This window comes from Streptomyces sp. 4N124, from assembly GCF_052245395.1.
Classification (GTDB): domain Bacteria; phylum Actinomycetota; class Actinomycetes; order Streptomycetales; family Streptomycetaceae; genus Streptomyces.
The window spans coordinates 1-57,671 of the sequence record NZ_JBQQBS010000062.1; the positions used below are offsets into that span (position 1 = coordinate 1).

General features: G+C 73.5%; 33 protein-coding genes (1 of these 33 running past the window's edge). 23 read left to right on the top strand and 10 right to left on the bottom strand.

Going from position 1 to position 57,671, the window contains the following annotated elements:
* The 4 genes from ACTWQO_RS40160 to ACTWQO_RS40175 all read left to right on the top strand — a co-directional run.
* Positions 1 to 13,041: SDR family NAD(P)-dependent oxidoreductase (locus ACTWQO_RS40160; protein ID WP_443242312.1), on the top strand; the 13,041-nt coding region annotated here is incomplete at its 5' end.
* Between the two features lie 44 nt (positions 13,042 to 13,085).
* Positions 13,086 to 19,115 carry an SDR family NAD(P)-dependent oxidoreductase gene (locus ACTWQO_RS40165; protein WP_443242343.1) on the top strand — a complete coding sequence of 2,010 codons (6,030 nt, stop codon included), beginning with the start codon at positions 13,086 to 13,088 and terminating at the stop codon, positions 19,113 to 19,115.
* A 12-nt stretch (positions 19,116 to 19,127) separates the two neighbouring features.
* Positions 19,128 to 20,024, top strand: coding sequence for a proline iminopeptidase-family hydrolase (locus ACTWQO_RS40170; protein WP_443242313.1), 897 nt, complete (start codon positions 19,128 to 19,130; stop codon positions 20,022 to 20,024).
* A gap of 86 nt (positions 20,025 to 20,110) precedes the next feature.
* On the top strand, positions 20,111 to 21,061 hold the full coding sequence (locus ACTWQO_RS40175) for an ACP S-malonyltransferase (RefSeq protein WP_443242314.1): 951 nt from the start codon (positions 20,111 to 20,113) through the stop codon (positions 21,059 to 21,061).
* Positions 21,062 to 21,107: 46 nt separating this feature from the next.
* Here ACTWQO_RS40175 and ACTWQO_RS40180 read toward each other — a convergent pair whose 3' ends face one another.
* On the bottom strand, positions 21,108 to 21,365 hold the full coding sequence (locus ACTWQO_RS40180) for a phosphopantetheine-binding protein (protein ID WP_443242315.1): 258 nt from the start codon (positions 21,363 to 21,365) through the stop codon (positions 21,108 to 21,110).
* Between the two features lie 158 nt (positions 21,366 to 21,523).
* Here ACTWQO_RS40180 and ACTWQO_RS40185 point away from each other — a divergent pair, with 158 nt between their 5' ends.
* Complete coding sequence (locus ACTWQO_RS40185) at positions 21,524 to 23,020, top strand: AMP-binding protein (protein WP_443242316.1); 1,497 nt, start codon at positions 21,524 to 21,526, stop codon at positions 23,018 to 23,020.
* Positions 23,021 to 23,090: 70 nt separating this feature from the next.
* Here the strand turns inward: ACTWQO_RS40185 and ACTWQO_RS40190 are convergent, their stop codons facing one another.
* Positions 23,091 to 25,688, bottom strand: a complete 2,598-nt coding sequence (locus ACTWQO_RS40190) for an AAA family ATPase (protein WP_443242344.1) — start codon at positions 25,686 to 25,688, stop codon at positions 23,091 to 23,093.
* A gap of 92 nt (positions 25,689 to 25,780) precedes the next feature.
* Complete coding sequence (locus tag ACTWQO_RS40195; protein WP_443242317.1) at positions 25,781 to 26,113, bottom strand: PqqD family protein; 333 nt, start codon at positions 26,111 to 26,113, stop codon at positions 25,781 to 25,783.
* Between the two features lie 364 nt (positions 26,114 to 26,477).
* On the opposite strand from ACTWQO_RS40195, the gene ACTWQO_RS40200 reads away from it, so the two are divergent.
* Positions 26,478 to 26,804: a hypothetical protein gene (locus ACTWQO_RS40200; protein WP_443242318.1), complete on the top strand. Its 327-nt coding sequence runs from the start codon at positions 26,478 to 26,480 to the stop codon at positions 26,802 to 26,804.
* The gene (locus tag ACTWQO_RS40205) at positions 26,801 to 27,721 is read left to right on the top strand and encodes an MBL fold metallo-hydrolase (protein WP_443242319.1); all 921 of its coding nucleotides are present in this window, start codon (positions 26,801 to 26,803) and stop codon (positions 27,719 to 27,721) included. The genes ACTWQO_RS40200 and ACTWQO_RS40205 overlap by 4 nt, the downstream gene beginning before the upstream one ends.
* 20 nt (positions 27,722 to 27,741) lie before the next feature.
* Here ACTWQO_RS40205 and ACTWQO_RS40210 read toward each other — a convergent pair whose 3' ends face one another.
* On the bottom strand, positions 27,742 to 28,182 hold the full coding sequence (locus tag ACTWQO_RS40210; protein ID WP_443242320.1) for a nuclear transport factor 2 family protein: 441 nt from the start codon (positions 28,180 to 28,182) through the stop codon (positions 27,742 to 27,744).
* Positions 28,183 to 28,367: 185 nt separating this feature from the next.
* On the opposite strand from ACTWQO_RS40210, the gene ACTWQO_RS40215 reads away from it, so the two are divergent.
* The 10 genes from ACTWQO_RS40215 (at position 28,368) to ACTWQO_RS40260 (ending at position 40,276) form a co-directional block, all read left to right on the top strand.
* Positions 28,368 to 29,960: a class I adenylate-forming enzyme family protein gene (locus ACTWQO_RS40215; protein ID WP_443242321.1), complete on the top strand. Its 1,593-nt coding sequence runs from the start codon at positions 28,368 to 28,370 to the stop codon at positions 29,958 to 29,960.
* A gap of 88 nt (positions 29,961 to 30,048) precedes the next feature.
* The gene (locus ACTWQO_RS40220) at positions 30,049 to 30,345 is read left to right on the top strand and encodes an antibiotic biosynthesis monooxygenase family protein (protein WP_443242322.1); all 297 of its coding nucleotides are present in this window, start codon (positions 30,049 to 30,051) and stop codon (positions 30,343 to 30,345) included.
* Complete coding sequence (locus ACTWQO_RS40225) at positions 30,335 to 32,044, top strand: FAD-dependent oxidoreductase (RefSeq protein ID WP_443242323.1); 1,710 nt, start codon at positions 30,335 to 30,337, stop codon at positions 32,042 to 32,044. Before ACTWQO_RS40220 ends, ACTWQO_RS40225 begins: the two co-directional genes overlap by 11 nt.
* Positions 32,041 to 32,832 (top strand): 3-oxoacyl-ACP reductase FabG, encoded by a 792-nt coding sequence (gene fabG, locus ACTWQO_RS40230; protein WP_443242324.1) that lies wholly within the window; start codon positions 32,041 to 32,043, stop codon positions 32,830 to 32,832. Before ACTWQO_RS40225 ends, fabG begins: the two co-directional genes overlap by 4 nt.
* A 25-nt stretch (positions 32,833 to 32,857) precedes the next feature.
* Positions 32,858 to 33,814 (top strand): aromatase/cyclase, encoded by a 957-nt coding sequence (locus ACTWQO_RS40235; protein ID WP_443242325.1) that lies wholly within the window; start codon positions 32,858 to 32,860, stop codon positions 33,812 to 33,814.
* Positions 33,815 to 33,826: 12 nt separating this feature from the next.
* Positions 33,827 to 34,465, top strand: a complete 639-nt coding sequence (locus ACTWQO_RS40240; protein ID WP_443242326.1) for an acyltransferase domain-containing protein — start codon at positions 33,827 to 33,829, stop codon at positions 34,463 to 34,465.
* A gap of 222 nt (positions 34,466 to 34,687) precedes the next feature.
* Positions 34,688 to 36,484: an acyl-CoA dehydrogenase gene (locus ACTWQO_RS40245; RefSeq protein WP_443242327.1), complete on the top strand. Its 1,797-nt coding sequence runs from the start codon at positions 34,688 to 34,690 to the stop codon at positions 36,482 to 36,484.
* Between the two features lie 47 nt (positions 36,485 to 36,531).
* Positions 36,532 to 37,374, top strand: coding sequence for a 4'-phosphopantetheinyl transferase family protein (locus tag ACTWQO_RS40250; protein ID WP_443242328.1), 843 nt, complete (start codon positions 36,532 to 36,534; stop codon positions 37,372 to 37,374).
* Positions 37,375 to 37,418: 44 nt separating this feature from the next.
* Positions 37,419 to 38,045 carry a response regulator transcription factor gene (locus tag ACTWQO_RS40255; protein ID WP_443242329.1) on the top strand — a complete coding sequence of 209 codons (627 nt, stop codon included), beginning with the start codon at positions 37,419 to 37,421 and terminating at the stop codon, positions 38,043 to 38,045.
* Between the two features lie 107 nt (positions 38,046 to 38,152).
* Positions 38,153 to 40,276 carry a condensation domain-containing protein gene (locus tag ACTWQO_RS40260; RefSeq protein ID WP_443242330.1) on the top strand — a complete coding sequence of 708 codons (2,124 nt, stop codon included), beginning with the start codon at positions 38,153 to 38,155 and terminating at the stop codon, positions 40,274 to 40,276.
* Between the two features lie 10 nt (positions 40,277 to 40,286).
* On the opposite strand, the gene ACTWQO_RS40265 is transcribed toward ACTWQO_RS40260, so the two are convergent.
* The gene (locus ACTWQO_RS40265; RefSeq protein ID WP_443242331.1) at positions 40,287 to 40,511 is read right to left on the bottom strand and encodes a hypothetical protein; all 225 of its coding nucleotides are present in this window, start codon (positions 40,509 to 40,511) and stop codon (positions 40,287 to 40,289) included.
* Positions 40,512 to 40,773: 262 nt separating this feature from the next.
* On the opposite strand from ACTWQO_RS40265, the gene ACTWQO_RS40270 reads away from it, so the two are divergent.
* Positions 40,774 to 41,022: a hypothetical protein gene (locus ACTWQO_RS40270; RefSeq protein WP_443242332.1), complete on the top strand. Its 249-nt coding sequence runs from the start codon at positions 40,774 to 40,776 to the stop codon at positions 41,020 to 41,022.
* Here ACTWQO_RS40270 and ACTWQO_RS40275 read toward each other — a convergent pair.
* Complete coding sequence (locus tag ACTWQO_RS40275; protein ID WP_443242333.1) at positions 41,000 to 46,303, bottom strand: amino acid adenylation domain-containing protein; 5,304 nt, start codon at positions 46,301 to 46,303, stop codon at positions 41,000 to 41,002. The two genes, ACTWQO_RS40270 and ACTWQO_RS40275, sit on opposite strands and share 23 nt — an antisense overlap.
* 199 nt (positions 46,304 to 46,502) lie before the next feature.
* On the opposite strand from ACTWQO_RS40275, the gene ACTWQO_RS40280 reads away from it, so the two are divergent.
* Together ACTWQO_RS40280 and ACTWQO_RS40285 are read left to right on the top strand one after the other, a co-directional pair.
* A complete protein-coding gene (locus ACTWQO_RS40280; RefSeq protein ID WP_443242334.1) occupies positions 46,503 to 47,855 on the top strand; it encodes an erythromycin esterase family protein in 1,353 nt (450 codons plus the stop codon).
* Positions 47,856 to 47,914: 59 nt separating this feature from the next.
* Positions 47,915 to 48,184 carry a hypothetical protein gene (locus ACTWQO_RS40285; RefSeq protein ID WP_443242335.1) on the top strand — a complete coding sequence of 90 codons (270 nt, stop codon included), beginning with the start codon at positions 47,915 to 47,917 and terminating at the stop codon, positions 48,182 to 48,184.
* Between the two features lie 16 nt (positions 48,185 to 48,200).
* Here the strand turns inward: ACTWQO_RS40285 and ACTWQO_RS40290 are convergent, their stop codons facing one another.
* A complete protein-coding gene (locus tag ACTWQO_RS40290; RefSeq protein ID WP_443242336.1) occupies positions 48,201 to 49,868 on the bottom strand; it encodes an IS200/IS605 family accessory protein TnpB-related protein in 1,668 nt (555 codons plus the stop codon).
* Between the two features lie 447 nt (positions 49,869 to 50,315).
* Here ACTWQO_RS40290 and ACTWQO_RS40295 point away from each other — a divergent pair, with 447 nt between their 5' ends.
* Positions 50,316 to 50,771, top strand: coding sequence for a phospholipase (locus ACTWQO_RS40295; protein ID WP_443242337.1), 456 nt, complete (start codon positions 50,316 to 50,318; stop codon positions 50,769 to 50,771).
* 308 nt (positions 50,772 to 51,079) lie between these two features.
* Here the strand turns inward: ACTWQO_RS40295 and ACTWQO_RS40300 are convergent, their stop codons facing one another.
* Genes ACTWQO_RS40300 through ACTWQO_RS40310 form a run of 3 tightly spaced genes read right to left on the bottom strand, consistent with a single transcriptional unit; the run spans position 51,080 to position 55,868 of the window.
* The gene (locus ACTWQO_RS40300; protein ID WP_443242338.1) at positions 51,080 to 52,282 is read right to left on the bottom strand and encodes a cytochrome P450; all 1,203 of its coding nucleotides are present in this window, start codon (positions 52,280 to 52,282) and stop codon (positions 51,080 to 51,082) included.
* Positions 52,279 to 53,184: a hypothetical protein gene (locus ACTWQO_RS40305; RefSeq protein ID WP_443242339.1), complete on the bottom strand. Its 906-nt coding sequence runs from the start codon at positions 53,182 to 53,184 to the stop codon at positions 52,279 to 52,281. Before ACTWQO_RS40305 ends, ACTWQO_RS40300 begins: the two co-directional genes overlap by 4 nt.
* Complete coding sequence (locus ACTWQO_RS40310) at positions 53,181 to 55,868, bottom strand: PEP/pyruvate-binding domain-containing protein (protein ID WP_443242340.1); 2,688 nt, start codon at positions 55,866 to 55,868, stop codon at positions 53,181 to 53,183. Before ACTWQO_RS40310 ends, ACTWQO_RS40305 begins: the two co-directional genes overlap by 4 nt.
* Positions 55,869 to 56,236: 368 nt before the next feature.
* Here ACTWQO_RS40310 and ACTWQO_RS40315 point away from each other — a divergent pair, with 368 nt between their 5' ends.
* Positions 56,237 to 57,061 carry an AfsA-related hotdog domain-containing protein gene (locus ACTWQO_RS40315; RefSeq protein ID WP_443242341.1) on the top strand — a complete coding sequence of 275 codons (825 nt, stop codon included), beginning with the start codon at positions 56,237 to 56,239 and terminating at the stop codon, positions 57,059 to 57,061.
* On the top strand, positions 57,058 to 57,671 hold the 5' portion of the coding sequence (locus ACTWQO_RS40320; protein WP_443242342.1) for a methyltransferase family protein. It continues 40 nt past the right edge of the window; only the first 614 of its 654 coding nucleotides appear in the window; it begins with the start codon at positions 57,058 to 57,060; its stop codon lies beyond the right edge, outside the window. Before ACTWQO_RS40315 ends, ACTWQO_RS40320 begins: the two co-directional genes overlap by 4 nt.

Sequence of the window (57,671 nt, forward strand, 5' to 3'; positions counted from 1 at the left end):
CCCGACTACTGGGTGAGCCACGTCCGCGACGCCGTCCGCTTCGCCGACGCCGTAAAGGTGTTGGAGTCGCAGGGCGTGACCCGGTTCCTGGAGCTCGGCCCCGACGCGGTGCTCACCGCGATGGGCCGGCAGACCGCCGAGGACGCCGCCTTCATCCCCTCCCTGCGGCGGGAGCGTGCCGAGGCCGCCGCCCTGCTCACGGCCGCCGGGCAGCTTCATGTCCGGGGCGCGGACGTGGACTGGGACGCCGTGTTCGCCGGGCGCGGTGCCCGGCGGGTCGATCTGCCGACGTACGCCTTCCAGCGTGAGCACTACTGGATCACTCCCGAGAACGGTGCGGGCGATGTCGCCTCCGCCGGCCTCGACGCGGCGGACCACCCGCTGCTCGGTGCCGCCGTGACGCTGGCCGACACGGACGGGGTGGTGCTCACCGGGCGGCTGTCGACGGCCGCCCAGCCGTGGCTCGCCGACCATGTGGTGGGCGGCACGGTCCTCTTCCCCGGCACCGGCTTCGTCGAACTCGCCGTGCGCGCCGGCGACCAGGTGGGCTGCGACGTCCTGGAGGAACTCACGCTGGAGGCGCCGCTGGTGCTGCCCGCGCGGGGAGCGGTCCAGGTCCAGGTCGCCGTGGGGGCGGCCGACAGCTCCGGCACCCGCTCGCTGACCGTGCACTCCCGCCCGTCCCCGGACGAGCCGTGGACCCGGCACGCCGCCGGTGTGCTGGCGACCGGCGCGGACCCGGGCCGCTTCGACCTGGCCCAGTGGCCGCCCGCCGGCGCCGAACCCCTCGACGTGGCCGGCCTCTACCCGGACCTGACCGGGCTCGGCCTCCAGTACGGGCCGGTGTTCCAGGGACTCAAGGCGGCCTGGCGGTCCGGCGACACGGTGTACGCGGAGGTCGCGCTGCCCGAGCAGGGCCACAAGGACGCCGAGCGGCTCGGCCTGCACCCGGCCGTTCTGGACGCCGCCCTGCACGCCGTGAGCTTCACCGGGGTCACCGGCGGCCAGGCCGCGCTGCCGTTCGCCTGGTCGGGGGTGACCCTGCACGCGGCGGGGGCCGCCTCCGTACGGGTGCGGCTGACGCCGACCGGGTCGGGCGTCGCCCTGGCCGTCGCCGACGCCGGCGGACGTCCGGTGGCGACCGTCGAGTCGCTGGTGCTGCGGCCCATCTCCGAGGAACAGCTGGCGGCCGCCCGGGCCGGTTTTCACGACGCGCTGTTCCGCGTGGAGTGGGTCCCCGTGCCGGCCGTCGCGTCCGGCGAGCGACCGGAGGCCGCCGTGTTCACCGGCACACCCGGCTCGGACGCCGCGGCGGTGCGGGCGGCGACGGCCGCCGTCCTGGCCGAACTCCAGTCCACCTCCGGCCGGTTGGTGATCGTGACGCGGGGCGCGGTCGCCCTGCCGGGCGAGGACGTCACGGATCTCGCCGGTGCGGCGGTGTGGGGCCTGGTCCGCTCGGCCCAGTCCGAGGACCCGGACCGGTTCGTGCTGGTCGACACCGACGGGGACACCACGGACGCGGCGGCCCTGGCCCTGGCCTCGGGTGAACCGCAGGCCGTCGTGCGCGGCGGCGTGACCCACGCCGCCCGGCTGACCCGCACACCGGTCCCGGACACCGAGCCGGACGCCGCCTTCGACGGCGACGGCACGGTGCTTGTCACCGGCGCCACGGGCACCCTGGGCCGGCTCTTCGCCCGCCACCTGGTCACCGAACACGGCGTGCGCCGCCTGCTGCTGACCAGCCGTCGCGGCGAGGACGCCCCCGGCATGCCGGAACTGGTCGCGGACCTGACCGCTCTGGGTGCCGAGGTCTCCGTCGGCGCCTGCGACGCGGCCGACCGGGAGGCGCTGGCCGCGTTGCTGGACGGCGTGGACGACCTGTCCGCCGTCGTGCACGTGGCCGGCGTCATCGACGACGGCGTGATCGCCTCCCTCACCCCCGAGCGCCTCGACACCGTCATGCGCCCCAAGGTCGACGCGGCCCTGAACCTGCACGAGCTGACCGCCGGCCAGAACCTCACCGCCTTCGTCCTGTTCTCCTCCGGATCCGGAACCCTGGGCGCCCCCGGGCAGGGCAACTACGCGGCCGCCAACGCCTTCCTCGACGCTCTCGCCGCCCACCGCAAGGCCAACGGCCTGCCCGCCCAGTCCCTCGCCTGGGGCCTGTGGGCCGGCGGCATGGCCGGAACCCTCGACGAGAGCGACCGCGACCGCATCTCCCAGGGCGGCATCCACCCCCTCGCCCCCGAGGAGGGCACCGCACTCTTCGACGCCGCCCAGCGCTGCGCCGAACCCACCCTCGTCCCCGCCAAGTTCGACCTGGCCGCGCTGCGGTCCCAGGGCGAACAGCTGCCCGCCCTGTTCCGCACACTCATCCCCACCGCCGCACGGCGCCGCCGCAGCGCCGACGCCCCCAAGGCCGAGACCGGCGCGCTCGCGCAGCGGCTGGCCGCACTGCCGGCGGACGAGCGGCACACGGCGCTGCTCGACGTGGTCCTCAACCGGGCCGCCCTGGTCCTCGGCTTCGCGGACGCCCGCGCGATCGAGCCGGAGCGCGCCTTCCGGGAACTCGGCGTCGACTCCCTGGCCGCGGTCGACCTCCGCAACGGCCTCAACGACGACACCGGGCTGCGCCTGCCCGCCACCCTCGTCTTCGACTACCCCAACCCGGTCGACCTGGCCCGCTACCTCCTGGAGGAGCTCTCGGACCAGCAGACCGACGGCCCGGCGCCCCTTCCGACAGCCGTCGCCACCGACGACGACCCGATCGTGATCGTCGGCATGAGCTGCCGCTACCCGGGCGGCGTGGAGACACCCGAGGACCTGTGGCGGCTGGTCGCCGACGGCGTCGACGCCGTCTCGGAGTTCCCGGCCAACCGGGGCTGGAACATCGACGAGCTCTACGACCCCAACTCCGAGCGCCCCAACACCAGTTACGTCAAGCACGGCGGCTTCCTGCACGACGCCGCCGACTTCGACCCCGGCTTCTTCGGCATCTCCCCGAACGAAGCCCTCGGCATGGACCCGCAGCAGCGGCTCCTGCTGGAAACGTCATGGGAGGCCATCGAGCGGGCCGGCATCGACCCGGCCAACCTCAAGGGCTCCGCCACCGGCGTCTTCGCCGGGATGATGTACCACGACTACGCCGCCAACAGCGGCACCGGCGCCATCGCCTCCGGCCGCGTCTCCTACGTCCTCGGCCTCGAAGGCCCCGCCGTCACCATCGACACGGCGTGCTCGTCATCGCTGGTGGCATTGCATCTGGCGGCACAGGCGCTGCGGTCGGGGGAGTGCTCGCTGGCGCTGGCCGGTGGCGTGGCGGTGATGGCCACGCCGGAGGCGTTCGTGGAGTTCAGCCGCCAGCGCGGGCTTGCCCCCGACGGCCGCTGCAAGTCGTTCGCCGACTCCACCGACGGCACGGCCTGGGGCGAGGGCGTCGGCATGCTCCTGCTGGAACGCCTGTCCGACGCCCGCGCCAACAACCACCCCGTCCTCGCCGTCGTCCGCGGCTCCGCCCTCAACCAGGACGGCGCCAGCAACGGCCTCACCGCCCCCAACGGCCCCTCGCAGCGCCGCGTCATCCGCCAGGCCCTGGCCTCGGCCGGCCTGACCACCCACGACATCGACGCGGTCGAGGCACACGGCACGGGCACGACACTGGGCGACCCGATCGAGGCCCAGGCGCTGCTGGCCACCTACGGTCAGGGCCGCGGCGAGGACCGGCCGCTGTGGCTGGGCTCCATCAAGTCGAACATGGGCCACACCCAGGCGGCCGCCGGTGTCTCGGGGATCATCAAGATGGTCGAGGCGATCCGGCACGGGGTGCTGCCGCCGACCCTGCACGTCGACGAGCCGACGCACCAGGTGGACTGGTCCGAGGGCCATGTCCGGCTGCTGACCGAGTCCCGGCCGTGGCCGGAGACGGGCCGCCCGCGCCGCGCGGGTGTCTCCTCGTTCGGCATCAGCGGCACCAACGCCCACGTCATCATCGAACAGGCCCCCCAGACCCAGACGGCCGCCGAACCGCCCGCGACCGACGACACCCTCCCCGTCCTCCCGTGGCTGCTGTCCGCCAAGACGGACGACGCCCTGCGCGGCCAGGCCGAACGCCTGCGCGCCCACCTGGAGAACAACCCCCACCTGCGCCCCCTCGACATCGGCTACTCCCTCGCCACCGACCGATCGGCCATGGACCGCCGCCTCGCGGTGGTGGGCACGGACCGCGAGGAACTGCTCGCGGGGCTGGCCGCCTTCGTGGAGGGCCGTGCGGCTGCGGGTGTGGTGCGGGGGAGTGTGCGGGGCGTTGGGCGTACGGCGTTCCTGTTCACCGGGCAGGGGGCGCAGCGGATCGGTATGGGCCGGGAGTTGTACGACGCCTTCCCGGTGTTCGCCGAGGCTTTCGACGCCGTGCTGGCCGAGCTGGACGGCCTGCCGCTGCGGGACATCATCTGGGGCGAGGACGCGGAGGCGCTGAACCGTACGGAGTTCACGCAGCCCGCGCTGTTCGCGGTCGAGGTGGCGCTGTTCCGGCTGGTGGAGTCGTGGGGCATCAGGCCCGACTATCTGGCCGGGCACTCCATCGGCGAGTTCGCCGCCGCCCACGTGGCCGGAGTCCTGTCCCTCGCCGACGCCGCCAAGCTGGTCGCCGCGCGCGGCCGTCTGATGCAGGCCCTCCCGGCGGGCGGCGCCATGGCCGCCGTACAAGCCACCGAAGAAGAAGTACGACCGCTCCTGGCCGACGGCGTCGGTATCGCCGCCGTCAACGGCCCCACCGCCGTCGTCGTGTCCGGCGTCGAGGACGAAGTCCTGCGGATCAAGGCGCACTTCGAGGCGGAGGGCCGCAAGAGCACCCGTCTGAAGGTCTCCCACGCCTTCCACTCCCCGCTGATGGAACCGATGCTGGCGGACTTCCGCGACGTGGCCGCCTCGGTTTCGTACGGCGAACCGTCCGTCCCCATCGTCTCCACGCTGACCGGCGAGACGGCCACCGCGACCGACCTCGGCGACCCCGACTACTGGGTGAGCCACGTCCGCGACGCCGTCCGCTTCGCCGACGCCGTAAAGGTGTTGGAGTCGCAGGGCGTGACCCGGTTCCTGGAGCTCGGCCCCGACGCGGTGCTCACCGCGATGGGCCGGCAGTCGGTCGAGGACGCCGCCTTCATCCCCTCCCTGCGCCGCGACCGTGCCGAGGTGACCGAGCTGGTCTCCGCCGTCGCCGGGATCGCTGTCCGGGGCGGCGCGGTGGACTGGGCCCGGTTCTACGACGGCACCGGCGCCGAACGCGTCGACCTGCCGACGTACGCCTTCCAGCGCCAGCGCTACTGGCTCGACGCGCTGGAGTACTGGGCCGACGCCTGGGCGGGCGCGGACACCGGCGGTGTGACCTCCGCGGGACTCGACCGGGCGGCGCACCCGCTGCTGGGCGCGGTGGTGGCGTCACCCGACACCGACGGTGTGGTCTTCACGGGCAGGCTGTCGACGGCGTCCCAGCCCTGGCTGGCCGATCACGCGGTGGGCGGCACGGTCCTCTTCCCCGGCACCGGCCTGGTCGAGCTGGCGATCGCCGCCGGTGACCAGGTGGGCTGCGACCGGCTGGAGGAACTGACGCTGGAGGTGCCGCTGGTGCTGCCGGAGCGCGGCGGCGCCGCCGTACAGGTGGTGGTCGGCGCGGCCGGCGACGACGGTGCGCGCTCGGTGAGCGTGTACACCCGCACCGACGACGAGGAGCAGTCCTGGACGCGCCACGCCACCGGTGTGCTCGCCCCCGGTACGCCCGGCGCCTCCTTCGACCTCGCGCAGTGGCCGCCGCCCGGTGCCGAGGCCGTCGACCTGACGGGCCTGTACGACGCCCTGGCCGAGGCCGGTCTGGAGTACGGGCCGGTGTTCCAGGGGCTCACGGCAGCCTGGCGGTCCGCCGACGGTGACGTCTTCGCCGAGGTGAGCCTGCCCGCAGACACGGATGTCGACGGTTTTGGGGTGCATCCGGCGCTGCTGGACGCCTGCCTGCACGCGACCGGGCTGCTGGAGGGCGGCGCCGAGTCGGCGCGGCTGCCGTTCGCGTGGAGCGGTGTCTCGCTGTACGCCACGGGCGCCGCTCGGGTCCGGGTGCGCGTCGCCCGTACCGCTCACGAGGGGGTCGCGCTGGACGTGGCCGACGAGCAGGGCCGTCCGGTGGCCTCGGTCGGCTCGCTCGCGCTGCGGGAGATCTCGGCGGATCAGCTGGCGGCGGCATCGACGGGGCCGGCGTTCCACGAGTCGCTGTTCCAGCTGGAGTGGACGCGGCTGCCCGCGGCGCCGGGCGCGCTGCCCGGTGACGCGGTGCTGCTGCGCAGTGAGCCGGGCACGGACGCGGACGCGGTGCGGGCGGCCGTCCACCGCGCGCTGGCCGAACTCCAGTCCACCTCCGGCCGGTTGGTGGTCGTCACCCGGGGTGCGGTCGCGCTGCCGGGGGAGGACGTCACCGATCTCGCCGGTGCGGCGGTGTGGGGTCTGGTGCGCTCGGCCCAGTCCGAGGACCCGGACCGCTTCACCCTGATCGACACCGACGACGACAGTGAGCAGGCCATCGGCGCGGCGCTGGCCTCGGGCGAACCGCAGATCGTCGTACGCGAGGGTGTGGCCTACGGCGCCCGCCTCGTGCGCACGCCGGTGTCGGACGCCGGGCCCGGCTCGGTCTTCGGCGGCCAGGGCACGGTGCTGGTGACCGGTGCCACGGGCACGCTGGGCGGCCTGTTCGCCCGGCACCTGGTGGCCGAACGCGGTGTGCGGCGCCTGCTGTTGACGAGCCGTCGCGGCGAGCAGGCCCCGGGGATGCCGGAACTGGTCGCGGACCTGACGGCGTTGGGTGCTGAGGTGTCCGTCGGTGCGTGTGACGCGGCCGACCGGGAGGCGCTGGCCGCGTTGCTGGACGGCGTGGACGACCTGTCCGCCGTCGTGCATGTGGCCGGCGTCATCGACGACGGCGTGATCGCCTCCCTCACCCCCGAGCGCCTCGACACCGTCATGCGCCCGAAGGTGGACGCGGCGCTGAACCTGCACGAGCTGACCGCCGGCCAGAAGCTCACCGCCTTCGTGCTGTTCTCCTCGGCGGCCGGAACCCTGGGCAACCCGGGCCAGGGCAACTACGCGGCGGCCAACGCGTTCCTGGACGCCCTGGCCGCGCATCGCACGGCGAACGGTCTGCCCGCGCAGTCCCTGGCGTGGGGTCTGTGGGCGGGCGGTATGGCCGGTGAGCTGGGCCAGGCCGACATCGACCGCATGAACAGCACCGGCGTGCACGCGTTCACCCCCGAACAGGGCCTGGCCCTGTTCGACACCGCGGGCACCCTCGCCGCGCCCGCCCTGATGCCGATCAAACTGGACGTCAAGGCACTCGGCGCCGGCCCCGGTGAGCTGCCCGAGCTCTTCCGCAGCCTGGTGCGCCGCCCGGCCCGCAGGACGGTCAGCGGTGCGGCGGCCGGCCCAGCGGCCTCGGACCTGACCCGGCGGCTGGCCGGACTGGCCCCCGAGGCGCAGGAGGCGGAGCTGCTCGGCCTGGTCCGTGCCACCGCCGCGGCGACCCTCGGGCACGCCGGACCGGAGGCGATCGACCCCGAACAGGCCTTCAGCGAGCTGGGCTTCGACTCGCTCAGCGCGGTCGAGTTCCGCAACGGCCTTGGCGAGATGGTCGGCAGGCGGCTGCCCGCCACCCTCGTCTTCGACTACCCGACCCCGGCCGTACTCGCCCGGCACCTCACCCAGGAGATCACGGGCACGTCCGACGAAGGCGCCGCCACGGCACCGACCCTGGCCGCGGCCGACGGCGACCCGATCGTGATCGTCGGCATGAGCTGCCGCTACCCGGGCGGGGTGGAGACACCGGAGGACCTGTGGCGGCTGGTAGCCGACGGCGTCGACGCGGTGTCGGAGTTCCCGGTCAACCGGGGCTGGAACATCGATGAGCTCTACGACCCCAACTCCGAGCGCCCGAACACCAGTTACGTCAAGCACGGCGGCTTCCTGCACGACGCGGGCGACTTCGACCCCGACTTCTTCGGGATCAGCCCCAACGAGGCGCTGGCCATCGACCCGCAGCAGCGGCTGCTGCTGGAAACGTCGTGGGAGGCGATCGAGCGGGCCGGCATCGACCCGGCGAACCTGAAGGGGTCGGCCACCGGCGTCTTCGCCGGGATGATGTACCACGACTACCAGGACAACACGAACACCGGCTCCGTGGCCTCGGGCCGGGTGTCCTACGTCTTCGGCCTCGAAGGCCCCTCGGTGACCGTCGACACGGCGTGCTCGTCGTCGTTGGTGGCGTTGCATCTGGCGGCGCAGGCGCTGCGGTCGGGGGAGTGCTCGCTGGCGCTGGCCGGTGGTGTGGCGGTGATGGCGACGCCGGAGGCGTTCGTGGAGTTCAGCCGCCAGCGCGGGCTTGCCCCCGACGGCCGCTGCAAGTCGTTCGCTGACTCCACGGACGGCACGGCGTGGGGTGAGGGCGTCGGCATGCTTCTGCTGGAGCGCCTGTCGGATGCCCGCGCCAAGGGCCACCCGGTCCTCGCTGTGGTGCGCGGCTCGGCCGTCAACCAGGACGGCGCGAGCAACGGCCTGACCGCCCCGAACGGCCCCTCGCAGCGCCGCGTCATCCGCCAGGCGCTGGCCAGCGCGCAGTTGGCGCCGGATCACATCGACGCGGTGGAGGCGCACGGCACGGGCACGACGCTGGGCGACCCGATCGAGGCGCAGGCGCTGCTGGCCACCTACGGCAAGGAACGCCCCGCCGACCAGCCCCTGTGGCTGGGCTCGATCAAGTCGAACATGGGCCACACGCAGGCGGCGGCGGGTGTCTCGGGGATCATCAAGATGGTCGAGGCGATCCGGCACGGGGTGCTGCCGCCGACGCTGCACGTGGACGAGCCGACGCACCAGGTGGACTGGGAAGCCGGTCACGTCCGGCTGCTGACCGAGTCCCGGCCGTGGCCGGAGACCGGGCGTCCGCGGCGCGCGGGTGTGTCGTCCTTCGGCATCAGCGGCACCAACGCCCACGTCATCATCGAACAGGCCCCCGAAACCCAGACGGCCGCCGAACCGCAGGATCCGGCCACCGCGCCGGCTCCCGGCGCGGTCCTCTGGCCGCTCTCCGGCAAGACCCCCGAGGCACTCCGCGACCAGGCCGAGCGCCTGCGGACGTACGTGGAGAACGCTCCTGACCTGAGCCCCCTCGACATCGGCTACTCCCTCGCCACCCGGCGTACCGCCCTGGACTTCCGGGCGGCTGTGGTGGGCGCGGACCGCGAGGAACTGCTCGCGGGGCTGGCGGCGCTGGCCGAGGGCCGTGCGGCTGCGGGTGTGATGCGGGGGAGCGTGCGGGGCGTTGGACGTACGGCGTTCCTGTTCACCGGCCAGGGGGCGCAACGGCTGGGTATGGGGCGGGAGTTGTATGAGGCGTTCCCGGTGTTCGCGGAGGCTTTCGATGCGGTGCTGGCCGAGCTGGACGGCCTGCCGCTGCGGGAGGTGATGTGGGGCGAGGACGCCGAGCGGCTGAACCGTACCGAGTTCACGCAGCCCGCCCTGTTCGCGATCGAGGTGGCGTTGTTCCGGCTGGTGGAGTCGTGGGGGATCAGGCCCGACTATCTGGCCGGGCACTCGATCGGCGAGTTCGCCGCCGCACACGTGGCCGGAGTCTTGACTCTGGCGGATGCCGCGAAGCTCGTGGTGGCGCGTGGCCGTCTGATGCAGGCCCTGCCGGCGGGCGGCGCCATGGCCGCCGTACAAGCCACCGAAGACGAGGTACGTCCGCTGCTGGCCGAGGGCGTGGGCATCGCCGCCGTCAACGGCCCCACCGCTGTCGTCGTCTCCGGCGTCGAGGACGAAGTCCTGCGCATCAAGGCGCACTTCGAGGCGGAGGGCCGCAAGACCACCCGCCTGAAGGTCTCCCACGCCTTCCACTCCCCGCTGATGGAACCGATGCTCGACGACTTCCGCGCCGTGGCGCAGGAGCTGTCCTACGGCGAACCGACCATCCCGATCATCTCCACCCTCACCGGCACGCTTGCCAGCGGTGATGAGCTGGGTGACCCGGAGTACTGGGTCCGCCACGTCCGCGAAGCGGTCCGGTTCGCCGACGCCGTACGGGTGTTGGAGTCGGCCGGGGCCGGCACGTTCGTCGAACTCGGCCCGGACGGGGTGCTCACCGCGATGGCGCAGCAGTCGGTCGAGTCGGAGACGGCGGTCTTGGCCGCCGCGCTCCGCAAGGACCGCGCCGAAACCGCGTCCGTCATCGGCACCATGGGCCGTCTGTATGCCGCCGGGATCGCGCCCGACTGGGCCGCCTTCTACGCCGGTACCGGCGCCCTCCCGGTCGACGGCCTGCCCACGTACGCCTTCCAGCGCAGCACGTACTGGCTGGAGAGCACACCCGAGACGGGCTCGGCGCTCTCCTCGATGGGCATCGGCTCCTCCGGACACGCCCTGCTGGGCGCGGCGGTGCCGTTGGCCGACACGGACGGGGTGGTGCTGACGGGCCGGCTGTCGACGGCGTCCCAGCCCTGGCTGGCCGATCACGCGGTGGGCGGCACGGTCCTCTTCCCCGGCACCGGCCTGGTCGAGCTGGCGATCCGCGCCGGCGACGAGGTCGGCTGCGCGGCGCTGGACGAACTGACGCTGGAGGCACCGCTGGTGCTGCCCGAACAGGGCGGCGTCCAGGTCCAGGTGTCCGTCGGGGCACCCTCGGACTCGGGGGCCCGGCCGGTGAGCGTCCACTCGCGCACCGAGGACGCCGACGAGCCCTGGCTGCGCCACGCCGTCGGACTCCTCGCCCCGGTCACCGACCAGCCGTCGGCCGACCTGTCGGTGTGGCCGCCGCGGGGTGCGTCCGAGGTGGATGTGGAGGGGTTGTACGAGGGGCTGGCGGAGGCTGGTCTGGAGTACGGGCCGGTGTTCCAGGGGCTGACGGCCGCCTGGCGCTCGGGTGACGACGTGTTCGCCGAGGTGTGCCTGCCCGAGGACACGGATGTCGACGGCTTTGGGGTGCATCCGGCGCTGCTGGACGCCTGCCTGCACGCCATCGGGCTGCGGGAGAGCGGGGACGAGCGGTCGGCGCGGCTGCCGTTCGCGTGGACCGGCGTCTCCTTCCACGCCTCGGGCGCCACCCGGGTGCGGCTGAAGCTCACCGCGGCGGGGGAGGAGGCGGTCTCGCTGACCGTCGCGGACGGTGAGGGTCGTCCGGTGGCGTCGGTGGGGTCGCTCGCGCTGCGGGAGATCTCGGCGGATCAGCTGGCGGCGGCTTCGACGGGGTCGGCGTTCCACGAGTCGCTGTTCCAGCTGGAGTGGACGCGGCTGCCCGCTGCGTCGGGTTCGGTGCCCGCCGAGGTGACCGTGCTGCGCTGCGAGCCGGGCACGGACGCGGACGCGGTACGCGCGGCCGTCCATCGCATGCTGGCCGAACTGCAGTCCGCCGAGGGCCGGTTGGCGATCGTCACGCGGGGTGCGGTCGCGCTGCCGGGGGAGGACGTCACCGATCTCGCCGGTGCGGCGGTGTGGGGCCTGGTCCGCTCGGCCCAGTCCGAGGATGCGGACCGGTTCGTGCTGGTCGACACCGACGGGGACACCACGGACGCGTTGGCCCTGGCGCTGGCCTCGGGCGAACCGCAGGTCGTGGTGCGCGGCGGGGCCGCTTACGGCGCCCGCCTGGCCCGTACACCGGTGGAGCCCACCGAATCCGAGCCGACGTCGCTCTTCGGCGGCGAGGGCACGGTGCTGGTGACCGGTGCCACGGGCACCCTGGGCGGCCTGTTCGCCCGGCACTTGGTCACCGAACGCGGTGTGCGGCGCCTGCTGTTGACGAGCCGTCGGGGCGAGCAGGCCCCGGGGATGCCGGAACTGGTCGCGGAGCTGGCCGGTCTGGGTGCCGAGGTGTCGGTGGGCGCCTGTGACGCGGCCGACCGGGAGGCGCTGGCCGCGCTGCTGGACGGCGTGGACGACCTGTCCGCCGTCGTGCATGTGGCCGGCGTCCTGGACGACGGCGTGATCTCCTCCCTCACCCCGGAGCGTCTGGACACGGTGTTGCGTCCGAAGGTGGACGCGGCGCTGAACCTGCATGAGCTGACGGCGGACAAGAAGCTCACCGCGTTCGTGCTGTTCTCCTCGGCGGCGGGTGTGTTCGGTAACCCGGGGCAGGGCAACTACGCGGCGGCCAACGCGTTCCTGGACGCGCTGGCGGCGCACCGCAGGGCGAACGGTCTGCCCGCGCAGTCCCTGGCGTGGGGTCTGTGGGCGGGCGGTATGGCCGGTGAGCTGGGCCAGGCGGACATCGACCGGATGAACAGCACCGGCGTGCACGCGTTCACCCCCGAACAGGGCCTGGCCCTGTTCGACACGGCGGGCACCCTGGAAGCCCCCGCGCTGGTCCCGATCAAGCTGGATCTGAAGGCGCTGCGTGCGGCCGGAGCCGGCCTGCCGCCCCTGTTCCGGGGCCTGGTCCGCACCACCACCCGCCGCACCGCCGGTGCGGGCGGCGGGGCCTCGGCCGCGGTGCTCAGGCAGCGGCTCGCCGGCCTCCCGGCGGAGGAGCAGGAGGCCCTGCTGCTGCAGACGGTCCGCGGGCACGCCGCGGCGATCCTCGGGCACGCGGGCGCCGACGCGATCGACGCGGACCGGGCCTTCAGCGAGCTGGGCTTCGACTCGCTCAGCGCGGTGGAGTTCCGCAACCTGCTCAACAGCGTCAGCGGACTGCGCCTGCCGCCCACGCTCGTCTTCGACTATCCGAACGCCAGGGCGCTGGCGGACCACATCCGAGCGGAGCTCGTCCCGGACTCGGGCGGCGACGGCCATGGTGTGGCTTCGGGCGAGGGGGAGATCCGTGCGGTCCTGCAGTCGATCCCGCTCAGCAGGCTGCGGGACGCGGGTCTGCTCGACGCCCTGCTCGAACTCGGCGGAATCAGCGACACGCGGACCGAACCCGACGAGGCCGAAGAGGCCTGGGAGGGCTCGATCGACGACATGGACGCGGAAAGCCTCATCAGCCTGGCGCTCGGCGGCGGGGAAGCGGGAGAACTGTCATGACCGGCTCTGACCAGAAGAAACTCGTCGACGCGCTCCGGTCGGCGCTGAAAGAGACCGAGCGGCTGCGCGCACAGAACAAGAAGCTCACCGCCACACTCCGCGAACCCATCGCCATCATCGGCATGAGCTGCCGCTATCCCGGCGGCGTGGAGACGCCGGAGGACCTGTGGCGGCTGGTCGCCGACGGCGTGGACGCGGTGACGCAATTCCCCGCCGACCGCGGCTGGGACGCCGACCAGCTCTTCGACCCCGAGGGGCAGCGCCCCAACACGACGTATGTGCGCGAGGGCGGCTTCCTGCACGACGCCGCCGCATTCGACCCCTCCCTGTTCGGCATCTCCCCGAACGAGGCGCTGATCATGGACCCGCAGCAGCGGCTGCTGCTGGAGACCGCGTGGGAGGCGATCGAGCGGGCCGGCATCGACCCGACCGCGCTGAAGGGGTCGGCCACCGGCGTCTTCGCCGGGATGATGTACCACGACTACGCCGCCAACGCGAACACCGGCTCGATAGCCTCCGGCCGCGTCTCCTACGCACTCGGCCTCGAAGGCCCGTCGGTGACGATGGACACGGCGTGCTCGTCCTCCCTCGTCGCGCTCAACTCCGCGGTCCAGGCGCTGCGTTCGGGCGACTGCACCCTCGCGCTGGTCGGCGGCGTCTGTGTGATGGCGACGCCGGAGACCTTCGTGGAGTTCAGCCGGCAGCGCGGCCTCTCGCGCAGCGGCCGCTGCAAGTCCTTCGCCGCGGCCGCGGACGGCACGGCCTGGGGCGAGGGCGCGGGCATGCTGCTCGTCGAGCGCCTGTCGGACGCCCACGCCAACAACCACCCCGTCCTCGCGATCGTCCGGGGCATCGCCGTCAACCAGGACGGCGCGAGCAACGGCCTGACCGCCCCCAACGGCCCCTCGCAGCGCCGCGTCATCCGCCAGGCGCTGGCCAGCGCGCAGTTGGCGCCGGATCACATCGACGCGGTGGAGGCGCACGGCACGGGCACGACGCTGGGCGACCCGATCGAGGCGCAGGCGCTGCTGGCCACCTACGGCAAGGAACGCCCCGCCGACCAGCCCCTGTGGCTGGGCTCCATCAAGTCGAACATGGGCCACACGCAGGCGGCCGCCGGTGTCTCGGGGATCATCAAGATGGTCGAGGCGATCCGGCACGGGGTGCTGCCGCCGACGCTGCACGTGGACGAGCCGACGCACCAGGTGGACTGGGAAGCCGGTCACGTCCGGCTGCTGACCGAGTCCCGGCCGTGGCCGGAGACCGGCCGTCCGCGGCGCGCGGGTGTGTCGTCCTTCGGCATCAGCGGCACCAACGCCCACGTCATCATCGAACAGGCCCCCGAGCCCGAAACCGAGCCGCCCACGACCGAGGCCACCCTCCCCGTCGTCCCGCTCCTCCTGTCCGCCAAGACGGAACAAGCCCTGCACGGCCAGGCCGAACGCCTCAGGACCCACCTCGCATCCCACCCCGACCTCCGCCCCCTCGACACCGCGTACTCCCTCACCGCCACCCGCACCGCCCTGGACTTCCGGGCCGGAGTGGTGGGCGCGGACCGCGAGGAGCTGCTGACCGGCCTGGCGGCGCTGGCCGAGGGCCGTGCGGCTGCGGGTGTGGTGCGGGGGAGCGTGCGGGGCGTTGGACGTACGGCGTTCTTGTTCACCGGGCAGGGGGCGCAACGGCTGGGTATGGGGCGGGAGTTGTATGAGGCGTTCCCGGTGTTCGCGGAGGCTTTCGATGCGGTGCTGGCCGAGCTGGACGGCCTGCCGCTGCGGGACATCATTTGGGGCGAGGACGGCGAGGCGCTGAACCGCACCGAGTTCACCCAGCCCGCCTTGTTCGCCATCGAGGTCGCCCTGTTCCGGCTGGTGGAGTCGTGGGGGATCAGGCCCGACTATCTGGCCGGGCACTCCATCGGCGAGTTCGCCGCCGCGCACGTGGCCGGGGTCCTGTCCCTCGCGGACGCCGCGAAGCTGGTCGCCGCGCGCGGCAAGCTGATGCAGGCGCTGCCGGCGGGCGGCGCCATGGCCGCGCTCCAGGCCACCGAGGACGAGGTACGTCCGCTGCTGGCCGAGGGCGTGGGCATCGCCGCCGTCAACGGCCCCGCCGCCGTCGTCGTCTCCGGCGTCGAGGACGAAGTCCTGCGGATCAAGGCGCACTTCGAGGCGGAGGGCCGCAAGACGACCCGTCTGAAGGTCTCGCACGCCTTCCACTCCCCGCTGATGGAACCGATGCTCGACGACTTCCGCGCCGTGGCCGCCTCGATTTCGTACGGCGAACCGGCCGTCCCCATCGTCTCGACGCTGACCGGCACGCTCGCCGCCGCAACCGACCTCGCCGACCCCGACTACTGGGTGAGCCACGTCCGCGAAGCCGTCCGCTTCGCCGACGCCGTCCGCACCCTCGACGCCTCCGGCGCCACCACCTACCTCGAACTCGGCCCCGACGCCGTCCTGACCGCAATGGGCCGGCAGACCGTCGAGGACGCCGCCTTCATCCCGGCCCTGCGCCGCGACCGCGCCGAGGTGACCGAGCTGGTCTCCGCCGTCGCCGGGATCGCTGTCCGGGGCGGCACGGTGGACTGGGCCCGGTTCTACGACGGCACCGGCGCCGAACGCGTCGACCTGCCGACGTACGCCTTCCAGCGCCAGCGCTACTGGTTCCACACCATGGACTACCTGGCCGAGTCCTGGATCGCCGCCGACCTGGGCGGCGTCACCGAGGCCGGTCTGGATCCGGCGGGTCATCCCCTGCTGGGCGCGGCGGTGCCGTTGGCCGACACGGACGGGGTGGTGCTGACGGGCCGGCTGTCGACGGCGTCCCAGCCCTGGCTGGCCGATCACGCGGTGGGCGGCACGGTCCTCTTCCCCGGCACCGGCCTGGTCGAGCTCGTGATCGCCGCGGGCGACCGGGTCGGCTGCGACCGGCTCGAGGAACTCACCCTGCAGGCCCCGCTGGTGCTGCCGGAGGACGGCGGCGCCGTCGTGCACGTCGTCGTGGACGAGCCGGACGAGTCCGGTGGCCGTCGCGCGGTGCGCGTGTACACCCGTGGCGAGGACGCCGACGACGTCCAGTGGACCCTCCACGCGATCGGCGCACTGGCCCAGAACACCGCCGCGGACCCGGGCACCTTCGACCTGTCGGTGTGGCCGCCGCGGGGTGCGTCCGAGGTGGATGTGGAGGGGTTGTACGAGGGGCTGGCGGAGGCTGGTCTGGAGTACGGGCCGGTGTTCCAGGGGCTCACGGCCGCCTGGCGGTCCGCCGACGGTGACGTCTTCGCCGAGGTGAGCCTGCCCGCAGACACGGATGTCGACGGTTTTGGGGTGCATCCGGCGCTGCTGGACGCCTGCCTGCACGCCATCGGGCTGCGGGAGAGCGGGGAGGACCGTACAGCCCGCCTGCCGTTCGCGTGGACCGGCGTGTCCTTCCACGCCTCGGGCGCCACCCGGGTCCGGCTGCGCCTGTCTTCGGCCGGCACCGACGGTGTGGCCTTGCAGGTCGCCGACGGCGAGGGCCGTCCGGTGGCCTCGGTCGGCTCGCTCGCGCTGCGGGAGATCTCGGCGGATCAGCTGGCGGCGGCATCGACGGGTTCGGCGTTCCACGAGTCGTTGTTCCAGCTGGAGTGGACGCGGCTGCCCGCTGCGCCGGGTTCGGTGCCCGCCGAGGTGACCGTGCTGCGCTGCGAGCCGGGCACGGACGCGGACGCGGTACGCGCGGCCGTCCATCGCATGCTGGCCGAACTGCAGTCCGCCGAGGGCCGGTTGGTGGTCGTCACGCGGGGTGCGGTCGCGCTGCCGGGGGAGGACGTCACCGATCTCGCCGGTGCGGCCGTGTGGGGTCTGGTGCGCTCGGCCCAGTCCGAGGACCCGGACCGCTTCACCCTGGTCGACACCGACGACGACAGTGAGCAGGCCATCGGCGCGGCGCTGGCCTCGGGCGAACCGCAGATCGTCGTACGCGAGGGTGTGGCCTACGGCGCCCGCCTGGCCCGCACCCCGGCGCCTGCCTCCCCCGAGACGCAGCCGCAGTTCACGAGCCAGGGCACGGTGCTGGTGACCGGCGCCACGGGCACCCTGGGCGGGTTGTTCGCCCGGCACCTGGTCACCGAACGCGGTGTGCGGCGCCTGCTGCTGACGAGCCGTCGCGGCGAGCAGGCCCCCGGCATGCCGGAACTGGTCGCGGACCTGACCGCTCTGGGTGCCGAGGTGTCGGTGGGCGCCTGCGACGCGGCCGACCGGGAGGCGCTGGCCGCGCTGCTGGACGACGTGGACGACCTGTCCGCCGTCGTGCATGTGGCCGGCGTCCTGGACGACGGCGTGATCTCCTCCCTCACCCCGGAGCGTCTGGACACGGTGTTGCGTCCGAAGGTGGACGCGGCGCTGAACCTGCATGAGCTGACGGCGGACAAGAAGCTCACCGCGTTCGTGCTGTTCTCCTCGGCGGCGGGTGTGTTCGGTAACCCGGGCCAGGGCAACTATGCGGCGGCCAACACGTTCCTGGACGCCCTGGCCGCGCATCGCACGGCGAACGGCCTGCCCGCGCAGTCCCTGGCCTGGGGCCTGTGGGCGGGCGGCATGGCCGGTGAACTGAGCCAGGCCGACATCGACCGCATGAACAGCACCGGCGTCCACGCGTTCACCCCCGAACAGGGCCTGGCCCTGTTCGACACCGCGGGCACCCTCGCCGCCCCCGCCCTCGTCCCGATCAAGCTGGATCTGAAGGCGCTGCGTGCGGCCGGAGCCGGCCTGCCGCCCCTGTTCCGGGGCCTGGTCCGCACCACCACCCGCCGCACCACCGGTGCCAAGGCCGATTCGGGCGCCCTGCGCAGGAAGCTGGCGGGGCTCGAAGCGGACGAGCGGGAGCGGGCGCTGCTGGAGCTGGTGATGGAGACCGCGGCCGCCGTGCTCGGGCACAGCAGCACCGACGCCATCGACCCGGAGAAGGACTTCCTGGAGGCCGGCGTCGACTCGCTCAGCGCCATGGAGCTGCGCGGCAGACTGAACACGGCCACCGGCCTGGACCTGCCGCCCATGGCGGTGTTCGACAGCAAGACCCCGTCGGGCTTGGCGGGCCGGCTGGCCGAGGCCGTTCTCGCCGCCGGGGACGACGGGCCCGCCGCCCGCACCGACGGCCATGGCGCCGCGGCCGAGGACACGGTCAGCGGCCTGTTCCGCAACACCGTCCTCGCCGGGCAGACCACCAAGGCGTTCAACCTGCTGCGCGCGGTCGCCGACCTGCGGCCCACCTTCGAGTCGTACGAGGAACTGGCCGCCCCGCTGCGGCCGGTGAAGCTGGCCGACGGGCCCGCCCGGCCGCGGCTGATCTGCCTGAGCACGCCCATGGCGACCGGGGGAGTGCACCAGCACGCCCGGCTGGCCGCGCACTTCAGGGACGTCCGGTACGTGGCCACGCTGCCGTCGCCCGGCTTCACGCGCGGCGAGCAGCTGCCGGGCTCCGTCGACGTGCTGACCTCGGCGCTGGCCCGGGCCGTGCTGGACGCGGCCGAGGGCGAGCCGTTCGTCCTGTTCGGCTACTCCTCCGGCGGGATCCTCGCCTACGGCACGGCGGCCCGGCTGGAGTCGGAGTTCGCCGCCCCGGCGGCCGGCGTGGTCCTGGTGGACACCTACCGGGTCACCCAGGAGGCGGGCGGCGGAATGCAGGCCAAGGTGTTCGAGCAGATGTCGGCCGCCCTGGTCGACCGCGACGACCAGTTCGGGCTCTTCGACACCACCGGGCCCAGCGGGAGCTGTCCGCGATGCGGGCCTACTTCGACCTGCTGCCGCAGTTCCCGCTGGGCCCGGTCGCCGCGCCCGTGCTGTTCGTCGGCGCCGACCGCACCTTCCTGTCCGACGGCGACGACCCCGCGGGGGCGGCCGCCGGCGACGGATGGCAGGCCCGGCCCTGGCACACGGAGCACACCTACCGGCCGGTGCCCGCCACTCACTTCACCATCGTCGAGGAGGACGCGCAGCACACCGCCCGGACCGTGGAGGAGTGGATCTCAGGGGTGCGTTAGGGGCGGTGCGCGCGGTCCCGCCCCGCCTACGGTCGCAAGAGTGCCCAGAACTGGCTGAGAGGTGAGGGACATGGCGTTGGCCCCGAGTGCCAAGGGAACCGTTCCCTTCGGGGAGTACAAGACCTGGTACCGCATCACCGGAGACCTCGCGTCCGGGCTGCCGCCCGTGGTCGTCGTGCACGGCGGGCCCGGCTCCACCCACGACTACCTGCTGCCGCTGGCCCGGCTCGCCGAGAGCGGCTGGCCCGTCGTCCACTACGACCAGCTCGGCAACGGCGGATCCACCCATCTGCCGGGCCGCGGCGCGGACTTCTGGACCGTCGACCTCTTCCTCGCCGAGCTGGACAACCTGCTGACGTGCCTGGGCATCAAGGACAGCTACGTGCTGTACGGGCAGTCCTGGGGCGGGCTGCTCGTCTCGCAGCACGCCGCGGCCCGGCCCGCCGGTCTGCGCGGCCTCGTCATCGCCAACTCGCCCGCCTCCTACCCGCTGTGGCTGGCGGAGATGGCGGTGCTGCGCTCCCAGCTGCCGCCCGGCGTCAACGAGACGCTGCTGCGCCACGAGGCCGCCGGGACGACGGACAGCGAGGAGTACTACGAGGCGATGACGCCGTTCTACGAGAAACACGTCTGCCGGCTCAAGCCCTGGCCCCGCGAGTACCAGGCCTCGTTCTACGAGGTCTACAACGACCCGACGGTGTACTACGCCATGAACGGGCCGACCGAGTTCCATGTGATCGGCAGCCTGCGCGACTGGGGCGTGGAGGACTGCCTGCCCGACATCGCGGTGCCCACGCTGATCCTGTCCGGCCGGTACGACGAGGCCACCCCGAAGACCGTCCAGCCGTACCAGGACCTGATCCCCGACGCCCGCTGGGTGATCTTCGAGGAGTCGAGCCACCTGCCGCATCTGGAGGAGCCGGAGGCCTTCCACGAGGTGCTGACCGGATATCTCAAGGGAATCTAGTCAAGCCGGCGGCGGATTTCCGGCAGGTGCCTCTAAGGGGCCGATAGGGGTTCTTGACGCGGCGCCCGAAGAACAGACTGGGAGCCATGGAGACTGACAACCGGACCGGCACTGCCCTGGTGTTTCCGGGAATGGGGCCCGCCCCATTCTCCGAGGTGGCCAGGTTCATGCTGGTCAACCCCTTCGCCCGGGAACTCTTCGCGGAAACGGACGAGGTTCTCGGGTATTCGCTCTTCGACCGCCTCGGCGGGGCCGAGGGTGACTATTCGGAATACGCCCAGATCGCCTTCATGGTGAACTGCCTGGCACTGGCCCGGTGGGCCGAGGACGAGTTCGGCGTAGAGCCCCTCTTCTGCACCGGGCCCAGCTTCGGCGGCAAGGCCACCGCGGTGCGTTCCGGTGCGCTGTCCTTCGCCGACGGGGTGCGGCTGACCGCGGACTTCGCCCGCTGCCTCGACGCGTTCTTCGCCGAGGAGTACCCGCAGGAGGTCGCGACTGTGTCCTTCGCCCGCACCGGGCGGGACACGCTCGACGAGGTGCTGGCCGAACTGACCGAGCAGGGCGAGTGGCACGACGTCACCTGTGTCGTGGACGACGACTTCGCCATGGTCACGCTGCGCAAGTCCCGCATCGAGTGGCTGCAGCAGCGGCTGCGCACCGCCGGCGGGCTGCCCCTGTACGTCATGGAACCCCCCATGCACTCGGCCGCCTTCCACGGGCTGCGCCGCAAGGCGGAGACCGAGGTCATGGCGGGGCTCACGTTCCGCGACCCCGTCGTCCCCGTCGTCGCCGACCAGGACGGCGCGCTGCTCACCACCGGCGAGCAGGTGCGCACCATGCTGCTGGACGGCTGTGTCCGCCCGGTCGACTGGCCGGCCGCGCTCGCCTCGCTGCGCGAGCGGGGGGTGGGCCGGCTCTGTGTGGCCGGCCAGGACGCGCTGTTCTCCCGGGTGCCGGTCGCGGCGAAGAACTTCGAGCTCCTCAAGGCGGACCCGCGCCGGGCCCTGCGGCCGCGCCGCCGGGCCGCGGCCGTCTGAGACGATGTCCGAGACGGCCGCGGCCGCGATGAACGGCCGGACCGGTTCAGCCGGCCGCCCGCGCCTCGGCCATCCGCGACAGCGTCCCCCACAGCGTGGCGGGCGTCGCGAAGGTCTCGAGGTTCAGTGCCTCGTCCACGAAACGGACGTCGTACGCCGCCTCCAGCGAGCCCAGCAGTTCCACCGTGGCGAGCGAGTCGAGCCCCGCGTCACGCAGTTCCGTGTCGGCGGTGAGCGGTTCGTCGGACGAAAGGAACGGCAGGTACTCCCGGAGCAGATCCTCGAATTGCTGGTCCCAGGACATGGTGGCTCCACCCTTTCCGCAATGCAGGTCGTCGGTTCCCAGGAAGCGACGCTAAGAGCGGTGACCGGCCACGGGGCACCCGTTGCGCACCCCTATCTTTCCGGGTCCGCCCCGCACCGGCCGCATCTCCCGGACGTTCCGCATTCCCCGGAGGAAGAATGACCGAGTATCAGCAACCCGCCCTGTACCAGCGTTTCCTGCGCGGACTTGCCCTGTCCCCGGAGCGCGCCGCGTTGCGCATCGGCGCCACGACCGTGACCTATCGCGAACTGCACGAGCGGGCCCTCGTCACGGCGGGGTCCCTGGGGTCCGCGAAGGTCGTCGGCGTGCTGGCCGGCAAGAGCGTCACCGCCTACGCCGGCATCCTGGCCGGGCTCTACGCGGGCGCCACCGTCGTACCCCTGCACCCGGACTTCCCGGCCGCCCGAACCCGGCGGATGCTCGAACTGTCCGGTACGGAGGCCGTCATCGCCGACGAGCGGGGACGTGCGGTGCTGCGCTCGACGTACGGCGACGACGAGGCCGGCATCCCGGTCGCCGAGCCCGACCCCGCCCTGGCCCTCGCAAAACCGCGCCCGGTCGAGGCGTCGGACGTGGCGTACATGCTGTTCACCTCGGGCTCCACGGGGCGCCCCAAGGGCGTGCCGATCACCCACGCCAGCACCCACCACTACTTCCGGCTCCTGGACGCCCGCTACGACTTCACGCCCGACGACGTCTTCACGCAGACCTTCGACCTGAACTTCGACTGCGCGATGTTCGACCTGTTCTGCGCCTGGGGCTCCGGCGCCGTCGTCGACGTCGTCCCGCCGGGCGCCTACCGCGACATCCCCTCCCACCTCGCCGAGCGGGGCATCACCGTCTGGTTCTCCACGCCCAGCGCGATCTCCCTGATCCGCCGCATGGGCGGCCTTTCCCCGGCGGCCCTGCCCACGCTGCGCTGGAGCTTCTTCGCGGGCGAGGCGCTGCGCTGCGCGGACGCCGCCGACTGGCAGGCCGCGGCGCCCGCATCGACGCTGGAGAACATCTACGGGCCGACCGAGCTGACCGTCACCATCACCGGCCACCGCTGGGACCCGCAGACCTCGCCGGAACTGGCCGTCAACGGGCTGGTCCCGATCGGCGCCGTGCACGAGGGCCACGACCACGTGCTGCTCGCCGAGGACGGCAGCGAGACCGGCACCGAGGGCGAACTGCTCATCACCGGACCGCAGATGGCCTGCGGCTACCTCGACCCCGAGGACAACCGGGGCCGGTTCACCGAGCGCGACGGCCGGCTGTGGTACCGCACAGGGGACCGGGTGCGCCGGCTGCCCGGCGGTGAACTCGTCTATCTCGGGCGGCTGGACTCCCAGGTCCAGGTGCAGGGCTGGCGGGTCGAGCTGGCCGAGGTCGACCACGCGCTGCGTTCCTGCGAGGGCGTCCAGGACGTGGTCACCGTGGCCCGGCCGGTGGAGGGCAGCACCGAACTGGTCGTCTTCTACACCGGACAGGTCCGCCGCCCCGCCGAACTGGCCCGGGCGCTGCGGGAGATCCTGCCCAAGGGCATGCTGCCCCGGCGCTTCGAGCACGTCGCCGAGTTCCCGCTCAACTCCAACCGCAAGGTCGACCGCCCCGTGCTGGCCGCCCGGGCGGGAGAACTGCTCGGCGCGTGAACCACGCCGCCCGCACGCATGTCGGCGGCTCCCCGCGCGGGGAGCCGCCGACATGCGTGCGGGCGCGCTCTCACCAGCCGACGGTCTGCGCGCTGCCCAGCGCCAGGTCCACCGGCAGCTCACCGCGGCTGCTGATCTGCAGCTTGCGGTACACCCGGGTCAGATGTTGCTCGACGGTGCTCACCGTGAGGTAGAGCTTCGCGGAGATCTCCCGGTTGGTCAGCCCCTGGGCCGCGAGCGTGGCCACCCGCTGTTCCGAACTGCTCAGCCGGTCCGCGGACTTCGCGGCGCCGGCGTCCTGCGGGGTGCGGCCGTCCGCGCCGTCCGCGAGTGGCGCGTCGGGCAGGATCTCCCGGCACAGGGCGCCGGCCTCGCACTCCTTGGCCAGATTCCACGCCGTACGGATCATCGCGCTGCCCTTCGCGGGGGTGGTGCCCTCGCTCTGCAGCGCCTGCCCCAGCTCGGCCATGGCACGGGCCGCCTCCAGCCGGTCGCCTGAGCGGTGCAACTCGTCGACCGCCTGCGTGAGCAGCGACATCCGCTGCCGGGCGGAGCCCGAGGCGAGCGCTCGCGCCCGCAGGGACAGACCGCGCACCCACGGCCGCCGGGCGTCGGGCAGGGCGAGCTGCTGGAGTACGAGCTGTTCGGCCTGCTGCGGTTTACCCAGGCGCAGCAGCGCCTCGGCAGCGTCGGTGCGCCAGGGGAACAGGGCGGGCCGGTCGATGCCCCACTGCTGCGTCAGCCGGCCGACCTCCTTGAAATCGGCGAGCGCGGCCTGCGGCTGATGGCACGTCAGCAGATGCAGGCCGCGAGCCCGCAGGAAGCCCAGACCGTACAGCCCGCAGAACAGGCGCTGCGGGACCGGCTGGTCGACCAGCCGGGCCGCCTCGGTGCACTGGCCCATCAGGGTGCGGGCGCGGATGAGGACGGCGGTCGGCGCGAAGCGGAAGGTGCTGCCGGTCTTCTCCGGCAGGTGATCCAGGGCGGCCTGGGCGTGGGTGCACGCACCGCGCAGATCCCCGATGCGCAGCAGTGCCTCGGCGTGCAGGGTGGCGAAGACCGCGCTCCAGCCCGGGGCCCGGCAGCGCTCCGACTCCTGGAGCAGGTTCCGGCTCCACGGCACGGCCCGCTCGGGATGGTCGGAGTGCACCAGGGACCGCAGGGCCTGGGTGATCGCCTCCATGGTGGCCTCCGTCAGCTGCGCCTCCTGGAGGAAGCGCTCACCGGCGGCACCGGACTCGACGGCCGCGTCCAGGAACGAGGCCCCCGCCTCGGCCGGATCCTGCCCGTCCAGCAGCCGCGCGGCGTCCGGGAGCCGGCCCTGTGCGAGCAGCAACTGCACCAGCGGCTGGGCGTGTTCGACGCCGGGGTGCGGCTCGTCCAGCAGAGCGGTCAGATGGCGCTCGGTGGCGGCCGGGCTGAACCGCCAGGTGATCCGGGCCAGCCGGATCCGGACGGCGCCGCGCTGCTGCTCGTCCCGGCACCCGTCCAGGGCGAGTTCCAGCAGCCGTATGGCCTGTGGTGCCTCGCCCCGGGCGAGGAGTTCCTCGGCGGCGTCGCGCAGCACCTCGGTCTCGGCGGCACCGGCCTGCCACGAGGTGCCGCCCGCGTGGGCGGCGGCGGCCAGCAGCTGATCGGCTACCGCGGTGACCGCCGCCCCGTCCTGGCGCAGCAGCAGCGCCGCACGCCGGTGCAGTGCGGCCCGGGCGTCGCCGGGAGCACCGTCCAGTACGGCGGCCCGCACGGCGGAGTGCCGCAAGCGGGCGCCGGCCAGCAGACCCGATGCCTCAAGCGCGGCCAGATCCCGGCGGACGGCAGACGGGTCGGCGCCGAGCAGCCGCTGGATCCGCTCGGGTGTGGCGCACGCGTCGAGCACGGCGGCCGCCAGGGCGGCCTCGACGGCCACCGGGCCGCTGCGCTGCACACAGGCGGCGACGGCCTGGGCGAACGGACCGCCGGGCGCCGGCTGCGCACGCACCGTGGCGCCGTCGCCCGAGCCGGCCGGCTCGGCCAGCAGGGCGCGCAGCAGCAGCGGATTCCCGCCGGTGATCGCGTGCAGTTCGGCGCCGGATTGCGGCCGTCCGGCCGCCTCGGCCGCCTCGGCCGTCTCGGCGGGGGACAGGCAGCCCAGCCGGAGCCGGCGGGAGTCCGGCCGGCGTGTCAGCTCCGTCGCCAGTTCCTCCGGTACCTGGCGCGCCCCGTGCGGTGAGGCGGCGACGGCCAGCAGGATGCGGGCCGACCGGGCGTGCCGCGCCAGGTACCGGAGGAACTGCACGGAGGCGTCGTCGGCGTGGTGCGCGTCGTCCACGCACAGCACCACCGCGGTGCTCTCGCCCAGCTCGCGCAGCTGGGCGCAGAAGGCCTGCATGGCCTCGACACGGCAGGCCGCGGCGGGATCCGCGGTGAGCGAGGGCTGCGCGACGGCCTGGTCGCTGCAGACCAGCTGGCGCAGCACGCCGAGCGGCACGTCCTGTTCGGCGGGGGAACCCACGGCGCCGAGTACGACGGCTCCGGCCGCGCGGGCCCGGTCGACGAGGGCGTCCACGACGGCACTCTTGCCGCACCCCGTGGGCCCTTCGACAAGGACGGTGCCCGAACCGCCCGCCAGGCAGTGAGCAAGCGCCTCCTCCAGAGCGGCTGTCACCGCTGTCCTGCCGACCAGATTCATCCTGACCCCCGTCGTCGAATCGTCCACCCCTAACCCGCTCCACCATTGGGAGGGCGCCTACAGGGGTGGTCGAGCGGGGACGGAACAGGGGGTCAGGGGGCGTGCGGCGGGGGCTCGGGCTCCGAGCGCACCACCCCCGCGTCGCGCATCTCGTCCACCCAGATGTCGAGATCGGCGCGGGTGTTCGCGGGGTCCGTGCCCCACAGCGCGGACAGCATGCGGGCGGCGGCCTCGATGTCGCCGTCCTGCTGGCGCAGCGCGATCCACATGGCCGTGCCCACGGGGCCGCAGCGGAACCGGCCGGCCGGGCAGACCGGTTCCGTGAGCACTTCCAGGTGCCCGTCGGCGTCGACGCTGACGCTGGCCCCGGGCACCGGCCGAACGCGCACGCGGACCTCCTGTGCGACAAGCTGTCCCACGGTCATACACGTCACCATAGGAGTCGCCCCGGAAAAGAATGGACCTTCAAACTATGCCGGGGTGCACGCCGATTCCATCGCCGCGCACGAAATCAGGGGTGGTGAAAACGCGAACCCCTACGGCAGGCCGCGGAGTCCTTTGAAGTAGGGGGTGAGGGACGTTTCCGCCGGTCGGAGCGGCGGTATTCGGGAAACGATGAATTCCGGCCGATTCCCTTCACCGAATGCCGGACGGGTTGGCCGAATGCTTTCCCTGGGCGCTCCGGAAAACATTCTGCCGGACCGGATTCACCGGTTCTCCAATGTCCCTCCATCCGGTGCGCGGATCCTGGCCGGGCGAGACGTCCCCGGCGACCCGAAAGGCGCGGCCATGCCCCTGACCCTGGCGGACCCCCTGAGCGAGACCCTGCACGGACTCCTGACCCGGCACGCCGTCCAGGAGCGCAACAAGGAGCTGGCCCGCGCACTGGTCGAGGCGGGCAACCGGGGCGAGCCCTGCCCCCTCACCGACCCCTTCGCCGCGGCCGGCCCGCGGCTGGCCTGCGACAGCGTCCTCGCCGACGGCGACCGGGTGGTCCTCAGGGTGACCGCCGAGGCCGACGGCGCGAGCTGGTGCCTGCTGGCCGAGCTGCGCTACGACGGCCAGGGCCGGGTCGTCGAGTACCACGGCGCCCGCGTCCCGCTGGACGCCCGGTGACGACGGCCGCCCCGGACACGGCCCGGCTCACCGAGATCGCCGACGGCGTCTTCGCCTACGTCCAGCCGGACGGCGGCTGGTGCCTGAACAACGCGGGCCTCGTCGTCGGCGACGACGGCCGGGCCGTACTCGTCGACACCGCGGCCACCGAGCGCCGGGCCCGGCACCTGCGCGCCGCAGTGCTGCGCGCCGCCCCCGTGCCGCCGCGCACCCTGGTCACCACCCATTTCCACGGCGACCACACCTTCGGCAACCGGTTCTTCCCCGAGGCCGTCGTCGTCGCGCACGAGAACGCCCGCGCCGAGATGGCCGCGGCCGGGCTCGGCCTGACCACCCTGTGGCCCGACGTGTGCTGGGGCGACATCGACGTGACGCTGCCCCACCTGACGTACCGGGACTTTCTGACCGTGCACCTGGGCGAGGTGCGCGCCGAGCTGATCCACCTCGGGCCCGCCGCCCACACCCGGGGCGACACCGCGGTGTGGCTGCCGCGGCAGCGGGTGCTGTTCGCCGGTGACGTGCTGATGAACGGGGTGACCCCGTTCTGCCTGATGGGTTCGGTGTCCGGCTCGCTGGCCGTGCTGCGGCGGCTGCGCGCCCTCGACCCGGTGACCGTCGTACCGGGCCACGGACCGGTCGGCGGGCCCGAGCTCCTCGACGCGGGCGAGGAGTACTTCGGCTGGCTCGCGCGACAGGCCCGCTCCGGCGCCGCCGCGGGCCTGAGCCCGCTCGAACTCGCCCGCGAACAGGGCCCGGGACCCTACGAGCATCTCCTGGACGCCGAGCGCCTCGTGCCGAACCTGCACCGGGCCTACGCCGAGCTGGCCGGCGCCGAGCCCGGCGCCCCGCTCGACGTCGGCGCCCTGTTCCGCGAGATGACCGAGTACCACGGCGCCCTGCCCGCCTGCCACGCCTGACAGGGCCGATCGAGGCCCGCCTAGGGCAGGTCGTCCCGGGTCACTCGGCGGTGCGCGACCCGCAGTGCGCCGTCGACCCGCACCAGGACGTCCTCGCACACGCACACCCGGTGCACCCGGGAAGCACCGCCGAGGGCCGAGGCGTAGACGGTGGTGTACGAGCGGACGTCCAGCGCGCCGTCGGACCGCTCCAGGACGTCGACCATCCCCATGACATGACGGTGCCGCTCGCCCGCCTCCGCCAGCTGCGCGCGCGCCCGCCGAACCGCCGCGACCAGCCCGGTCCGGCCGGTGACCGGCTCGGGCAGCGTCGGTACGTCGAAGACGGCGTCCTCGGTGAACGTGGCGGCCCACGACTCGGCCTTGCCCAGGTCGAGTTGCTGCATCTGGCGGGCGTAGAACCACTGCACTTCGGCGTACTGCAGCAGGCCGGACGGGGACGCTTCGGTCAGCTCGGGCATGGGACGGCTCCGCTTCCGTGGGTCGGTCATCGCTGCGGGGGCGGCACCGTGGCTCACCCCGTCGTGGACAGCTTCTGCGGCCGGGATCGAGCACTCTTCGAAGCCTCCTCAAGTCGCTGCGCGGACGGTGAGGACCTCAGCCTCAACCTCAACCGACCGCCCGATCCGGAGCCAGGAGGTCGCCCGTGCCGGAACTCAGGTACCCGCAGATCCCGCTCGACGGCCTGCTGCGCCGCGCGGCGGTCAGCGAACCCGAGGGCGCCGCGCTCACCACCGAGCGCGCCACCGTGACCTTCGCCGAACTCGACCGCGAGGCCGACCGGGTCGCCCACTGGCTGGCCGGCGCCCTCGACGGGCCCGGCACCGTCGGCGTGGCGAACGTCCTCGACCCCGCCTTCCCGGCCGCCTACTACGGCATCGCCCGCGCCGGCCACACCATCGCCCTGATCAACCCGCTGCTCGGCGAGGCCGCCCTGAGCCATGTGTGCGCCGCCGCCGGCATCGAGGTCGCCTTCGTGCCCACCGCCACCGCCGAACTCCTCACCAAGATCGGCGACCGGCTGCCGCGGCTGCGCACCGTCGTCGTCACCGACGCCGACGACGGTGTCGTACCCGGCGCCGCGCTGCCCTGGGCCGCCGCCCTGTCGACCGTGCCCGGCACGCCGTACGAGAAGGCCGCGGCCGGCGTCGACGATGTGGCGTGCGTGCAGTTCACCACCGGCACCACCGGCCGGCCCAAGGGGGTGCGGCTCACCCACCGCAACCTCGTCGCCAACGCGGCCCAGATCGCCCTCGCGCACCGGCTCGACGGCGACTCGGTCACCCTCAACCACCTGCCGCTGTTCCACGTCATGCACCTCAACTCCGGTATGTATGCCGGGGCTTCGCAGGTGCTGTGCCGCGACCCGGACCCCGTCGCCTCGCTGGGCGCCGCCGCGCGCGCCGGGGCCACCCACTACTACGGCCTGCCCGCCCGGCTGCACCGGCTCGCCGCCGACGACCGGCTCGGCCCGCAGACCCAGGGCGTGCCGGCCGGGCCGCGGCTGACCGCCGTACTGTCCGGCGGCACCTTTCTCGCACCCGCCGCCGCCCGCCGGCTGCGCGACGCGCTGCGCGTCCCCGTCATCCAGGGGTACGGCCTCGCCGAACTCTCCCCGCTCGCCCACAACCAGCTTCCCGGCGCATCGCCCGAACCAGGCGCCGTCGGGCCCCCGGTCCCCGGCACCGAATGCCGGATCGTCTCCCTGGGCGGCCGCGAGCCCGTCGACGTCTGGTCCACCGGCGAGATACAGATCCGCGGCCCGCAGGTGATGGCCGGCTACCTGGACGACGCCGAACCCTCGCCCCTCGACGCCGACGGCTGGCTGACCACGGGCGACGTCGGCTACCTCGACGACACCGGCGGCCTGCACCTCGTAGACCGGCTCGGCGACGTCTTCAAGTACGACAACGAACTCGTCTCGCCGTCCGCCGTCGAGCGGATCCTCGCCGAGGACCCGCGCGTCGCCGAATGCATCGCCGCCGACTGGCCCGACCCCGTGCACGGCGCCGTCGTCTGGGCGGGCGTCGTCCTGCGCGACGTCCCCGAGGACGCCGCCGAGGCCCTCGACCTGCTCGACTCCGTCGCCGAACGGGCCAACGCCCGCCTCGGCCACGCCGACCGGATCCGCCGGCTCGAGGCCCTCGACGCCGTCCCGCGCAACCCGGGCGGCAAGCCCGCCCGCCGGGACGTGCGCCACCGGCTGCGCACCCGCGCCGCCGCCGAGGCCGCCGCCTGACGGCACCACAGACCCCCACCGGCCCCCTGCAGCCGGCCTTCGACCCACCTTCGACCCACCTTCGACCGACTCCGAGGAGAGACCCACCGTGGTGACCTTCGTCAACAAGCTGACCGTGCACGGCGACATCGACGCGTTCCTGGCCGTCAAGGACCGCCTCACCGCCTACATGAGCGCCCAGCCCGGCCACGTCAGCAACCAGACCCTGCGCCATGTGGGCGACTCCCGTGTCTTCCTCGAGGTCGCCGTCTGGCAGGACGCCGCCTCCCACCAGCGGGCCGCGCGCAGCGAGGAGTTCCAGGCCCTGGTCAAGCAGCTCGTGCCGCACGCCGCCCCCGAGCCGGGCCTGTACCAGACGGTGGAGGAGTCCGCCGGTGCCCGCTGACCCGCGGCCCGAGGTCCTCGTCGCCGGCGCCGGACCCGTCGGCCTGACCGCCGCCCATGAACTGGCCCGCCGGGGACTGCGGGTCCGGCTCGTCGACGCGGCCGCCGGACCCGCCCGCACCAGCAGGGCCGTCGCCGTGCACCCGCGCACCCTGGAGACCCTGGACCAGATGGGCGTCGTCGACGCGCTGCGGATACGGGGCCGGGAGAACCGGGCGTTCACCATGTTCGCCTCCGGACGGCGACTGGTGCGCCTGGAGGCCGACTACTCGGGCATGCCGACCCGCTACCCGTACACCGTCATCGTCGAACAGAGCGCCACCGAGGCCGTCCTGCGCGACGCCGTCGCCGACCTGGGCGTCGACATCGAGTGGGGCGTGAAGGTGAAGGCCTTCGAACAGGACACCGACTCCGTGCGGGTGTGGCTGGAGCGGGCCGACGGCGGCGAAGAGGTATCCCGGGCGAACTGGCTGGTCGGCTGCGACGGCGGGCACAGCACCGTCCGCAAGCAGCTCGGCCTGCCGCTGATCGGCGAGAGCCGCGACACCTGGATGCTCGCCGACGCCCCGGTCGCCACCACCCTGCCGCCGGACAGCATCTACTGGGTCCACACCGGCGGACAGGCCCTGATGATGGTCCCCTACGCCCGCGCCGGCCACTGGCGGCTGCTCGACACGGCCCCCGGCGACCAGGGCGCGGACGACGCCCGCCACAGGTTCACCACAAAGCTCAGCAGCGGGCTCGGCACCCGTGTCGCCGTCGGCGAACCCGAGTGGACCTCGGTGTTCACCTTCCAGCAGCGCATGGTGCCCCGGATGCACGAGGGCCGCGTCTTCGTCGCCGGCGACGCCGCCCACGTCCACAGCCCCGCCTCCGGGCAGGGCATGAACACCGGCATCCAGGAGGCGTACAACCTCGCCTGGAAGCTGGCCGACGTCGAACTCGGCCACGCCGGGCGGCAGTTGCTCGACACCTACAGCGAGGAGCGGGTGCCCGTCGGACGGGCCCTGCTCGGCTCGACCCGCACCGCCACCTTCCTCGTGCAGTTCAAGAACCTGCTCGCCGCGGCCGCGCTGCCGGTCGTCTTCAGCGTCGTACGCAACGTGCCACCACTGCGCCGCGCCATCCAGCGCAAGGTGCTCGGCGGCATGTCCGGTCTGCGCATCGGCTACGACAACTCCTCGCTCACCCGGCGCTGCGAGGACCGGGTGCGGGGCACCGGCCCCGCACCCGGCCGGCGCGTCTGCGCGGCCGCCGCCGCACGCCCCGGAGCCGCCGGGCCGGACGCCCTCGCCGACGAACTGCGCGACGTCCGCTGGACGCTGCTGTACGCGGAGGGCGACGGCGCCCTCGATGCCGTACCGGCCGAGACCGCGGCCCGCGCGGCCGCGGCGCACGGCGCCTGGCTGTCGGTGCGCACCGTCGGCGCCCGGTCCGCCGCCGCGCCGGGGCCGCTGCCCGACCCCGACCGGGCGTTGCGTGACGCGCTCGGCCTGGACGCGGGCGGCTGGCTGCTGATCCGCCCCGACGGCTACCTCGCCGCACGCGGCCGGCGGCTGACGGACGCGGAGCTGGCCGGGGCGCTCGCCGCGCCGGGCCTCGGCGTTCGCACACCGTCCCTCAAGGGGGCCTCGTCCGCCCCTCCAGCCGGCCGGGACAGGGTGTTGAGCACCATCGCCGTACGGGAGGCAGACCGATGACGACAGCGACGCAGCCGAAGCCGGTGGCCCTGGTCACGGGTGGCACCAGCGGCATCGGACTGGCCATCGCCCGTGAGCTCGGGCAGCGCGGGCACCGCGTCTTCGTGTGCGCGCGCACCGAGCAGAAGGTCAAGCAGACCGTCGAGGACCTGCGCGCGCAGGGCCTGGAGGCGGCGGGAGCGGCCGCCGATGTCCGCTCCGCCGACTCCGTGGCCGCCCTGGTGCGGGCCGCCGTCGACGCGTTCGGCCCGATCAGCGTCCTGGTCAACAACGCCGGCCGCAGCGGCGGCGGGCCCACCGCCTCGATCTCCGACGAGCTGTGGCACGACGTCATCGACACCAACCTCAACAGCGTCTTCCTGCTCACCCGCGAGGTCCTCAACCACGGTGGCATCACCGGCGCCGCGCACGGCCGGATCATCAACATCGCCTCCACCGCGGGCAAGCAGGGCGTGGTGCTCGGAGCCCCCTACTCGGCCTCCAAGCACGCCGTCGTCGGTTTCACCAAGGCGCTCGGCAAGGAGCTGGCCCCGGCCGGCATCACCGTCAACGCCGTCTGCCCCGGCTACGTCGAGACCCCGATGGCCGAGCGGGTCCGGCAGGGCTACGCGAACGCGCTGGGCACCACCACCGAGCAGGTCCGCGAGCAGTTCGAGGCGAAGATCCCGCTCGGCCGCTACTCCACGCCCGAGGAGGTGGCGGGCCTGGTCGGCCATCTGGCCGGCCCGCAGGCCGCCTCCATCACCGCGCAGGCGCTCAACGTCTGTGGCGGGCTGGGCAATTACTGACACCAAGAGAGGGGTGCCGAGACACATGGCCGCCGAGCGAGTGCACACGACAGCGCACGACGTGGACGTCGCCGCCCCCGCCGGCGTGGTCTACGGCCTGATCGCCGACGCCACGCGCTGGCCCTTGTACTTCCCGCCCAACGTCCACGTCGAGCAGCTGGAGTTCGACGGCACGCAGGAGCGGGTGCGGATGTGGGCCACCGCCAACGGGCAGGTCAGGTCCTGGACGTCGAGCCGCCGGCTGTCGCCGCAGGACCGCAGGATCACGTTCCGCCAGGACCTGCCGGCCGCGCCGGTCAAGAGCATGCTCGGCACCTGGATCGTCGACTCCATCGACGCGACGCACTCCCGGCTGACCCTGCTGCACGACTTCACCGTCGAGGGCGACGACCCCGAGGGCGTGGACTGGGTCGAGCGGGCCGTCGACACCAACAGCCGTACCGAGCTGGGGAATCTGCGCCGGATCGCCGAGCGCTGGACCCGGCTGGACGAGCTGATCCTCGTCTTCGAGGACTCGGTGCGCGTCAAGGGAGCCGCCGAGCTGGTCTACGACTTCCTGTACCGGGTGGCCAACTGGCCCGAGCGCGTCCCCCACGTGTCCCGGCTGGATGTCACCGAGGACGAGCCGGGCGTGCAGGTGATGTCCATGGACACGACGACCGCGGACGGCTCCGTGCACACCACGGAGTCGGTACGGGTGTGCTTCCCGCACGCCGGCCGCATCGTCTACAAGCAGACGGTCACGCCCGCGCTGATGACGGCCCACACCGGCGAGTGGTCCGTCGTCCCGGACGAGACCGGGGTGACGATCACCTCGCAGCACAGCGTCGTGCTGCGCGAAGAGGCCGTCGAACCGGTCCTCGGGGCGGGCGCGACCGTCGCCGACGCCCGCCGCTATGTCCGCGAGGCACTCGGCCGCAACAGCACGGCCACCCTGGAACTGGCCAAGCGGTACGCGCAGTCCGCGGTCCGCATGCTGTGAGGGACGGTGCCCGTGCCACTGACCAGGACGACGGGCCCGCAGCCGCGGGCCGGCGGCCGGCCGCCGGCCGGGCGGGCGACCGGTCCGCAGCCGCCGGGCGCGGCGGGGACCCTGTGCGGCGGGCCGCGGCCGGCCGTGCTGTTTCCCGCGTGGCGCGGGTGGCCGCTGCCCCTGAGCCGTGCCCTGTACGGGACGTTCCCGGTGTTCCGCGCGGCGTTCGACACGGTGTGCGGTGCCCTGGACGAGGTGCTCGGACTGCCGCTCGCCGCCGTGGTGTTCGCCCCGCAGGACGGGGTCGACGCCCGGCTGCTGCGGCGGCCGGAGTTCGGCCAGGCCGCGCTGTTCGCCTACGAGGTGGCGCTGTACCGCCTGTTGCAGGACTGGGGCGTGCACGCCACGGCCGTCGCCGGGGACGGCGTCGGCGCCCTCGCGGCAGCACACGTCACCGGCACGACGTCCCTGCGCCCCGCGGCCCGCCGAGCCGGCGCCCCGCTCGCCGCGACAGCCCAGAGCGCGGAACACCGCCTGCGCACCGCAGGCCACGCCCACGTCCTGACCTGCGGCCCGTGTGCCCCCACCGCCGCCACGCCCCCGGCGGTCGGCGACAGTGCGGCCCTGCTGAAGGCGCTGTCCCACCTGTGCGAGCGGTGACCGGCCGCACCGCACAGGCCGGGTCCGCGGCCCGAAGGTGCGCCCACGCCTGGTGTCCGCCGCCGCTCAAGCGCGACGCAAGCAGTCGTCAGCCGTTTCCCGAGCGCCTGTTGATGGGCTGTCGCCGGGGCCGGTCCGCGGTGACGGGCGGGGCAGCCCGGCGCCGAGCCGTCGAGGCGGGGCCGAGCCGTCGGGACGGGGCGGTCCGGTACGAGGCGGTCCATGACGAAGGAGTTGATCCACGCCACCATGGCCACCACTGCCGAGATCCACGCCGACCGCATCGACGGGGGGCGCACGCACGACTCCGCCGAGGCGGCGGCGCTGACCCGCGCCGCGCGGCTGGACGCACTCCTGGGAGACCCCCACGACCCGGCCAACCTGCACGGCCTCAAGGCCCTGTTCGCCGCCGACGCACGACGTGAACCTCCCGCCGAGACCGAGCAGTTGCTCACCGAGACCGGCCTGGGCGCCGAGTTCGTACCCGCCGAGTACGGCGGCCGCCTCACCCGCGCCGACCTGCTCGCCAAGGTGCTGCGCCCGGTCTTCCGCCGGGACGTCGCCCTCGGCTTCGGCTCCGGCATCACCTCGCTGTTCGCCACCTCCGCCGTCTGGTCGGCCGGTACCGAGGGCCAGCGTCGCAGCACCGCCCGGCTGCTGCTCGACCAGGGCCGCGCCGCGATCGTCCACCACGAACTCGCGCACGCCAACGCCATCCTGCGCGACGAGTTCACCGCCCACCGCGACCGCGCCGCCGGCGGCTACCTGCTCAACGGCCGCAAGGACGTCATCATCAACGCGGACCGCGCCGGCGCCTACGTCGTCTACGCCCGCACCGACGCCGCCCGCACCCCGCGCAGCCACTCCGTCCTGCTCGTGCGCCCCGACGACCTGCCCGACACGATAAAAGGCCTGCCCCGCGTCGAGACCACCGGCATGCGCGGCTGCGTGTTCTCCGGGCTGGAGTTCACCAACTGCGCGGTGCCCGACGAGGCCCTCGTCGGCCGGCCCGGCGAGGGTGTCGCACTGGCCCTGCGCACCTACCAGGTCAACCGCTGCCTGATCGCCGGCACCGTCGTCGCGGCCGCCGACACCGTGCTGCACTCCGCCGTGCGCGCCGTCACCGCAGGCCGCTCCAGGCCCATCGCCCGCCGCTGGCGGGGCCCGCTCACCGGAGTCTTCGCCGACCTGCTGGCCAGCGACAGCATGGCCACCGTCGCACTGCGCGCCCTGGGCCTGCTGCCCGACCGCACCCATGTGCTCGCCGCCGCCGTCAAGTACGTGGTGCCCGACCTGCTGCGCGAGAACCTGGAAGAACTCGCCACCGTCCTCGGCTCCCGCGGCTACGAGCGCACCAGTTCCGAGTACGGCGCCCTGGACAAGCTGGCCCGCGACCTGCCCGTGGCCGGGCTCGGCCACGCCGGCACCGCCGCCTGCCAGGCCGTGATCGTGCCCCAGCTGCGCGCCCTCGCCGAACGCGCCTGGTTCGCCGAGGACGAACCGCCGCCCGAGCTGTTCCGGGCCGGCGCCGACCTGCCCGCCCTCGACTACCGGCTGCTGTCCATCGCCGGCGGCGGCGACTTCATGGCCGCATCCCTGGTCGGATCGGCCGCCCGCCTCGCCGACGTACGCTCCGTCGGCGGTCAGATGGCCGCGCTCGCCGACCTCGCCGAGGCGTTCGTCACCGAACTGCGCGCCCTGCGCGAGTCCTGCCGGGCCCTGCCCGACATCGGCCCCGGCATCCTCACGGACCCCGCCGTGTGCGCGCTGAGCGACCGCTACGCCCTCGTCCTCGCCGCCGCCTCGGTACTCGGCGTGTGGGAGGGCCAGGACGGCTCCGACCCCTTCCTCGCCGCGCCGGCCTGGGCGGTCCTCGCGCTGTCCCGGATCGGCGGCAGGCTCGGCATCCCGGTGCCCGAACTGTCCCAGGACTGCGTCGAGATGGTCCTTCAGGAGCTGGTGCGCCGCTTCCGCTCCGGCCGCAGCTGCGACCTGGACGCGACGGCGCTGGCCCAGTGACACCCGACCACACCCCACGCGGCACACCCCTTCGGAAGGGCACGGCGATGACCGACGACGCGCGCCTCACACCGCCCGTGCACATCTGCGGCCCCCGCGGGCCGTGGCAGCGGGTGACGCAGGGCATGGCCCTGCGGGGCAACGCCACCGTGTACACCACCTGGGGCGAGTGGCTGCCCGCCATCGTCGCCGACCAGGGTCTGCGCGCCCTGCTCGGCCGGGACTGGCAGCGCTACCGGCGCACCCCCGACCCGGTGATCCGCCAGCGCTTCGCCGCCTCCCGGCTCGCCGTGAAGTACACGGCGGCGGCCGCGCTGGGGCTGGACCCGGGCGACATCGACCTGGCGTACCGGATCGGCGGCCGCCCCTATCTGCGCGGCTTCGACCAGGTCGACGTCAGCCTCACCCACACCGACGAGCTGATCGCCGTCGGCATCAGCCGCCTCGGCCGGATCGGCGTCGACACCGAACCCGCCGACCGCCGGATGTCCTTCGAGCTGCTGCAGGACCACGTGTGCACCTTCGCCGAGAAGGAGCAGCTCGCCGCCCTTCCCGAGGCCGAACAGGCGGCGGCCATGCTGCGGCTGTGGACACTGAAGGAGGCGTACACCAAGGCGCTCGGCCAGGGACTGCGGCTCGGCTTCACCGAGTTCGGCTTCGGCACCGGCAGCCCCGCGCTGCTGGCTCCCGACGGCAGCCCCGCCGAGCGCGGCGAGTGGGCCTTCGGCACCTACCCGGTGCTCGGCCGCTATCTGGTCAGCATCGCCTGCCACGACTGCGGACTCGACCCGTCCCGGGACACGCGCGTGGCGACCATGCTCGACGACGGGTTCCTGGGCGCGGTGGCCGAGCTCGTCGCCCAGGACACCAGCCCGCTCGCGGACCGCTAAGGGGCTGCTGGAGAATTCCGGGAGACGCGCCGCCCGTCGCTACCGTGGCCGGTGTCGAGCGTGAGGAGGCCGCCGCCATGGACGAACGGCACGCCACCCTGCACGTCCTGCCCACGGCCGCGCACCCGCCCCGGGCGTGCCAGGACGGGCCCGCCCCGGCCGCACCACCGGGCCCCGCCGCCGTACGCGTCCACGTCGTGAGCGCCGACCCGCTCGCCCGGGTCGGCGTCCGCACCCTGCTCGAAGGCGATCCCGGCATCCGGGTCACCGGCGAGAGCACCCCGGAGCCCGAGGCGGCCGCCGGGCCGCGCGCCCACCGGCCGCACATCCTGGTGGTGCACGGTCCGCTGCCGGCCGACCGGACGGAGTTCCCTGCCCGGGCCGCCGCAGACAACGTCCGGGTGCTCACCATGGGCGAGGCCGCGGGCCCGCCGGGAGCGGCCCACGGCCACCCGCCCGGCACGGCGACCGCCGGCCGGCCGGCTCGCGCCGTCGTCCGCACGGCCGCGGGCTGCACCCTCCCGCACGAGACGGCGGCCCGCTCACGCCGCACGGCCGCGGTGTCCCAGGTCTGCGGGGCCAGTCCCGATCAGCTCACCGAGCGCGCGTGCGAGGTGCTCGAACTGCCCGCCCGCGGACTGTCCAGCACGGGCCTGCGCCAGCCCTGCTGAGGGGGGCCGGACCGGGCCGTGTCAGCGCCGTGTCAGCGGTACGTGGCGGCGGCATCCATGATCGGACGGTTGTGTCCGACGGATCCGTGAGAGGGGGAGGAGAACTCATGGTGACCGACCGCTCCTTGGCACCGACCATGACCGTGGTGCTCGACCCCGGACACCACCGCCGGGAGTCCCGGCCGGTGCTGGAGATGCGGGGACGGCTCGACATGGTGCTGTTCCAGGCCGCACTCGACCGGATCGCCACCGGCCACCCCGCCCCGCACACCGACCTGCTCCGGCTGCACCGGCACGGGCCCGACCACCACACCCTCGAACTGCCCGATCCGGCCGGCGATCCGGTGCCGTATCCGGCGGGCCTGCTCGCCGACCTGATCACCAGTGCCCCGGTGCCCGCGCCGGACCCCGCCCGGCGGGCCGACGGCGATGGAGCGCGGCCGGGTCCCTGCGGGCCGCTGCCGCAGACGTTCGCCGTGACCCCGTTGCAGCGCGAGCTGCTCGCCGGGTCCCTGGGCGGCCCCGACCACCATGTCGAACAGCTCGCCTGGCGCTGGCACGGGCCGCTGGACGCCGACCGGTTCGTTAAGGCCTGGCAGTCCGTCTTCGACCGCGAGACCGTCCTGCGGTCCGCCTTCGTCTGGGACCCGAACCCCAGGGCCGTGCTCTTCGACCGCTGCGAACCGGAGGTGGCGCACCACGCCCACGGTGCCTTCGCCGGCCGCGAGGACCTCATGGCCGCCGAGCGCGAGCGGGGCTTCGACCTGCGCCGTCCCGGGCTGCTGCGCGTCGCCCTGCTGGACGGGCCGCCCCCGAGGAGCCTGAACGAACAGCCGCCCACCGACGTGCTGCTCACCTACCACCGAGCCCTGCTCGACGGCTGGAGCGTGCGCCTGCTGCTGCGTGTGTTCTACCGCGCCTATCTCGGCGGAGGCACCCTGCCCGGCGGCGAGCGCCGCCCCGACCTGCGGGACTACACCCGCTGGCTGGACCGTCAGGATCCCGCGCCGGCCCGGGACTTGTGGCGCAAGGCCGCCGCGGCCCCGCCCGTCCCGCTGCCGCGTGCCGCGCCGGGCGCGCGTACCGGCCGTGACGGGGCGGGGCGCAGCCGCACCCGGCTGTCGCGGGCCGAGACGACCCGCCTGGCGCACTGGGCGGCCCGCTGGGGCGCCACGGAGAGCAGCGCCCTGCACGCGGTGTGGGCGATGCTGCTGTACCGGGCGTCCGGCCCCGTCCGCGGCCCCGTCCGGATCTCCGGCCCCGTCCGGATCTCCTTCGGTGTCGGCTTCTCGGGGCGCGGCATCCTGCTGGAGGACATCGAACGCCTTCCGGGTCCGCTGGCCAACCCGCTGCCGATGACCATCGAGGTCGACCCCGCGGAAACGGTTCCGCAGCTGTTGCGCACCCTGCGGGACCGCACGTGGGACATGGCCGCGTACGAATGGGTGCCGGCCGGCCTGATCCACGAGTGGCTCGGGCCGGCCGCCGGCCCCGAACCCGCCGACACCCTGCTGGTCTTCGAGCACCTCCCGCGCCGGGACGACCGCCTCAGCCCAGTGCTCGCGGCGCACGGCGTGCATGTCGAGCACCTGGTCCCGGCGGCGGCGCGGACCGCGACCGCGCTGAGCGTCGTCGCGTACCAGGACGGCCAGGGGGGCCTGGTCCTGTCCGCGGTGCACGACCGCGGGCGGCTGGAGGACGACAGGACGCAGGCGATGCTCTCCCACAGCGCCCGGCTGCTGCGCCGACTGCCCTACACGACGCGCGAGTCGACCACCGTCGCCGAGGTGCTCGACACCCTCGACGGTGCCGAGCTGCCCCGGCTGTACGACGGTCCCGCGCGCGAAGGCCCGGCAACGGGTCTGTTCGTGCGGCTGCGCGCGGCGACGGCCGCCGGCGCGGCCACCGTCTGCCTGGTCGCCGCCCCCGGCGCGCCCGAGTCCTGGTACCGCGGACTCCTGCGGTGCTACGACGGCCCCGAGGCGCTGGCTGCGCTTCGCCCCGCGGCGGACGTGACCCGCCGCGGCGCGGCCGCGCTCGCCCCGGTCGTCGACGCGGGCGCCCGCCTGGTCCTCGGCGGCTTCTCGGGCGCGGGGGCCACCGCCTACGAAATCGCCCGCCGCCTCGCGGACGCAGGCCACCGGCCCCCACTCGTGGTCCTGGCCGGCGGTGAGGACACCGACGGCGCCCGCGAACTGGCCCGCGCACTACGCCAGGCCGTATCACCCTGACCTGTGCGGCTCAACCGCCGCAACGCCGTACCCGGCCGCGGCCGAGCGCCTCCCACGCCGCCCAGACGGCCGCCGCGGCGCCGACCGGGGTGACGGCGGATGCCGCGCAGACCATCAGCATCGTTTCGCCGGCGTACGGGCGGCCGCGGTTGTCCGTGTCGCCCAAGTGCCCGGAAGCCGCCGGGCTCACGGCGTTCTCTGTGCCCACAGAGCTCTCGGTGTGCACGGTACTCATGGCGCTCACCTCTTCGGCCAGCCGATGTCGTCGTCGGACAGCGGATCATTCATGGACGACTCCCGTGAAAGAGAGCGGAACGGGCGCGGCGCAGGCCGCCGCCCCGGTACTCGAAAGGCTCCTCGAACGCGCCGGAAAGCCGCTTGAGAAACGCACGAGAGCCGCCTGACGCCGACCGGCCTCGCCGAGGGCCGCCACGGCGCGCTGCGGGCCCAGTCGCCGGGGACGGCAGCCGCCGTCCGCGTACGACAAGGGCGGCCGTGTGGCTCAGGCGTGCCGCGTCCCGGCTCCACCTCCAGCACACCCGCCGCGTTCCGACGAAGTCAACTACCGCGACCGGGTCCGCCTCGACGTCCTGCGCAACCGCCTCCTGGTCCTCCCCGGCGACGAAACGGGCCTGGACGGCCTGCGTGCCCTGGCCGAACAGGCCCAGGCAGACGCCGGCATCGACCTCGCCGCAGACGTCTGGCGCACCCTCGCCGGCCTCCTTACCCCTGCGGCCCGGCGTTGAGGTGGTCGACGCACATCTCGTACAGGTCCTCCGCATGTGTCTCGTGCCAGCCGGGAGGGACGGCCGCGGACGCCGGCCACAGGGCGCTGCGGCCCCGCTGGTCGGCGACGACGACGAACGTCGCGTACGCGTCGGTGTAGGGGTCGCCCTCCCACGGCCGGTCCAGCACCTGGAGGGAACCGTCGGCGCCCAGGACGGCCGACCGGCCGGTCCGCCACATGCGGGCGGTGCCCGAGGCGCCGCCGAACGGGTCGGGCAGGAACCGCTCGCCCGTCGCCCCCGGCAGCCCGGCGTAACCCTGGGCCACGCCCACGCCCGCGAGGTACAGCCCGCCGGTGCCGCCCGTTTCGACCGGCCGCATCGCCGCGTCGAGCACGTACACGCGATGACCCGGCACGGGCCGGGTACGGGCCCCGGGTCCGTGTTCGACCAGCAGCCGGGCCTCGGCCGAGCCCCCGCTCTTGGTCAGCACGAACCCCTCGGCCCGGGCGAGTGCGACGAGCTCGGGGTCCGCGGCGCCGCCCAGCACCATGCCCGCGCCACGCTCGCGCAGCCAGCGCAGCACCGCATCCGCCCCGCCGTCGTACAGCGAGGGCGGCGGTACGGCTACCGGTGTGCCGGAGGCCAGCGCGCCGAGCAGCCCGAGCGTGGCGTCGGCGTCCGGATAGCCGCGCACCAGCCAGGCCGCCGTCCGCGGCACCGCCGCCCGCGCAGTCACTGTCTCGGCGGCCACCGGCTCGGCGCCCACGACGACGATGCCGTCCCCGCACAGGGCCAGCACCACCGGATCCTCGAAGGACAGCGGCCGTATCCGGTCGGTGTCCCGCATGGGCCACCGCCCGCCCGCCGGCAGCAGATCGGCCGCCGGATCCCGCACCAGCCGCACCACCCCGGGCACCGCGGGCAGCACCTGGTCGGCAGCCGCATCCAGCAGCAGCACCACCGGCCGCACCCCGTCCGGCACCCCCTGCGAGGGGTCCAGCGGCAGACACGCGGCGCCCGTCTTGGCGGCGGCGAGCGCGGCCACCGCGAAACCCGCCGGTGAGGCGATCGCCGTGGCCACCGCCGTGCCCGGACCGGCCCGGTGCTCCACCAGGACATGCGCCAACAGGTCGGAGCGGGCGTCCAGTTCGGACCGGTCCGCGTCCGCCAGCGCCGGCAGCCAGGGCCCGCGCGCGACCTGCGCGGCGAACAGCTCCGCGACGGTCGCCCGCGGCAGCCGCAGCGCCTGACCGGCCCAGCCGGAGTCCTCGGCACCGCAGACCGGATCGGGCGCCAGACGTAGCGCGCTGACCGGGCACCCGGCGTCGTCGAGGGCCGAGGCAAGCACCGACACCAGTTGCCCGGTCAGCGACGCGGCCATCGCCTCGCCCACCCCGTCGCTGCGGAACGCCGCGGTGACGGCGATGCCCGCGGGCGTCCCCTCGGCGTCCTCCCGCTCGACCAGCGTCAGCGCCACCTCCGAGGGTGCGCACGGCAGTTGCGCCCGCTCCGGCTGCACGGAAAGCCCGGCGGCCTCGTACACGGCGTCCACATGCTGCAACACCGTCAGCGCCACCCCGCCCGGCTGTGCCAGCGGCGCCCCGCCGTCCCGGTACGCCGCCAGGTCCGCGGCGCGCACCCGCGCCAGCAGCTCGGCGAAGCCGGGGTCGCCCGACGCGTCCACCGTCAGCGCCAGCACCCGCCCGTACGGGCCGACCGACCGCCGCAGCGCTGCGCTGCCGCGGGCCGGCACCGGCGCCGCCACCGTGGTTTGCGCGTCCGCGCCGAGCCGGGTCAGCAGCGCCGCCAACGCGGCGTGCACCACCATGAACAGGGAGACGTCGTGGTCGGCTGCGAACCGGCTGATCCGCTCGTGCAGCTCGGCGTCGATCTGCGAGGCCAGCATGCCGACCGCCCCGTCACTGGGCGCCTGGGCCGCACCCGGCAGCGGCGTCGCCGTCGCGTCGCCCGCCCGCGCCCGCGGCACCTCGCCGTACGCCGGCGCGGCCCACCACGGCGTGTCGCCGGTGGCTCGTGCCTCGTACGCCCGCGCCAGATCCGCGGCCAGCGGCAGCTGCGACCACTGGTCGACGTCGGCGGCGGGCACCGCCAGCTGCAGCAGATGGTCATCCGGTGCCAGCGTCTGCAGCCGCGTACCGGCCGCCCCCAGCCGCGAGTTGCGCAGCGGCTCGTGCCGCCGCCCCACATCCTCCAGCGCCGCCTTGAGCGCCCCCACGTCCAGCGCGCCGCGCAGCCGCAGCGGCAGCACCGCGCTGTCCGTGCCCGACCCCACCGGCCCGGTCGCCGCGGCCGGCGGATCTCCGAGGCGCCGCGCGAACAGCTCCGGAGTCGGCGCCTCGTACAGGGCGCGGCTGTCCGGTGCGACGCCGAGGACCTTGCGCACCCGCTTCAGCAGCCGGGCGATGGCCAGCGAGTGCCCGCCGAGACGGAAGAAGTCCGAGTCGGCGTGGACCGTGCGCCGCGCCACCCCCACCGCCTCGGCGAACAGGTCGCGCACGATCTCCTGGACGGGGGTGCCCGGCTGCATACCGGGCGTCCCGGACGCGAACCGCGCGGCGGGCAGCGCCGCCCGGTCGACCTTCCCGGCCGGGGTGAGCGGCAGCGCGTCCATGGTGACCAGCGCGGCCGGGATCATGTAGTCGGGCAGCCGCTTGCGCAGATGGGCGCGCAGCGTGGTCTCGAAGTCGACGCTGCGGTCGAAGGTGTCCGGTGAGTTGGCGCACCGCTCGGCGGCCCGCACCGGCGCCGCGTACACCGAGGTCAGCGGTCCGTCCGGGACCGCGCCCGGGGCGAGCAGCACAATGTCGAGCTCCTGCGGGGCGCCGGCCGACCAGGTCGGCAGCGCCCGGTAGCCCAGCCGCTCGGCGGCGGCGCACAGCTCCTCCGGGCCGGGCGCCGGGCACGGTTCGGCCAGCTTCGCCACGGCGCAGGCGACGCTGCTGTGCGCGTCGTCCAGCGCCCGCATCGCCGCCCACTCGCCGTGTACCCGCGCATTGGGCACCTGGGCCAGGCGCAGGACGGCGGGCCGCTCGCGGCGCAGATACGTCTGAAGGCCCCGGGCGCCGCTCAGTTCACCGCCCCACCGGACGCGCGGTACGTCCCCCAGGTCGGCGACCGGCTCAGCCGTGCCGAGCACCGCATCGTAGCGGTAGCCGGTCAGCTCGTTGCCGTGCACGCCGCGCTTGACGCGCACGTCGACGGCGCGGATGGCCGGGAGCTCGCGGGCCAGGGCCGCGAACAGCGCGGGCGCCAGCAGCAGTTCGGTCTGCAGCCCAACCCGCCGGGCGGCCCGTCGGCGCACTTGGGCCGCGTCCTGCTGCCCGTCCCCGCTGCGCGCCAGCTCGACACCGGTCTGCAGGCAGCGCGACAGCTCCAGGTTGCGCAGATCGCCCAGGAACAGCGAACCGCCCGGCGCGAGCAGCGGCAGCAGCCGCTCCACGACGGTCCGCAGATGGCCGAGGCCGGGAAGGTACTGGGCGACCGAGTTGACGACGATCGTGTCGAAGTGGCCGGTCGGCAGCCCCTCGGTGTCGTGGGCGGGCCGTCGGCTCAGCCGCACCTTGTCCCGCAGCACGGGGTCGGACCGGGTCTGCGTGCGCAGCGCAGCGACGGCCGCCTCGGACAGGTCACTCGCCCAGTACTCCTCGCACACGTCGTCCGCGGCGAGCTCGGCCAGCAGCAGCCCGGCACCGGCCCCGACCTCCAGGACTCGGCGGCGGCCCAGTTCCCGGATACGCCGCACCGTCGCCGCACGCCACTCCTGGATGTGCTCCGGCGGGATCGGCCGGGAGTCATAACTGCTGTGCCAGCCGGCGAAGTTCCGCCCGAGCCCGGTGTGCGTGGCGTCCGTGTAGAGGCTGTCGTAGATCTCCTTCCACTCGGTGACCCGCGCCTCGGGCCGGGCGGCGGGCGTGCCCGGTGCGGCGGGCACGACGTGCGCCACCAGGCGGCGATCGCCGTCGGCACCCTCGTGCACCGACACCGCGGCCGCCGCCACCGACGGATGCTGCCGCAGTACGGCCTCGACCTCGCCGAGCTCGATGCGGAATCCGCGCAGCTTGACCTGGTCGTCCAGGCGCCCGGCGAACTCCAGCTCGCCGTCCTCACGCAGCCGCACCCGGTCCCCTGTCCGGTACAGCCGCCCGCCGCCCGCCGTGAACCGGTCCTTGACGAACCGCTCGCCGGTCAGCCGCGGTTGTCCCAGGTACCCGGTGGCCAGACCCGGCCCGCCCAGGAGCAGTTCCCCGGTGCCGCCCGGACCCACCGGCAGCCCGTCCTCGTCGAGGACGACGGCGACACCGGCGCCCAGGGCCCGGCCGATGGGCACGGTGAGCTCGTCCTCGGCGGGCGCCTCGAGCACCTCGTACCCGGTGGCGAACGTGGTGGCCTCGGTAGGCCCGTACACGTGCAGCAGCCGTGCGGGCGGCCCGGCCAGGACGACGCGCCGCACCCGGCGCGGATCGCACGCCTCGCCGCCGAACAGCAGCGCCCGCATGCCCGCGAACGCCGCAGGCCGCTCGTCGGCGACGCGGTGGAACAGCGCCGTGGTCAAGAACGCCACCGTGATGCCGTGCGCGCGCACCGCCCGCTGAAGGCGCTCCGGGTCGCTGACGGTGTCCCGGTCCAGGCCGACCAGGCGCCCGCCCGCGGCCAGCGTCGCCCAGATCTCGAAAGTGACCGCGTCGAAGGCCGGGTTGGCCGCCTGCGCGACCACGTCCGAGGCCGTGAGCTGCACAAGGTCGTGCGACTGTACGAGGTCCAGGACGGCCCGGTGCGGGACGACGACACCCTTCGGTGAGCCCGTCGTCCCGGAGGTGTAGCAGACATAGGCGTCGTCGTCGGGCGCGGGCACCGCATCCGGCAGAGCATCCGGCCGTCCCGCGATCTCGGCGGCCTCCGCGTCCAGGGCGACGGCCTCGACCCCGTCGAACTCCGCCGCCAGCAACGCCTCGGTGACCACGGCACGGGCCGCGCAGTCCCGCACGATCAGCCGCCGCCGCTGCGCGGGGTGGCCCGGGTCCAGCGGCACGTACGCCGCCCCCGCCCGCACGATCGCCAGGAAGGCGGTCACCAGGTCCGTCCCGGGCCGCAGGCACGTCACCACCCGGTCTCCCGGGCCGACCCCGCGCGCCGCCAGATGCGCCGCCAGCCGGTTGGCCGCACGGCTCAACTCCCGGTAGGTGAGGGCGGATCCGGCATCCGGGCCGGCGCAGAAGGAGACGGCGACCGCCTCGGGCCGGGCGAGCACCTGTTGTTCGACGAGGTCGGAGAGGGACATCGGGCGGGCTCCTTCGACGGCGGCTCCGGGCCTGGCACAGCATTGCCAAGACCCTGGCAACCCGATCCCGCGACGGTGTCGTGGAACGGTGGAGCCCCGCTGGAGCGCGGCAGGCCCGGCACAAGGGGGGATAAGTACACCTCCGCTTCGGTGCACAGGCCCATCGTTCGCGTCCGGCCGCCGCAGCAGACTCATCGGCATGACGACGAACACCGCCGCCCCCCACACGAACCGGACCACCGCCAAGCGCCGCGGTCTGGTGAGCCTCGCCCTCGCCGCCCTGGTGACCACCGGTACGGTGCAGGCCGTCGCTGCCCCGGCACCCGACTCGATCGCCGTCCTGGACCGGCAGGCACAGCCCCTGACCGACCTGCACGCCGTCGGCCGGATGATCGGTGCGGCACGCGTCGTCGGCATGGGCGAGGCCAGCCACAGCGTCCACGAGTTCTTCGCCCTCAAGCAGCGCCTGTTCGAGTACCTGGTCACGCACAAGGGCTTCACCACCTTCGCCCTGGAGACCAGCTGGAGCACCGGACTACGGCTCAACGCCTATGTCCTGCACGGCATCGGCGACCCCGAGACGATCATGGAGCAGGAGTTCCAGGGCCAGTACGTCTTCTGGAACACCGAGGAATACCTCGACCTGGTGCGCTGGATGCGCCACTACAACCTCGGCCACCCCGACAGGCCGCAGCTCCGGTTCGCCGGCAACGACCTCGGCTACCCGGGCCCCGAGGCCTTCACCCAGGTCGGCGACTACGCCGCGGCCTACCGCCCGGGCCTGGCCCGGCAGTTCGAGGACCTGTACACCGCACTGCGGCCCGAGCAGGACACCGAGGTCGGCCCCTGGATGCAGCAGCAGCTGACCCGGGATGCGGCACAGCGCCGCGAGAGGGCCGAGCGCGCCCGCAAGGCCCTGGCCCTGCTGCGCGACGAGGGCCGCCCCGCAGGCACCGACGCCGGCCGCGCCGCCGCCTACGACTGGGCCGTCCAGAACGCCACCGTCATCGCCCAGACCTTCACCGCCTACGCCTTCCCGGACGACCGGTTCGCCGACCGCATGCGCTACCGCGACCGGGCGATGGCCGCCAACACCGCCTGGCTGCTCGACCAGCACCAAGGCAAGATCCTCCTCGCCTCCAGCAACGGCCACATCGCCTACACCAGCGACAACCCCGCCGAGTTCCCCGAGCCCGCCGGCGCCGCCCTGCGCGAACGCCTCGGCAGCAGGTACGTGAACATCGGGCTCACCTTCAACCGGGGCACGGTCAACGCCCTGCCCGACGCCACCGCGCGCACACCCAGGACCTACACCGTCGCGCCCGCGCCCGAGGGCCACAACGACCATCTCCTGGACCGGGTCGCCCTGCGCGACTTCGCCGTCGACCTGCGCGCCGCCCGGGCCGGCGGCGCCGGCAGCTGGCTCACCCGGCCCCGCCCCACCCGCTCCTACGGCCTGTACTGGTCCCCCCAGGACCCGCAGACCTCGCTCAGCCGCTCCTACGACATCCTCGTCCACCTGCACGAAGTCGAGGCAGCCCACCTGAGGTGAGCGGCCCCGCCGTACCGCCCACCGATCCAGCCGACGAACCCGCCAAGGAGGGATTTCCCATGCGCATTGTGCCGGGTGACGGAGTGACAGGAACCGCACTGGCCAACGGCCAGATCGCCCTTCGCGCCAAGGGCCGCACCGACCGATTCCGCTGCACACCCCTCGCGGCGACGATGTGGTTCGCGCTGCGCCACAACGACGGATTCGTCGACCTCGCCATCGAGGCCCTCGCCCACAGCTGGGGCACCGACCGGGAGAAGGTGCGCGTCGTGATGGAAGCATGGTCGCGCAAACTCATCGCCGAGGGCTGGCTCAAGCCCGCCCAGTGACGCCTGGCAACCGTTCCTAGAGACTGAGGGGGAGTGAGTCCTGGTGCCAGGACCCATGCTCAGCCGGGTGCCCCGAACGGTGCTGGGCACCCTGGTTCCCCGCTTTCGCTCCACCACCGGGCGGCGCGCATCCGGTGCGCGGTCCGGGCAGGTGGGGGCGGGTTTCCTCACGCCTTCGGGTTTCCGGTCGGGCCTGGACGGTCCGATGCCCCGTAGCATCGCTCCGGTGCTGCGGGGGCGGTGCCGTCCGTCGCCTGATCGGGTGCCCGAGGGCGCGTCGCCCGACCGCGATGCTCGCCGCATCGTGCCGGGACGTCTTGCGTCGTGGGGTGGTCAGGGGTTTCTGCCAGTGCTGGGCGCCCCACCGGCTGGTGTAGGCGGGGTCGACCGCGACGATGGCGATGTCCTGTTCGGCGGCCATCGAGATGAGCCGGGTCTTGAGTTTGGCGGTGGGGAAGCGGGAGAGCAGGCGGCGGAAGCGTTTGTTGCGGCCGTGCTGCTCCCGGCTCGTGCCGTCGGTGAAGTCGAGGTTCTCGAGGGCGATCGCGGCGGCCCCGTTGCGGCGGGTGTGGTGCAGCAGTCGGCTCAGCGCGTGCCGGATCTGCGCATCTCGGTGATCGGCACTGCCGGTCAGGTCGTAGAAGAAGCGCTGCGGTTCGCCGACCGGGTTGCCGTGCACATCGAGCTGCCAGGCGGCGAGGTGGTCGTCGTTCATGTCCACCCCGACCACTCCCCGGGCCAGCGCCGCGTCGAGCGGGAGGACCGGGGCGGCGGCGCGCTGCCAGGACGCGGTCACATACCAGCGGCCGCGGAGAACGTCGTGGTGGATGCGGTAGGCCACCGCCCGGTTGGCGGTGATCCGGTCGCGCCACTCCTGCCCGCGATGTCGGAAGCATACGGTCGCAACCAGCACGTACCGGCCGTGCGGGGCGTTGGCCAGGTGAGCCAGCGGGGAGGGCAGTTTGAGGGAGAGCTGGCCGGTGTCGGTGACGCGGATGGTCTCGTTGCCGAACCGTTTGCCGGACTCCCCGTCGGCAGCCAGGAACATCCGCGCCGCCTGCCAGCGTGCCCGCCACACCTGTTCGCTCAGCCCGGCCGCCCGCAGGTGGTGGCGGGAGTGGGCGAGGCGTTTGCCGCCGCGCACCACGCGCACCCGGCCCACCGCCCAGTCCGCCTCCACCCCCGCCAGCCGCGCCTTCAGGGCGTGCAGGCGGCGGGACTTGGCATGCCACTCGGCACGCGAGCCATAGCCGCGGGCCAGCCCTTCCCGCTTGTCCGCCCTGGCGCCCAGCGGACGGGCCAGCCGCGCCTCGATGGCGGCGATCTGCCCACGCAGCCAGGTCAGGTGGGCGGCCTGGCCGCGCCTCGCCAGCGCCCACTGGTCGTGGGTGGCCTTGGTGATGCTGCCCGCCCAGCGCGCCGACGACTTCCCCGTCAGCTCCCGCTTGCGCACCGCCCACGACGCGGCATCGTGCGCCAGACCCTGCCGGGAGCGTTCCGCGAGATCACCCGCGGCCAGCGAACCCAGGAACGTCCCGACCTCGGCCAGCACCGCCGCATCGGACTCGCTCACCCGCAGCCGGTCCCGGATGGCCACCCCGGCCGGACCGGGCACCACGAACGACGACGCCAACTCCCGCAGCCCGCCCACCCGTTCACCCCCACCCGGTCGAAGATCCGTCACGGCAGTCAACGAGCACCACCCGCAATGGTCACCCATTCGACCCAGGAACCCCAGTTCCCCTCCCGAAGACCAGACACCGAGAACGCACCCCACGGCACGGAAGACAGTCCCCGCGCAGGCGCCCGGCGGCAGCCAGCCACATCCGGCCCCGGCACTCACTCACATTCACCAAGAGTCACTCCCGCTCAGTACACCGGCAGCAGCTCCCAACCCCGCCCGTCCCCCACACCACCCCACCGACGGGCGGGAGTTGCACCTCAGGCCCCCCCTTCCCGCCTCCCCTCAAACCCGCCGCGACCGCGCACCGCGCACCGCCGGCCACAGCGGCATCCCCAGGCCTCCCCGAACCTCGGCAGACCGACCCCCGATCCCGCACCGCTCGCCCCTTTGCACCCCCGCACCGCAGCGAGGCTGACGCCACACGACCGACCTTCAACGGAGGAACCCGTGCGCCGTCAACTCCTCGCCACCGCCGCGACATCCGCAGCCCTCGTCGTGGGCACCCTGGCCGGCGCCACGCCGGCGGCAGCCGTGCCCGCCGACAAGAGCCAGGTGCTCTCGGGCTGGACCCAGACAACCGCCACCAGCTACACCACCTGGGCCGCGGCCCGCGCCAACCAGAGCGCCTGGAGCGCCTACGCCTTCAACTGGAGCACCGACTACTGCTCCACCTCCCCCGACAACCCGTTCGGCTTCCCCTTCCAGATGTCCTGTGCCCGCCACGACTTCGGCTACCGCAACTACAAGGAGGCCGGCGCCTTCGACGCCAACAAGGCCCGCCTGGACAACGCCCTGTACGCCGACCTCAAGAGAGTCTGCGCCGCCTACAGCGGCGTGAAGCTCACCTCCTGCAACGCGACGGCGTGGACGTACTACCAGGCGGTCGACAAGCTCGGCAGCTGAGGCCGGGCGCACAAGGGGGGCCGCGCAGGACGGTCGTGGCCGCACACCGTCCGCCCCGGCCCCGCCTCGTGCGAGGAGAGCGCCATGTCCTGGCCGCGGCCGTTGGAGCCGGGCTCAAGGTCCGTTCAGGCGCGACTTGCGATGTCCGCCTGCCGAACGGCCGAGCCCGCTGACCGCGTACCGCCGGATACCGCGGCCGCATGACGCAGCCCCTGCCGGGGTGCTGTACCCGGCAGGGGCTGTCTGTTCAGGAGCGGGCGTTGGCAGCGGTGGTCGCAGCGAAGGCCGGGCGAGGGCCCGGCCCGTGCTCAGGTCCAGCGGACCGGCAGCGACCACGGGCCGCCGATGTACATGTCCTGCCGCCATGCGACGCGTTCGGCCGGCCCCGCCAGTTCCAGACCGGGCAGACGGGTCAGCAGCCGGCGCAGGGCGACCTCGAGTTCCGCGCGGGCCAGCGCCGCCCCGGGGCAGAAGTGGCGGCCCGCCCCGAACGCGATGTGCGGGTTGGGGCTCCGGTCGGGCCGGAACGCGTCGGCGTCGTCGAACACGGCCGGATCGTGATTGGCGGCCTCGGTGAGCGGAACGACCAGTTCACCGGCGCGGACCACGGTCCTGGTCAACGGCACGTCCTCGAGGGCCTGATGCTTGTGGCCGCCGGTGCCTGCCAGCGAGATGTGGCGCAGCAGTTCCTCGATCACCGAGGGGAGCGCCGTGCCGTCCTGCCGGATCCGCTCCGCCAGGGCCGGGCGCTCCAGCAGCACGTACAGCGACGCCGCGAGATGGTTGCTGATCGTTTCGTAACCCGCCATGAGCAGTCCGGCGCCCATGACCTCGATCTCGTCGGTGGAAAGGCCCTGTCCGGTGCCACTGGCGCGGAGCAGATCGGTGAGCAGGCCCTGCGCCGGTGTCCTTGCGGTGAGGGCGTCGCGCTGGGCGGCGACCAGGGCGGCGAAGTAGTCACTCATGTGCTTGTGCGCCTCGGCGACCTGTTGTGCGGGGAAGCGGTTGATCGACATCATGGCGTCCACCCACGGCTTGAGGAGCGCGCAGTCGTCCTCGGGAATGCCGATCAGCCGGCACATCGGCCGCATCGTGAACGGAATCGTGAAGGAGCAGACCAGGTCCCCCTCCCGTCCCTGCGCGGTCATCGCCTCGACGAGTTCGTCGGCGAGTGCCTCGAGCCAGGGCACGAGGCCCGCGACCCGGGCCGGGCTGAAGGCGTGTGAGATCGCCTTGCGCCGCCTCGTGTGATCGGGGGCGTCGCTGCCCGACAGGGCGAGGGACTGCCGGGTGCGGGCGAAGAACGGGTTGCCGGTGGCGGCGGCCTCCCGGCTGAACCGGGGGTCGGTGAGCACCGTGCGTACGTCCGCGTAGTCGGCCACGACCAGCGCCGTACGGCCGTCGGCGAGCCGTACCCGCACGGGTTCACCCGCCGCGCGGATCTCCGCGTGCTCCCGGGAAGGGCACACGTTCGGTCCCTGCGCGAACGGGAACGGTCGAAGCTCTGTCATGCGGCACCTCCGGGTGCGAGAAGACCGATCACGAGATAGACGAGGTAGCTGCCGAGCAGGAACGCCTGGCTCGCGGCCGCGGGCCACCGGGGCGCGCGTGTGGTCCAGAAGCGGACCGCCGCGAGGGCCAGGATCCCGGCGGGCAGCAGCACCAGCCAGCCCCAGGCCGCGGCACCGCCGGACCAGGGCCGGGTGACGGCCAGCACCAGCGCGGTGGCACCGGCGGCGCAGCCGAGACCGACGGCCGCATTGCCGTTCACCCCGAACACCCCGACGTATGTGTGTGCTCCCGGCCGGGGCGAGCGGGTGATCTTGCGGGTGAACTCCAGGGTGAGGGAGGCCAGCGTGGCGGCCGCGACCGCGATCACGCCGGTTCGCCAGGACGAGCCCTGCGTCTGGGACAGGAAGCCCGCATACAGGTAGACGTTGAGCATGACCGGGACGGGCCAGCCGATGAGAAGGTTCACCAGCACCCGGTCCCCGTCGGGCCAGCCGTAGCGCTGATCGGCGGTGAAGAACACCACGACATAGACGAGTTGGGCGAGCAGCACGGGCAGGCCGAAGCCCACCGCCGCATTGAGCAGCAGCAGGACCGCAAAGCCGCAGCCCGCCAGCGCCAGCAGATCGGCCCGCCGCACCAGGCCGGCCGCCAGCGGCCGGTCGGGATGGTACTCGCGGTCGTAGCCGAGGTCGCGGATGTCGTCCAGGGCGCGATAGACCACCGTGCTGACGGCGACCGTGACGGCCGCGACCAGGGTGCGGTGGTCCGGCCGCCATTGGGTCGTCCCCGCGTCGAGCGCGGCGAACAGGCCGGACATGCCCAGCGTCCACAGCGTCGTGGTGAGCAGCCAGATTGGAAGGACGATGCTGCCGCAGAAGAACCGGCCGAGACGAACGATCATGATACGGCCGCCCGTTCCAGCACACGCACCATCCCGCTTGCTCCGTCGAGCTCGACGAGATCCCCGTCCCGCACGATCGACGTCACCGCGGCGACCGCGACGACCGTCGGAATGCCGAGCAGCCGCCCGGTGATCGCGGTGTGGGAGAGCGGCGTACCGCGCTCGACGACGATCCCCTTGGCCGCGGTCATCAGGAACAGCCAGCCGGGATCGGTCTCCCGGGCGATGAGGATCTTGCCGTGGCACGCTTGTGGGGACACCTGCGGATCGAGGACGACCTTCGCCTCGCCGCGCACCACCCCCGGGCTCGATCCCATGCCGCTCAGCTCGTCCGCGCAGTTTGTGGACGGCGGCGACGACTCGGCCGGCCCGGCGGCCAGAGCGGTCGCCACGGGGCGGTCCGCAGGGGTGACGACCCGCGCCGCGCGGTCCGGCTCCCCGGCATGGCGCCGCCGTTCCGCGCGACGCACCGCCGCCAGCGCCCGCAGCTGAGTACCGGGCAAGGTGCCCTCGAACGCGCCGACCACCTCGTCGACGGTCAGATCCACGACATCGCGTTCGTCGTCGAGCACGCCGTACTCGGCGAGTGACCTGCCCAGCAGCAGCAGCACCTGACGGCTCACGCCGAACAACTGGCTGCGGCAGAAACGGGTGTCCTCCCTGGCCCGTACGAACCACCGCAGGCCCGCGAAGGCCGCGCGCAGCACCCAGCGCCGCACCGGCGAGGGGCACGCCGCCCGCAGCGCGGTCTCCGCCCGCTGCCGCGTCTGCCGCTCGGCGCAGGCGTTGGCACGCGCCGAGATGCCCTGCTGGATGTAGGGCCGGATCACCCCGATGACGAGCCCCGGACGCTGACGCGGTGTGATCTGCTCCAGCTTCAGGTCGTTCGGCGCCCGGTCCCCGTACCGGCGCACATGCGTCTGCGCGGCCCGCGCGAGCTCGCTGCCGTAACGGCCGGACACCACACGCCGCCACAGCTCGTCGTCACCGGCCCCGTCGTCCCCCGTCCCGGCGCAGATCTCCGCACGCGCCCCGGGGCGGGCACCGGCCAGCTCGGCCAGCGCCATGGCCGAGCGCACCGCCGCCACGGACCGGTTGGGCCGGCCACCGCACAGCAGGCCCATCTGCAGCTCGTTGCGCGCCGGCGCACACCAGCGCCGCAGCAACGCGTCGGCCGTGCGGTACGTGAGCATCAGGAAGAACGTGTTGAGCAGCGTGGGCGCCCAGCGGGCACCGGCCTCGGCCCACATCCGGCGGTAGAGCGCGATCAGTTCGTCGGGATCACGGCCGTCCAGGTCCGCGGCCCGCTCCATGAACGCGTCCCACCACTGAAGGAACCGCCGCACCGAGCGAGGATGAGCGAGCAGCAGCCGGAGAAGGCGTGGCGTGCCGGCCAGCGCCGCCCGCCGAGGACGGTGACGTTCCCCGTCGATCGTTCCCATCGACCGCTCCCACGGCCCGCGGATCAGCTCGAACGCGGCGACCTGGCCGTGCAGGCGGTACCAGCTGTCGAGGCGGCAGTAGATACGCCCGTCCAGCCAGCCGAGCATCCGTTGCAGATGCCGGTCATTGCGGCGCAGCACGGCCTGCCGCACGCCGGTCAGACGGTAGAGACCGGCGAAGGTCCGCCGGTAGTAGTCGCATGCCTGGGAGAACGTCAGAGCGCAACTGATGCCCGGGTAGCTCTCGGTGACGTTCTCGCGGCTCCAGTGCGCCGGATCCGCACCTCCGGCCGGGGCCGCCGGCTCGGCGGGGGCGGTGATGACCGCGGGCCTGGCCTGCACCAGGTGCACCCGGCCGGACGCCGTGATGGTGCCCTCCACGTCCTGCGGCCCGCCGAAGTGTTCCGCCACCCGTGCGACCAGTTCCGCCAGCCGCCCCGCCTCCTGGTCGGTGAGCACAGGCCGCTGCGCCAGCTCGTCGGGCACCGCCCGGGCGGCCACACCCGCGCCGTCGTCGGTGACGAGCATCCGCCGCTTGGGCACCACCACAGCCTCGACGTCCGCGCCGCCCGGTGCCACGAAGAAGTGGTCGATGTCGGCCTGCTCCTGAACGATCCCCTCGCCCAGGCCGTAGCCGGCGGCGATGACGCACCGCTCGTCACCACCCCGGGGGTCGCGGCTGAACGCCACGAAGGACCGGCTCCCCACAATCATGCGCTGCACGCCCACCGCGACCCGCGCACCCGCCGGGTCCGTGCCCCGGGTCAACCGGTACAGCACCGCATGGGGATTGAAGGCCGACGCCCAGCAACCGGCGATCCGGGACAGCAGCTGATCCCGCGAGACGAAGAGGAAGCTGCTGCTCAGCCCCGCGTGCGGATCGTCGGCGCCGTCCTCGCCGGCACCGTTCGGCCCGCTGACCACACACGCCCGGACCGCCACCCGGCCGTCCGGGCCGGCGATGTCGTCGAACGCCGCGAGCACCTCGGCGGCCAGATCGTCCGGCACGGCCACCGCCGCGAGCCGGTCGTGCACCCGCTTCGCCCACGCCAGCACCTCGGCCTGCCCGCCGGGAGGGGCGGCCGGCTCGCCGAGCGCCGCCAGCGCCCTGTCGAAGGCCTCGGCCGGCAGACAGACGAATTCCGGCACATCGAATCCGGCCAGAAACATCGACGCCTGCCTGGCGAATTTGTGTCCGACCACAGCAGCTTCACGTAACGCATGAACATCAGTGATCAGCATCGTCACCCCAGGCGCATTGCAGAGACAGACATGCGGTCAGAACCTAGAGAGAGAAACTCGAATACTGCTTGTGTGGGGTCAGTGACGTAACTCCACCGGAATGAAACAATTCCCGGACCGGCATTCGAGTGATCATATGCGCGTAGCTCGAGTCGTCTGCTCCAGCCTCGTCCAATCGCGAAAAACGGTGCCGAATTGCGGTGCCCGGAATTCCGCGTGCGGAAATCCTCGATGCCGAATCACCGAAAGGCGATCAAGGCGCGATTCCACGGAAAGCCGCCGAAATGGAAGGATCAGTGTTGATGCTGCCCGCGAAGACGGTTGCCAGGACACGTGGCGCAAAGCGATCCGTCACAGTGGCGCGATCGGTGAGCACGACGCCCGACGAGGGCGAACGGCACATCGCCCCGCTGGACGTGGACGAGACCCACCCCTTCTTCGACCACCCCGTGGACCATGTACCGGCCATGCTGCTGCTGGCGGGGCTACTCGAACTGACCACCCCTGCGGATCGCGCCCCGGCCTTGACCGGGCGGATGCGCCTGCGGCTGCACGTGCCCAAGATGGCCGAACTCGGCCGGCCCGTAGACCTGTCCGCACTGCGCCCGGCCGGCACCGAACGCCACTGGACGCTCCAGGCACACCAGGACGACACCACGATCATCGACGGCGAACTGGAGTTGTGGGCCGATCCGCCGACGACCGGATCCGCGCCGATGCTCCGGACCCGGCCCGAAGGAGCACACCGAAACCTGGTGCACCGCCATCGCCCGGAGAACGTGATGATCGGCCATGCCCAGGTGCGTGGCGACCGGCTGACCGCACCACTTCGCCTCCCGCCCCCCGATCACTACCTGTCTCTGCGCGAACCGGTCACCGGAAGCCTCGAAATGCTCCTCGAGGGCGGACGCCAATTCGGCATCCTCTACGGCCATGTCGTGCAACGCCGCGCAGCCGACGCCCAGATGCTGCTCCTGGGCATCGCGGCCGAACTGCCGGTGACCCTCGCGCCCCACACCGCTGTCACCCTGCGGGCCCGGACCGGGCCCACCCCGGGCAGCCGGGGCAGCCTGACCATCGAGTACCTGGGCGGCGGGGCCCACGGCCCGAAGATCGGCGAGCTGTCCCTCGACTACCAGGTGGTGAGTGCGGCGGCCTACCGGCGCATGCGCGGCGCCAAGGCGGCCTCATGACCGGAAAATCCGCCGCCCGCCTCGTACGCACCTACACCCTGATCCTCTTCCTCCTCCAGCTCGGCGTCTTCGCCCTCGCCATGACCACCCAGCTGAGGCGATCCGGCGAGCCCCAGCACCAGGTCGCCGCGGCCATGCTGGTGGCCTACCTGTCCTGGGGAATCGCCGAGCTCAAGATCACCGCGAGCCGGCCCGGCGAAGGAGTCGCCGAGAGCCGCACGCTCGCCGTGTACGCCACCGTGCGCTGCGTCACCTGGGCGAGCGCCGCCCTGGGCCCACTGCCCTGGACGCACTGGTCGGCGTGGATGCTCGTACCGATCGCGCTGTTCACCACCGGCGTCACCCTGCGCCTGGTCGCGATCCGCGTCCTGGGACGGTTCTACTCACACCACGTCCGCCGGCTCACGGACCACCAGATCATCACCACCGGCCCCTACCGCCTGGTCCGCCATCCCGCCTACACCGGCATGGCACTGGCCAACGCCGGCTTCGTCGCCCTGTTCTTCAACCCGCTGAGCCTGATCGCGTGGCTGTGCCTCATCCTCGTCCTGCTCTGGCGCATCCACACCGAAGAACAACTGCTGCAGGGCGTGCCCGGCTACTCGGCCTA

Bases quoted from the DNA above. Each gene is read 5' to 3' on its own strand.
- ACTWQO_RS40260 (WP_443242330.1), top strand. From the start codon at position 38,153: ATGGTGACCGACCGCTCCTTGGCACCGACCATGACCGTGGTGCTCGAC.
- ACTWQO_RS40285 (WP_443242335.1), top strand. From the start codon at position 47,915: ATGCGCATTGTGCCGGGTGACGGAGTGACAGGAACCGCACTGGCCAAC.
- ACTWQO_RS40200 (WP_443242318.1), top strand. From the start codon at position 26,478: ATGCCCCTGACCCTGGCGGACCCCCTGAGCGAGACCCTGCACGGACTC.
- ACTWQO_RS40305 (WP_443242339.1), bottom strand. From the start codon at position 53,184: ATGATCGTTCGTCTCGGCCGGTTCTTCTGCGGCAGCATCGTCCTTCCA.
- ACTWQO_RS40195 (WP_443242317.1), bottom strand. From the start codon at position 26,113: ATGACCGTGGGACAGCTTGTCGCACAGGAGGTCCGCGTGCGCGTTCGG.
- ACTWQO_RS40250 (WP_443242328.1), top strand. From the start codon at position 36,532: ATGACCGACGACGCGCGCCTCACACCGCCCGTGCACATCTGCGGCCCC.
- fabG (WP_443242324.1), top strand. From the start codon at position 32,041: ATGACGACAGCGACGCAGCCGAAGCCGGTGGCCCTGGTCACGGGTGGC.
- ACTWQO_RS40280 (WP_443242334.1), top strand. From the start codon at position 46,503: ATGACGACGAACACCGCCGCCCCCCACACGAACCGGACCACCGCCAAG.
- ACTWQO_RS40275 (WP_443242333.1), bottom strand. From the start codon at position 46,303: ATGTCCCTCTCCGACCTCGTCGAACAACAGGTGCTCGCCCGGCCCGAG.
- ACTWQO_RS40180 (WP_443242315.1), bottom strand. From the start codon at position 21,365: ATGTCCTGGGACCAGCAATTCGAGGATCTGCTCCGGGAGTACCTGCCG.
- ACTWQO_RS40185 (WP_443242316.1), top strand. From the start codon at position 21,524: ATGACCGAGTATCAGCAACCCGCCCTGTACCAGCGTTTCCTGCGCGGA.
- ACTWQO_RS40210 (WP_443242320.1), bottom strand. From the start codon at position 28,182: ATGCCCGAGCTGACCGAAGCGTCCCCGTCCGGCCTGCTGCAGTACGCC.
- ACTWQO_RS40170 (WP_443242313.1), top strand. From the start codon at position 19,128: ATGGCGTTGGCCCCGAGTGCCAAGGGAACCGTTCCCTTCGGGGAGTAC.
- ACTWQO_RS40300 (WP_443242338.1), bottom strand. From the start codon at position 52,282: ATGACAGAGCTTCGACCGTTCCCGTTCGCGCAGGGACCGAACGTGTGC.
- ACTWQO_RS40310 (WP_443242340.1), bottom strand. From the start codon at position 55,868: ATGCTGATCACTGATGTTCATGCGTTACGTGAAGCTGCTGTGGTCGGA.
- ACTWQO_RS40245 (WP_443242327.1), top strand. From the start codon at position 34,688: ATGACGAAGGAGTTGATCCACGCCACCATGGCCACCACTGCCGAGATC.
- ACTWQO_RS40235 (WP_443242325.1), top strand. From the start codon at position 32,858: ATGGCCGCCGAGCGAGTGCACACGACAGCGCACGACGTGGACGTCGCC.
- ACTWQO_RS40175 (WP_443242314.1), top strand. From the start codon at position 20,111: ATGGAGACTGACAACCGGACCGGCACTGCCCTGGTGTTTCCGGGAATG.
- ACTWQO_RS40190 (WP_443242344.1), bottom strand. From the start codon at position 25,688: ATGAATCTGGTCGGCAGGACAGCGGTGACAGCCGCTCTGGAGGAGGCG.
- ACTWQO_RS40265 (WP_443242331.1), bottom strand. From the start codon at position 40,511: ATGAGTACCGTGCACACCGAGAGCTCTGTGGGCACAGAGAACGCCGTG.